The sequence below is a fragment of the Hydrogenophaga sp. PML113 genome (assembly GCF_001777155.1).
Lineage (GTDB): Bacteria > Pseudomonadota > Gammaproteobacteria > Burkholderiales > Burkholderiaceae_C > Hydrogenophaga > Hydrogenophaga borbori.
Genome location: NZ_MIYM01000014.1, coordinates 1 through 57671 on the forward strand (window position 1 = coordinate 1; position 57671 = coordinate 57671).

Sequence of the window (57671 nt, forward strand, 5' to 3'; positions counted from 1 at the left end):
ACGGTCGGGAGCCAATGGTCGGTCAGGTGGACGAACAGGCAGCGGGCCTCGGCCCGCTGCCTGTTCAAGCTTCAAACTGGGGAAAATTCAACCGGCCAATACGGGGAGTATTCATCCGGCGGTGACACATGTGGTTCGCCGAGTGTGAAGTGTCCTGGCGCCGCAGCTACCGTGTCACGCAACGGGGATCGCTGGACCAGTACCTGATCCCGTACTTCGGGGACAAAGAGGTCGGCCACATCACCAAGGCAGACGTTCTGGCTTTTCGGGCATCACTCGCCAAAGTACCCGCCCGAAAAAGCCTCTCCACGCTGTCCAACCGTCGCATCAACTCCGTGATGAAGCCGCTGCGCCAGATCCTCAACGAGGCGGCCGACCGGCTGGAGTTTACGTCCGCGTTTCGCAACATCAAGCCGCTGAAGATGAAGAGGACCGACGTCATGCCCTTCACGCTCGAGGAGGTCCAGCAGATCCTCACGACCGTGCGGGCCGACTTCCGCAACTACTTCACCGTGCGCTTCTTCACCGGCATGCGAACGGGGGAGGTGCACGGCCTGAAGTGGAAGTACATCGACTTCGAGCGTCGCCTGATCCTGGTTCGCGAGGCCATCGTGATGAAGGAGGAGGATGAGCTCAAGACCGATGGCAGCGTGCGCGACATCCAGATGACCGACCTGGTGTTCGACGCCCTGCAGGCGCAATTCAAGGTCACCGGAAAACTCTCCGAGTTCGTCTTCTGCAACCGCAAAGGTGAGCCGATCGACAACCAGAATTTTCTGAATCGGGTCTGGTCGCCGCTGCTGCGCCATCTCAATATCCCTCACCGCAGGGCTTACCAGATGCGGCACACGGCAGCCACCCTGTGGCTCGCCGCGGGCGAAGCGCCGGAGTGGATCGCGCGCCAGCTCGGCCACACCAGCACCGAGATGCTGTTTCGGGTGTACAGCCGCTACGTGCCGAATCTGACCCGCCGTGACGGCTCGGCGATGGAGCGGCTCTTGAAGCAGCACATCTCGGTCGCCCCGGTACAGGGTCTGGTGGTGCGCCTGCCGGAAGAGGCGGCCATGCTGCCCGCGGCACAGCAGGCTGGGGCGCACGCTGCATCGGCCGAGTCCGCGGCCAGCGATGCGCTCGATCCGTCGGCTCTCGTGTCGCAGCCTGGCGCGCCGCTTCAGGATGGGCAAGCCAGCCCGGCGCCGGCGGCCAACGAGGCGCAAGCCTTCGAAGTGCTGCCTGCGCCGCGCCGCCGCAAAGGGGCATCAAGTGCGGAAAGCCGGAATCGAACCGGCACCGATCCGGGCGATGCGGAGCTTGCCGCCTTGCTCAGGCCACCCCCGCTGCCGCCGTTCCTGAGGCACGGCTCATAGCGCAGCGCTGAGCGCCCAGGCGCTTTTCTCGACCAACGAACCCTTACCAGCTGACTGATTGACCGGCCGGACCGATGTGTCCGCTGCACCGGTGAGGCGAAGCCTTGCCCGAAACAGCCCCAAGACAACGAGAACACGTCGAAACAGCCGCTCAGAACAGCCCGATCTGCGAACCCGAAACCCGACTTATCCCTTCATCACCAAGGACCCAGACCATGAACTCGAATCTCAAGACCACCGCCCAGATCAACAACCCGGCCGTTGACCAGGCAGCCCATGGCCTAACCGGCCACATCCAGCCGCACGCCGACCCGGTAGCCCACGCCCTGGCCATGCCGACCATCCTGCATGAGCTCTCCAAGAACATGGGTGAGTTCGAGAAGGATGTGCGCAGCCAGCTTTCGGCGCGCTTGAACAAGCAGGCGGCCAACGACAAGGCCGATCCAGAAACCTCGCCTCGTTCCAGCGCCAGTACTGGCACGGGCACCGGTGGCTTTGTGCCTTACGCCGTCTCCCCCGGCGAAGAGATGCCCAACCTGCTGGGTGAACTCGCCGAGCCCGGCTCGGTGTTTCGCATGAACACGCTGCTGAGCGCCGCTTTCCCGTTCGGCCCAGTGGGCCCGTACATGAACCAGAACGGCCAGATCTGCCAGCGCCGCGAGGGCAGTGTCTCGATTGCCCTGCTCGGCAGCGGTGACCAGACGCTGGTGCTGCCCACGCCCTCGGACCAGACCGAGATCGCCCAGTCTGCTTCTCCGCGTGTGCGCTGGATCCGGGCCACCAAGACCCGCGTGCCCGGTGTGCCGGCTGATGCGCTGCTGGTCACGGGTATCGATCAGCCGCGCTCGGGCCGCGGCTCCGGCCCCTGGCTGCTCGACCACCTGCGCCTGTCGGAGGGCATCACGGCCGACCTGAGCCACGCCGTCCTGAGCCTGAAACCCGCTCACCAGGCGTTCTTCATGGCGGCGATTGCCCGGGCCGACATCGAGCAGGCCCTCGTGGCGCTGCTGCCGGAGGTGCGTGCGCGCAGCGTGGTTCACCCGTTGGCCCTGGGCGTGGTCGCGGCCGAGCAGGTCAACTCTCCTGAGCTGACCCGCGACGAGACCTCCCTTGTTCGCCTGGCCTGCCTGATCGCTGAACTGGGGGCTCTGCACGCAGCACCGGATCTGGTGTCGGGTGGTGGCTATTCCTCGAGCGAAGCCCTAGCGCGTGAACGTGAAGCCGAGCGCGCTGCCCACCCGCTGACCCAGCTCACGCTGCGGAGCCTGCTCACGCGCTTCATCAACATGGAGCCGATAAGTGCTGAAGGGGATGACCAGGGGGGAATGAAGGAAGCAGTCAATGAAGGCGTCTGGCTGCAGTTGCTGCTCAGTGATGCTGTGCACCAGCAATACCGCATCGGCAGCAAGTACGGCCCGCTGGGAAAGAAACCTGTAAACCCGAGGTTCGCGCTCATCGCGCAGACCTTCGGTGATGCCATGCGCCTCGCGCGCCGCGAAGCGTATGCCCGGCTGCGTGATGCGGACGACGAAGTCCAGCAGCCACTTCCGCTGGAGCCCGTGCCCACCCTGGTGACGGCGGCGCTGGCGCGGATTCCCGGTGAGCCGTTCGAATCCGGTACGCAGGCCGATAGCGAAAGCTCCGGTGACCAGACCGATGCAGACGCCGACGACGATCAACTGGCGCTCGACCTGGACGAAGGCCCTCTCACCGAGATGCCTGAGATCGACGACAGCGATGTCGATGACTCTGCCCGGCTGTCGTCCCTGGCCATGTTCTCCGGCTTGGCGCGGGGCTCGGCGCCGGTGCGTATCCCCGACCACGAGCGCCGTGCCTATGAAAACCGCTCTATCCCCTGGCCCCGCCCGAGCCTGGCCTGGGCGGCCGGGATGCTCGACGGCGACGGTTGCGTGGCCATCGTGAAACAGACGTATCCGAACCGCGCCAGCACCTACCGCCTGGTGGTGCAAGTGACGCAGAACTGCCTGCAGACCTTGAAGCACTTCCGGGTGTGCGTGGGCGTGCCCGCCCCGATTCATGAGGTGAAGCGCCGCATCGGCCACAACCGGCAGGTCTATGCCTTGATGTACTCCGGCCCCAAAGCCGTGCTGGTGCTGCAGCGCCTGGCAGCCCACCTGGTGCGCAAGCGTCCCGAGGCCGAGGTGGCCCTGTCCTTCATCGAGAAAGGGCAGGTGGGTCGGCGCTTCGGGGTGCGGGGTGTGCCGCCTGCGATCGAGCAGATCCGCATCAGTCACTTCAACAAGCTGCGCGCGTTGAAGTGAGGCCGGGGAGAGCAGACATGACCGACCTCAAGAAGACCGATCCCGAGTCCACCGCCCCGATCGGCCCAGGCGCGTCCATGGTCGACGCGGTGAGCCCGTACTTGCGCCCCAAGGCGGGTTGGGTGCTGGCACCGCAGGCCAGGCGCCGCCCTCCGAGCTTCACCTCAAAACCTGCTGAAGGCCGCTCGCGGCTGCTGCAGGACGGTAACTTCGTGGGCCTACCCCACTTCGCCGGCAACTACGAGCACGAGCTCCTACTGCCCCCTGGCGTGGCCGAGCAGTTCAAGAAGCTCAAGCAGCGCCTGGAGAAGGAGGCCGCTGACTTGCCCGAGACCGACGAACACGGCAAGCACGTGCGTCGGGAGGATGATCCGGTGCAGCGAGAGCGAGCGCGAGAACAAGAGCGTGAGCGAGAGCGACAGGAGCTTGTTGCCAGGGAAGCCGAGCGACAGTCGCAGCAAACCCGGGAGAAGATGGAGGCCGAACTGCGTCGCATGGGCTTCAACCCGGATCAGGGCAAGCTTCGGGCCCAGATCGAGAAACTGCCCCTGACTCAGCGCCTGCGGGTGTACAGGGAGGAGGACGTTCAGCGCATGGCGGCTTCGGCGCAGAGCGTGGATTCGGACGCGAAGAAAAGGAACGAGCCGCTGGGCTACCTGCTCAAGGTGCGGGGGCCCTGGCGGCGGATCGGAAGTCCGGCGTCGGTGGAGGCGATCCTGGCGCTGCAGGAGGATCACCCGCACTTCGGTGAAGTCATCCAGTTCATTGCGAACCACGTGGCGCTGCAGAAGATGTGCTTCGCGGCGGGCGTGGCCGAGACCGGCCAAGCGCCAGTGAAGAGAAAGAAGGCCAGGGCAGGGAAGGGCGCGGGCAAAGGTTCAAGCTCGAGCCTTGAGGCGGCAGACCAGGTGAAGGCGCCGGTGCCACCGGTGCGCTTACCTCCCGTGCTGCTCTACGGCCCACCGGGTGTCGGCAAGACCCACTTCTGCGAATCCCTGGCCAAGGTGCTCGGGGTGCCGGTGCGCCGCCACCCAATGGATCAGGCCGAAACCTCCGGGGCGCTGCTTGGCTCGGACGCTGTCTGGGGCAACTCGCGCTATGGGCTGGTCTTCGATCTGCTTGGCCTGGGTGAGTACGCCAACCCACTCGTGATCCTGGATGAGTTGGACAAGGCACAGACGATGGGCAAGACCTCAGGCGGGTTCTCATCGCCAACCGGGGTGCTGCACTCGCTGCTGGAGCCAGTCTCAGCCGCACAGGTGCGGGACATCAGTCTGGACCTGGAACTCGATGCGAGCCAGCTCACCTGGATCGCCACGGCTAACTACCCCTGGTGGGTCCCGGCCACGCTGCGTTCGCGCTTCAAGGAGTTCCTGATCACGCCGCCGGATGCGGAGCAGGCGATTCAGTTATCTCGGAGCGTGGTTAAGCACGCGCTGAAGGCGGCGGGGTTCGGGGCAGCGGAGCCTGACCGACGAATCGTGGTGGCGTTGGCGCACTTAAGTGCGCGGGAGATCTTTCAGGCAACTTTGAGTGCGGCAGCCGCTGCTACCCGCTGCGGAGCACATCGGGTGGCGGTATCGCACCTTTCTAGTGAGATCGTTCCGGTCGATGCGGGCGGCGATCGTGAAGCACCCTGGCTCCACTAATCTCCTGGATACACATTCGGTTGACTCGACTGGGAGTGGGCCCGTATCGAGACCCGACAGACTGTATTCATATCGGCCGCGGCGTTGACCTGCGTCAAATGGCTAGCGAAACCCGTACCTAGAATCTGTGTCATTCCTTCGTGAGCACCATGGTACCGATCCGCCGACCCAGAACCTTGCGCCGCATTGCCGCGGCGATGCTGGTGTTCTGGCTGTTTGCCATCAGCGTGTCTTGGGCAAACGCCTGCGTCCTGCAGGACAGGAAGACGCATGCTCACGCCGACGCAAGCGGCGGTGCCCTGGCGGCAGCCATCGTGATGGCGGGGCACGGGGGTGCCGTGCCCTTGCATGGCAATGACGCTGGGGCAGACGATCTGCTTTGTCTCGATCTCTGCGACGCCACGTCGCAGACCCGCGTGCAACCCGACGCCACGCCTGCTGCAGTCGACCTTGGCCACGCGCCGCTGCTCCTGCTTTCGGTAGCGTGGACTTCGAGCGTCGCACGTTTGGCGGGTGATTCCGTCGCCGCCCCGTTGCCGGTCCCCGACGCGATCCCGCCGCGCACTCGACTCTCACGTCTGGCGCTATAGCGCCTCGTCCTCGCGTCCGTCCCGGAGCATGGGGCGGCTTGAGCACGCACTTGTGCATCCCGTCGTCCCTCGCATGCCAGCAGGCGCCATCTGCCTGTTGTCCGCATGGCACCGTATTCAGGTGCGACCACGACACTGAGATCCGACCAGAACTTTCCGAATCACTTTCGTTCGACAGGAGCTTTCCATGACACCCGTTCACAAGATCACGATCATTGCTGGCGCGACGCTGTCCCTGCTGGCCGCCTCGGCTTTTGCAGCTGGCAATGACGATCATGACGCCCATCACCCTGCGGCATCGGCTGCGCAGCGCGTGGCCCAGGCACAGCAGGCTCCGCAAGGCATGGGCATGTCCGGTACGACTACAGGGCCGTCTGGCTACGCCGAGCAGATGAAGGCCATGCAGGCGATGCACGACAAGATGCTTGCGGCCAAGACGCCGGAGGAGCGAAATGCGCTGATGGCAGAGCAGATGAAGCTGATGCAGGACGGCATGGCCATGATGGGTGGCATGGGCATGGGCATGGGCATGGGCGGCGGCGCAATGGCGGGCGGCAATCGTCCTGGAGCCGACCCCGCTCAACCTGGCGACATGGCGTCGCGCCAGCAGATGATGGAGCAGCGAATGGACATGATGCAGTCCATGATGCAGATGATGATGGACCGTATGGCGCCGGCACCTGCCAACAAGTGAGGGGCGACAGATGAGCTACGGTTTCCACTGCGACCTACCCGACAGCGACTTTGATGCGGCCGTCCAGCGCGTTGTCGAGGCGCTCAAGGTCGAGGGCTTCGGGGTGCTGACTGAGATCGATGTGCAGGCCACGATGAAGGCCAAGCTCGGTGTCGACGGCCGTGCCTACCGCATCCTCGGCGCCTGCAACCCGCCCTTGGCGCACCGCGTGCTGAGCGCAGAGCCCGACATAGGTCTGCTCCTGCCGTGCAACGTGGTCGTGCGAGAGGAGGCCGACGGCCGCCTCGTCGCCGGCTTCATGGATCCGGTGGCCGTGCTGCAGCTCACCGACGACCCCGAGGTCGCCAAGGTGGCTATCGAAGTTCGCGCACGGTTGCAGCGCGTCCGCAGCGCCCTCATGGCGCCAAACCAAAGTTGAAGGAGATGCATATGTATTTCGACGGCGGATGGTTCATGGGCGGCATGCACTTCCTGTGGTGGATCTTCTGGGTCGGCATCGTTGCGGCATTTGTCTGGGCACTGTGGGGTCGGGCGGGAGAGCGGACGAACGATGCGCGTCGCATGACTGGGCGGCGTGAGACGCCGCTCGAACTGCTGCAGCGGCGATTGGCCAGCGGCGAATGCACGCCCGAGGAGTACGAGAAACGCAGGGCGCTTCTGCAACGCGATCGCGCGGCAGGCCCTTGACATTGACACGTTGTCAGGGTCTACGCTGAGTACGAGCACTCGAGCTCCGCGACGCATCACGAAAGGACGACACGATGAATACGCATGACCACTCGCACGGTTCCCTGCAAGGCCCGGATTCGCGGCCTGCCCCAGATATGAAGCGGTCCTCCTCGAGCCTGGGCAGGCCGCTGAAGACGGCCCTGCTGATGGTGGCGCTGGTGGGCGGCTTCTACCTGCTGCGCGAGCACTGGAATCATGTCGCTGGCAACTGGATCTACTTGCTGCTGCTGGCCTGTCCGCTGATGCACCTGTTCCTCGGTCATGGGGGCCATGGCGGGCACGGCGGGTATGGTGGCCAGAGCGCCGGTCCACGCAACGACAGCGACAAGGGTTGAGACCATGGATATGCCCCAACAACGCCCCCGTGACCACGACGAGCGATCGACCGGACAGGTCGCAATCGATGCCGTGACGACCTATACGTGCCCGATGCACACGGAGGTCCAGCAGGATTCCCCCGGCAAGTGCCCGAAGTGCGGCATGTTTCTGGTGCCAATGGATCAGGTCTCGGCCGACGCCCATGCTGTTCATGGCCATGCTGGCCATGCGCACCACGATCACGCAGGTCACGGTCAAGCCGCGCATGGCGCGTCGACACCTGCCAAGGCAACAGCGGCCAGCGCCTATGACAAGGTGCCAGCCGACTGGCGCGGTAGCGTCTACACCTGCCCGATGCACCCCGAGGTGCGCCAGACCAGGCCCGGCGCCTGCCCGCTATGCGGCATGGGCCTGCAGCTAGAGGGCGCCTCGGCCGCGGCCGACGACGGCCCGAACCCTGAGCTCGTGGACTTCACGCGTCGCCTATGGGTTGCCACTGTGCTGACGGTGCCTTTGCTCGTGCTGACGATGTCGCCATTCCTTGGTATCACCGCCGTGCGCGAATTTTTCGGCGAGCACAATGCAATGTGGATCGAGCTCGCGCTGTCCACACCGGTGATCCTGTGGTCCGGCTGGCCCTTCTTCGAGCGTGGCTGGACCTCGTTCCGCACCTGGAGTCTGAACATGTTCAGCCTCATCGGCATGGGCGTGGCGGCGGCGTTCATCTACTCGGTGGTAGCGCTGGCCGCGCCAGGAATCTTCCCGGCCGGATTTCGCGACCCAGCGACCGGTACGGTCGGCGTCTACTTCGAGGCCGCTGCGGTCATCGTCACTCTGGTGCTGCTTGGCCAGGTGATGGAGCTTCGAGCTCGCGAAGGCACCGGCAAAGCGATTCGCGCGCTGCTCGACCTCGCGGCAAAGACCGCGCGCGTGATCCGCCCCGACGGCACAGAAGCTGAGATCCCGCTCGAGCAGGTGCAGGTTGGCGACCGCCTGCGCGTGCGCCCGGGTGACAAGGTGCCGGTGGACGGCACCGTCGTTGACGGCCGCTCTTCAATCGACGAGAGCATGATCACCGGCGAGCCGGTGCCGGTCGAGAAGGTGGCCGGCGACAGGCTCACCGGCGCCACGATCAACGGTACCGGCAGCTTGGTGATGGAAGCCACGCGTGTCGGTGCCGACACCCTGCTGGCGCAGATCGTGGACATGGTGGCCAGCGCGCAGAAGAGCCGTGCGCCGATCCAGAAGTGGGCCGACATGGTGGCCGGCCGCTTCGTGCCGGCGGTGATCGGCATTGCGGTGGCCTCGTTCATCGCCTGGGCGATCTGGGGTCCGGCGCCGGCACTGGCCTACGCGCTGGTGTCGGCGGTGGCGGTGCTTATCATCGCCTGCCCCTGTGCGCTGGGGCTGGCCACGCCGATGTCGATCATGACCGCCACCGGCCGCGGCGCGCAGATGGGTGTGCTCATCAAGAACGCCGAGGCGCTGGAGCGCTTCGAGAAGGTCGATACGCTGATCGTCGACAAGACCGGCACTCTCACCGAGGGCAAGCCGAAGCTGGTGGCCGTGATGCCCGAGCCGGGGCACGACGAAGCCGAGGTGTTGCGTCTGGCTGCGACCCTGGAGAAGGGCTCGGAGCACCCACTGGCCGAGGCCATCGTGAAGGGTGCGGAGGAGCGTGGCGTCAAGTTGGTCGAGGCGCAGGACTTCGAGGCGGTCACCGGCAAGGGCGTCAAAGGCCGCGTCGACGGTAAATCGGTGGCATTGGGCAACCTCAAGTTGGTCAAGGATCTGGGTCTCGACGGCACGGAGCTGTCCGCCAAGGCCGACGCCGCACGCGACGAAGGCCAGACGGTCATGTTTGTTGTGCTGGACGGAGCCGTTGCCGGTCTGGTGTCGGTGGCCGACCCGGTCAAGGCCAGTACGCCGGAGGCGATCAAGGCACTTCACGCGCTGGGCCTGCGCCTCATTATGGCCACCGGCGACAACGAGCGCACGGCCAAGGCGGTCGCCGCGCGTCTGGGCATCGACGAAATCCGCGCCGACGTCCTTCCCCAAGACAAGGCCCGCATCGTCCAGGAGTTGCAGGCCCAGGGGCGCAAGGTGGCGATGGCCGGCGACGGCGTCAACGACGCGCCGGCGCTGGCGCAGGCCGATGTGGGCATCGCGATGGGCACCGGCGCCGATGTGGCTATCGAGAGCGCCGGCTTCACCCTCGTCAAGGGCGACCTGACCGGCATCGTGCGCGCACGGCGGCTGGCTACCGCGACGATGAGGAACATCCGCCAGAACCTGTTCTTCGCGCTGGTCTACAACGCCGCCGGCGTACCGGTAGCCGCGGGTATTCTCTACCCCTTCATCGGCCTGCTCATCGGGCCGATCTTCGCCGCCTTCGCCATGAGCGCCTCGTCGCTGTCGGTGGTGCTGAACGCACTGAGGCTTCGCTCGGCGCGCGTCTGAGACATATGGCTGGGCATCCACGCGCTCACTCCCTTGGTCGGCCTCGGAGCAGCTTGGCCCAGCTAGGTTGAGCGCTTCTACGCTCTGCCGAGCGCGCCTGCGCGAGGATGAGTGCTTGGTTCCAGACAAGGGTACGGAGGGCTGGGGAGACGGACCGGAAGATAAGCCCCGCCTGTGGGGCGCACTGATGCGCGCAACGCCCAGTGCAGCCAATGGCAGCGCTGGGCGAGGACACCATAAGAACTTGCCAGAGTTGGGACAGTACTGGCAGCTCGCGAATACGCACTCGCTGAGTGCGAATGCCGCAAACCGCGCAAGTGATCGCCAGACGCCGGAAGGTTTGAGCCAGGGTGCCTGCCACGCCGGTCACGGACGTGTGGGACGCTTGGTAGTGCGGCAAAGGTCACGACGAAGGCGGCTAGCGCCGGCCAGTCGCGGGCTGATACACGTGCGGCATCGACCTAGCACACCTGACCGGTGCGCGCCGGGCGGCAAAGTCGTTGCAGGAGTTGACGCTGCCGTCGACCATGCCGTTATCGCGGACGTCGGTCATCGCATCGAAAAACGATAGCTTCCAAGCTTAAGGCTCAGGGCATGGTTCACGAGCCCATGATGGCCGGGGACTGCCAAGGCAAGTCCATTAAGAGCAGGGGCGCGATCCAGCGACGCATCAGAGCTCCATGGGCATCCGGGGCGTCAACAAGAGGTCAAGGCTTGATGGCCTTGATCGACTCGACCAGCATTTGCCCCTTCTCGTTGACGGCGGTGAATTGCACCTTGTCGCCCACAGCGATGCCTTCGAGCATGGCCTTGTCGCGCGCGGTGAAGACCATGGTCATCGGCGGCATGTCCATGTTCTTGATGGCGCCGTGCTTGAGGGTGACCTTGCCGTTCTCTTTGTCGACTCGCCGCACCTCGGCGTCGACCATGGGCAGATCCTGGGTCATGCCCATCTTGCCGTGGTCCATGGTCTGAGCCATCGCAGGTTGGGTGAGTGCTGCCAGGGAAAGGCTGGCCACCGCGAGAATGGAAGTGAGTTTCATGTTCTTTGTCCCAGTTATTGAGATGAGCGGGGTGACTTACTTGGCCACGACCTTGATCTTGCCGACCATGCCGGCTTCGTAGTGGCCGGGCAGCAGGCAGGCGAAGTCGAATTCGCCAGCGCGGTTGAATTGCCAGACGATCTCGCCCCGCTTGCCGGGCGCCACATGCGACATGTAGGGCTCCTCGTGCTCCATGCCGGGGAATTTCTTCATCAGCGCCGCGTGCTCATCGAGTTCCTTCTTGGTGCCCAGCACAAACTCGTGCATCACCTTGCCCGAGTTGGTGTGGACGAAACGCACCGTTTCACCTTCCCGCACTTCCAGCTTGTCCGGCGTGAAACGCATGGCGTCGGTCATACCGATCTCAATGGTGCGACTCACCGCCTTGGCGTTGCCGGCAATGCCCCAGGGCTTTTGCTCCATCTTGACCGGTCCGGCCTTCTTGTGCTCCTCGTTGCCATGGGCGCTCGCGAGGGTGGTGATCGAGGCCAGTGACAGGAGCAGGGCCGCAGTGCGAAGTTTCATGAATGACTCCAAAATGGTGAGATGTCGTACGAACGGAACTGAATGCGAGGCGTCAGTGGTGCTTCGCGCTGTGCGAGGGCTTCACAGCCGTTGCTTCGGCCTTGCCGCTGCTACTGACGGCGGCTGAACGTGGCGCGGTCGGGGTGGCACCTGACCATTCATAGGCAACGGTGCCTTGCGGAAACTTGTAGGGACCGGGATCTTTGTAGTCTCCCGGCTTCTGGTCTTTGCGGACCTTGAACACGCTGAACATGCCACCCATTTCGATGGGACCGAACTGGCCGGTGCCGGTCATCATGGGTGCGGTGTTGTCGGGGATGGGCATCTGCATCTCGCCCATGTCGGCCATACCTCGCTCGCCCATCACCATGTAGTCCGGCGCCACGCGCTGGATCTTGTTTACCAGACCACGGTGGTCCACTCCAATCATCGTGGGTACATCGTGACCCATGGCGTTCATGGTGTGGTGGCTCTTGTGGCAATGGACGGCCCAGTCGCCTTCTTCGTCGGCAATCAGCTCGATCTGGCGCATCTGACCGACTGCTACATCTGTGGTCACCTCGTACCAGCGCGTGGAGGGCGGCGTGGGTCCACCATCTGTGCCGGTCACCAGGAATTCATGGCCGTGCAAGTGAATGGGGTGGTTGGTCATCGTCAGGTTGCCCACGCGGATGCGCACGCGATCGTTCAGGCGCACGTTGAGCGTGTCGATGCCTGGGAAGATACGACTGTTCCAAGCCCAGATGTTGAAGTCGGTCATGGTGTTGACCTTGGGCGTCTTGCTGCCGGGCTCGACGTCGAAGGCGTTGAGCAGGAAGCAGAAGTCGCGGTCGACGTCGCTGATGTGGGGATGCTTGCCTTTGGGGTGCGTGACCCAGAAGCCCATCATGCCCATGGCCATCTGCACCATCTCGTCGGCGTGCGGGTGATACATGAAGGTGCCGGGGCGACGTGCCTCAAACTCGTAGACGAAGGTCTTGCCCACTGGAATGGCGGGCTGGTTCAAGCCGCCGACGCCATCCATGCCGCTGGGCAGGCGCTGGCCGTGCCAATGGATGGTGGTGTGCTCGGGGAGCTTGTTGGTTACGAAGATGCGCACGCGGTCGCCCTCAACGACCTCAATGGTCGGTCCAGGGCTTTGTCCGTTGTAGCCCCACATATTGACTTTGAAGCCGGGCGCCATCTCGCGCACCACGGGCTCGGCCACCAGGTGGAACTCCTTCACGCCATTGTTCATGCGCCAGGGGAGGCTCCAGCCATTGAGCGTGACCACCGGGTTGTATGGGCGCCCGGTATTGGGAACAAGAGGTGCCGCTGTGTCAACAGAGGTCTGGATGACGGGCTCGGGGAGGGCGGCCAGCGCCGATCGTGCAACGGTGAGACCGGCCATGGTGGCGGCGGCGCCCGCGAAGAATTGACGTCGATTGCTCATTTTTTGGATGGTTTGTTGGGTTCAATGTCCGGCGGCAGCAGCGCCCTCACCGGCAGGTGCGCCCGGTGTGACGAAGGACGTGGGTTCTCCGCCTTGAAGTACCCACAGCAGGTCGGTTTCGGCAAACCAGTAGTCGCGTACCGCGTTCACGGTGTTGCGCTGCGCCTGGGCGCGGGCCTGAACTTCGCTGAGCAGTTCCCACACGCTCTTGAGCATGCCGTTGTACTGAAGCACGCTTTCGTCGACGATCAGGTTGCGTTGGGTCATCACCTCGTTGCGGTACGCGCGAGCGACGCCCAACGTGGCCTCCCACGCACCAACGGCGAGATCGAAGTTGGTTTTTGCTTTGGTTTGATTCACGACAGGCAGCTGAGCGGAGATCTCTCTCAGCTCGGCATTCAGACGCTCGCCGCTCGGCAGATCTTTGGGCAGATCGGGCAGCGTGTCGGGCAGATCCAACCGCTGATACACGCCGTTGAGGCGCAGCAGTTTCAACAACGCTTGTTCCGATTGCGCCGCTGCGACACGGGCCTGAAGAAGCGCCGTCTTCTCCGCGGAGAGCCCCAATTCGACGCGGCTTTGCTGGTACGCACTCCAGTTGCCCACTTTGACCATGCGACGCCCCAGTTCGGTGGCCGCCTGCGCGGCGTCGAGCGATTCCTGTTGCAGGCGCAGCGCCTGTTTCGCCGCCACGGCGCTCAGCCATGCCTTGCGGGCATCCACCGCGACGTCCAGCAATTCGTCGAACCCGCCCACACGGCGCTGGTGACGCGCATCGACGTCCAGCCATTGCCCAGTTGCAATGCGGTCAGCGTTCTCCTGACCCAATCGGGACATCACGCTGCGAAGTTCAAGGTGTGGCTTCCAGGCCGCGCGAACAACGCTCTCCATCGTCGGCAGCGGGAAGCCGGGTTCGAGCTTCGGCTCGGCAACTGGCGCAGGGGCGTTTTGCGCCTCCCACTTGAGGATGTCGGCGTGCCCTCGTTTGAACTGGCCGACCGCGTCGTTCGCAGAGCGCCAGTCCGACGCCTGTTCGGCTGCGGTGCTTTGCGCGGCAACCAAGCCCGCGGACGCCATCGCCGCGAGGAGGACCAACCCCCGCGTTTTCCATCGAACTCTCTTCACGTGGACTCCTTTGCTGATCGATGAGGGCATTGTTCTGACTGCCCGCACACAGGCGTCTGTCCGTTTCATTACAGATTTGTCATGTTGGGTCTGCACAAACGGCGTGGCAAACTGCCAATGATCGGAGTCGAGTAGCGTGAAGATCCTCATCATCGAAGACGAAGCCCACACGGGCGAATACCTCAAGCAAGGGCTGAGGGAGGCTGGATACTTCTGTGAGTTGGCCCGCAACGGTGTCGACGGATTGCACGAGGCCACCGAGGGCGACTACGGCCTCGTGATCCTGGATGTCATGTTGCCAGGCATCGACGGTTGGTCTGTGCTGAGCTCTTTGCGGCGCAAGAAGAGCCAGTTGCCGGTGCTGTACCTGACCGCCCGAGACAGCGTGGAGGATCGCGTCAAAGGCCTGGAGCTGGGCGCCGACGACTACCTGATCAAACCGTTTTCTTTCTCCGAGTTGCTTGCCCGCATCAAGACGCTGCTAAGGCGTGGCGGCCAAATTCAAGATACGACGTCCTTGCAGATCGCAGACTTGCAGCTGGACCTTGTCCGTCGCCGCGTCACGCGGTCAGGTCGGCGCGTAGACCTGACCGCCAAGGAGTTCGGGCTACTGGAGCTCTTCATGCGACGCCGCGGTGAGGTCCTTCCTCGGACGCTGATTGCGTCGCTGGTGTGGGACATCAATTTCGACAGCGACAGCAATGTGATCGACGTGGCGGTGCGGCGACTGCGCGCCAAGATCGACGATGGCTTCGACACCAAGCTCCTGCAGACGGTGCGAGGCATGGGCTACGTTCTCGACGAACCCGATCACTGATTGCAGGCAAGCATGTCACTCACCGCGCGTCTGACCATTCTGTTCGCGGGTGTTGTTGCGCTCGTTTTGGCCGGTTTCTCGACGCTCGTGTTTCGGGAAACAAGCGCGCATTTCATCGAACTGGATCGCTCGCTGTTGATGAGCAAGGTGCACCTTGTGGAAGAAGCGGTTCAGGCGAGCCAAACCGAGGACGATTTGCGCCGTCGACTGGCCACGAGCACACATGGTCATGACGGCCTGTACCTTCGGGTCAGCGGCCATTCAGGCGTGCTGCTGGAGCAGGGCGACCTCAGCATGCCCGATGCCGTGCGGGAAGGTTTGGAGACAAGTCTCCAAGGCCTGGCCTGGCGTGACACCAATGGCAGCCTGTACGCCCAGCGCTTCGTGCTGGATTTGGGCGCCAACGCGCCCGGGCAGATATCGGTGACCGCGGCCGTCGATACGAGCCATCACCGGCACTTTCTCGATGACTTGACGCTCAAGATCGCGGGCTACGCGTTGGTCGCCGTGTTGGCCGGCACCTTGCTAGGGTGGATGGCAAGCCGAGGCGGCCTCAAGCCATTGACAGCCATGAAGGCGCGAGCTGAGCGCCTGAGCGCCCAGCACCTGGCCGAGCGCATGCCCGCCGAGAGTGTCCCTCGGGAAATGCGCGAACTGGCCCTGTCGCTCAACAACATGCTGGATCGCCTGCAAGCCGACTTCGAGCGCCTCAGCGCGTTTTCATCGGACCTGGCTCATGAGATGCGCACGCCCGTGAGCAATTTGCTGACCGCTGCGCAGGTCACGCTCGCACAGCAGCGAACGCCGCAGGACTATCACAGCAGCCTGGCCACCATATCGGAAGAACTTCAGCGCCTGGCGCGCACGATTTCCGACATGTTGCTGTTGGCCAAGACCGAAAACTTGCATGAATTGCCTTTGCGCGAACCTGTGGACCTGGTGGCAGAGGCCCGGTCAATCGTGGAGTTCTACGAGGCTGTGGCCAGCGAAAAGTATCTGACCATCGGTGTCGATGGCGTCGGCGAAGTGGCGGGCGACCGATTGATGATTCGCCGTGCCATCAGTAATCTGCTCTCCAACGCCGTGCGGCACGCCGATGCTGGCTCTACCGTGTCGATTGTGGTGAGACCATCCGATACCGGTGTAGTGCTGGCGGTCAGCAACCTCGGTCCGCATATTCCGGGTGCATCCCACCAGCAGCTTTTTGATCGCTTCGTGCGCCTGAGCCCCGGCCGAAGCCGGGACGCTTCCGAGGGGGTGGGCTTGGGGCTTCCCATCACCAAGGCCATCATGCACGCTCACCACGGCGAGGTGACGGTGCGCTCCGCAGACGGGGTCAACACGTTCGCGCTCGAGTTCACGACCCGCTAGCGCGATCGCCAGGAATGGGGTCAGTGGTTGCTGTGCCCCTTGCTTAGCAGATACGACAGGCGTGCGACCTCGTTGCTCGTGACGGGGACCTGCTTGTCACTCGCCGTCAGAAGTGTCGCGCCCGCGCGCAGATACTCGGCTCGGCCGAAGCGATCTTCCTTGGCCATCTTGCCGTCCTTGAACAGGTAGAGGGCGCCGCCATCCTTGAGTGGCGTGACCTCGGCAGCGGCCTGGCGCGCGGCGTCGCCTGCAAAAACAGAGGCGCTGGCAAACAGCAGCGCGGCAATGACAAACTGGGATTTCATGGCGTTTCCTTGCTGATGCCCGGGGTGCTGCTGCACGCCCCGGGGTACGTGAGTACGCCGCCACGATAGGGCGCCGGCCATGACGCCATCCCTGCAAGCCCATTACATCTTCGTCAGGTGCTCCGCTGGACGCCATATCCGGCTCAGCAGCCGGAGCGCAGTCAAAAGGCGTTACCAATCAACGACGCCAAACTCAGGATCATCGTCTGGGCCGCGCTCAAGGAGAAAGCAACCCGCCCGTCAACGGGTACAGAACACCTGCCGCCACCGCAACGCCCTACGTTTTGTGCAGATGGTTCCTGTTGAATACGCCAGCTGACGGTTCGCTGAACGTACCGCGGGACAACCAGTGACGTGCGTTATCGAATACAGAAGTGCTTCCATCTCCAGATCCAACGTCGAGATGGCTGAGGATGGTGTCTGATCTCCCGAAATGGGAGTCAGCGACCCGCTGGCCTCCATCCACCTATCCTTTTCCGGATACACCCTGGCGGCGAACGACTTCGCGGCGCTTGCACCCCGCCTCGGGGCTTGATGAGACATGCCTGAGATTTCCGAAGAAAATCCTAGAATGCAGCCCATGCGTTGGCTTGTCACGCTGCTGATTTGCCTGTCCCTGCCTCTGCAGGGCGCATGGTCTTGGGCGGCGCCCGTCGAACCGTGCCCGATGGAGGGCATGGTGATGGCATCCGGCGCGATGGCCGACGACGCGGGCCCTGGCGCTGTGCCCGATTGCTGCAACGACGAGGCCACCTTCCTGAAAACCGGTCAGCCTTGCAAGACCGGCGTGGACTGTGGTGCGCCCATGGCCAGCGTGCCGTCAGGCGGTTTGTCGGCTGCACCCGCTCTGCAGACAACCCGCCATCTCGCCCTCAACGTCGCCGGACCACCCTCATCCGCGCGTTCCGCCATCTGGCGGCCCCCCTCCCTCGGCTGAACCCCTCAGCACCGTCTTGCCGCTGCGCAAGGGTCGGTGCGGTGATCGACCGGGCCCGATCCGGTCCAGCTGGTTCAGGAGGTGACCCATGTCTCGTTTCTTGTGCGGTCCGTGCGGGCCGTCCTGGCGTTCGCGCGGCCCCGGTGCGCTGGCACTCGTGTTCGTGTTTGTGCTTGGCTTGTCCGTGCCGATGGGTCTGCGCGCGCAGGCGCCATCGGGCATCGACCGCAGTGCGGCGATGTCCGCGGCGTTGCAGCGCTCGGGCCTGCTCAAGGCGTTACAGGCCGAGACCCGTGCTGCGCGCGAGATGGCGGTGGCGGCCGCGCAGCGGCCTGACCCGGTGTTGCGCCTGTCGCTGGACAACCTGCCGGTCAACGGCGCCGATCGCTGGCGCACAACGCGCGACTTCATGACCATGCGCTCCATCGGCATCGCCCAGGCGCTGCCGGGACGTGACAAGCGCGAGGCGCGCGCTCGCTGGTATGAGCGCGAGGCCCAAGCGGCTCACGCCCGACATCGCGAGCAGGCCACCGAGGTGCTGCGCCTGACGTCGGTGGCCTGGTTCGCATTGCGGGCCGCGCAGCAGCGCCTGGGCTTGCTGGCCGCGCAGCGCGAGTCCTTGCAGCGGCAAGTGCTGGCCGCCGAAGCCGCAGCGCGCTCGGGCCGCGGCACGCCGAGTGACTTGCTCGCTGCGCGCGATGCGCTCTGGCGGCTCGAGCAACTTCGCATCGAAGCCGATGCCCGCGAGCGCGTCGCGCGCCAGGCACTGGAGCGATGGACGGGGGTGCAGGGGCAGATCACGCTCGGCGAGCCGCCTCGGCTGGACGAAGCGGCGTGGGTCGAAGAGCCCTCGCGCCGCTGGCTCGATGAGCATCCCGCTGTGCAGGCCTTGCAGGCGCGTGCCGAGGTGGCGCGTGCGGCCGCCGACCTGGCCCACCTGGAGCGCGATCCCGACTGGAGTGTGGAACTGATGCTCAGCCAGCGTGGCAGCGCCTACAGCGACATGCTGTCGGTGGGTGTGTCGATTCCGCTTGCGAGTAACCGTGCGCGGCGTCAGGATCGTGAACTGTCGGCACGCCTGGCCGAGGCCGACGCGCGCGACGCCGAGGTCGATGAAGCGCGCCGTGTCAGTGAACTGGAGATCGCCGAGTGGCAGCAAGCCCTTGCCGCGGCGTTGGCGCAGCTCGAGCTGATTGATCGCGAACGCCTTCCGCTGGCGCGACAGCGCGTCGTGGCCTCAATGGCCGCTTACCGCGCCGGCACCTTGTCGCTGCGTGAGCTGCTGGCCGCCCAGGAGGCTGCCGTGGTCCTGTCGATCGAACGCATCGACGTGGAACTGGATGCGGCGCGCCCATGGTCGGCGCTGGACGCCCTGCGATCGACGACCCCGGCCGCGTCCAATACCCAAGCGAGGTGAACCCATGAAGCCGTTCTTTTCATCGACGCGTGCGCGCTGGATAGCCTGCGCTGCCACCTTTGCCTTGCTGGTCGGGGTGGGCATTGCCGCCTGGCAATCGGGCGTGCGCAGTGGTGTGCGCATGGGCGTCTCGGCTGAACCTCGGAGCACAGCCGACGACGCGCTGTCCAAACCGGGGGCTTCGACCGCCGTTGAGGCGATGTCGGACCCGTCCACGTGGACGATTTCGCAGGGCGAGGACGCCACGCGGCGCCACATGCGCGATGGCCTCAAGGCCGGCGACCTGGACCCAGCCACGGGGCGCCGGATCCTGAACTACCACGACCCCATGGTGCCGGGCAGGAACTTCGATGCGCCCGCCAAGTCGCCCTTCATGGACATGATGCTGGTGCCACGCTACGCCGGTGCCGAGGGATCGGACACCGGTACCGTGACGGTGAGCCCGCGCATCCAGCAGAACCTGGGCTTGCGCACCGCCGTGGTGGAGGCCGGGGCCTTGTCCGCCGAGGTGACAGCGGTGGGCAGCATCGCGTGGAACGAGCGCGACCAGACCACGGTGACGAGCCGCGCCAACGGCTTTGTGGAGAAGCTGCACGTGCGCGCCACCTTCGATCGCGTGGCCGCCGGCGCGCCCCTGTTGGATGTGTACGTGCCCGACTGGGTGGCCGCGCAGGAGGACCTGCTGGCCATCTCGCGCATGCAGGGCAGTGGGCTGGACACGCTGCGCGAGGCCGCGCTGCAGCGCATGCGCCAGGCCGGCATGTCACCTGCCCAGATCGACCTCGTGCAACGCACCGGTGTGCTGCAGGCGCGCTTCACGCTGCGCGCGCCGCAAGCCGGCGTGGTGACCGCGCTGATGGTGCGCGAGGGCGCGACGGTGATGCCCGGCACACCTCTGATGACCGTGCAGGGCACGGCCACGGTGTGGGCCGAGGCCGAGGTGCCCGAGAGCCAGAGCGCCGAGCTGATGCCCGGGATGGCGGTCAGCGCCACCAGCCCGGCCGTGCCGCGCCAGACCTTTGAGGGGCGATTGCAGGTCCTGCTGCCGCAGGTGGAGCCGACCACCCGCACGCTCAAGGCGCGGCTGGAGTTGCCCAACCCCGGCGCGCGGCTGGTGCCCGGCATGCTGGTGCAGATGCGCTTTGCGCGGCCGGCTGGCGACATGCGCCTGCTCGTGCCGGCCGATGCGGTCATCCGCACCGGGCAGCGCAGCGTGGTGATGCTGGCGGAGGCCGACGGGCGATTCCGTCCGGTGCAGGTGCAGACCGGGCGCGAGGCTGGCGATCAGGTCGAGGTCATCGCCGGCCTGCAGGCCGGACAGCGCGTGGTCCGCTCGGGGCAGTTCCTGATCGACTCGGAGGCCAGCTTGCGCGGTCTGGAGGCCAGACTGAACCAGGGCACGGAACCCGCCCCGCCGGCACCGCAAAGCCACCGCACCGACGCAGTCATCAATGCGCTGGAAGGCGACACGGTCACGCTGACTCACCCGCCCGTGCCGTCACTGAACTGGCCCGAGATGACGATGGACTTCAAGCTGCCGCCGCGCGAGCGCCAGCCACGCGATCTGGGCTTGGGCGAGCGCGTGCAGATCGAATTCCAGATGCAGGACGGCGACGTTCCGCAAATCACCGACCTGCAGCGCGTCGCGCCCGGGGCAACGCGATGATTGCCCGGCTCATCCGCTGGAGCATCGCCAATCGCGTGCTCGTGCTGGTCGCCACGGTGATCGTCACGGCATGGGGCGTGCTCGCCTTGCAGCGCACGCCGCTGGACGCATTGCCCGACCTGTCCGATACCCAGGTCATCGTGCGCACCACCTGGCCCGGGCAGGCGCCGCAGCTGGTGGAGAACCAGGTGACCTACCCGCTGACCACCACCATGCTGTCGGTGCCGGGCGCCAAGGCGGTGCGCGGCTACTCGATGTTCGGCGACAGCTTCGTGTACGTGCTGTTCGACGACGGTGTGGATCCTTACTGGGCACGCTCGCGCGTCCTGGAGTACCTGAACCAGGCCCAGGCGCGCCTGCCCGCCAACGCCCGCTCCAGCATCGGGCCCGACGCCACCGGCGTGGGCTGGATCTACCAGTACGCGCTGATCGACCGCACCGGCCAGCAGGACGTGGCACAGCTGCGTGCGCTACAGGACTGGTTCCTGCGCTTCGAGCTTAAGACCGTGGCTGACGTGGCCGAGGTCGCCAGCATCGGGGGCATGGTGCGCCAGTACCAGATCGTGCTCGACCCCGACCGACTGCAGGCCTACCGCATCACGCCGGCCATGGTGAGCGATGCCGTAGGCCGAGCCAACCAGGAAGCCGGCGGTTCGGTGCTCGAGCTGGGCGAGGCCGAGTACGCGGTACGCGCCAGCGGCTACCTGCGCACGCTCGACGACTTCCGCGCGATACCGCTGTTGACCACACCGGCTGGCGTGTCGGTGCGGCTGGGCGACGTGGCGCGCGTGCAGACCGGCCCCGAGATGCGGCGCGGCATCGGCGAGCTCGACGGCGAGGGCGAAGCAGTGGGCGGCATCGTGGTGATGCGTTCGGGCAAGAACGCGCTGAGCACCATCGCCGCCGTAAAGGCCCGGCTGGCAGAACTTCAGCGCGGTCTTCCGGCGGGCGTGGAGATTGTGCCGGTGTACGACCGCTCCGGTCTGATCGAGCGCGCGGTGGACAACCTCACCACCAAACTGATCGAGGAATTCATCGTGGTCGGGCTGGTCTGCCTGGCCTTCCTTTTCCACGTGCGCAGCGCGCTGGTGGCCATCGTGACGCTGCCGCTGGGCGTGCTGGTCGCTTTCATCGTGATGCAGCAGCAAGGCATCAATGCCAACGTGATGTCGCTGGGCGGCATCGCGATCGCCATCGGCGCCATGGTGGACGCGGCCATCGTGATGATCGAGAACGCGCACAAGCACCTGGAACGCTGGGGCCAGGCCCACCCGGGGCAGACGCTGCAGGGCGAGGCGCGCTGGCGGCTGATGGGCAAGGCCGCTGCCGAGGTCGGGCCCGCGCTGTTCTTCTCGCTGCTCATCATCACGCTGAGCTTTGTGCCGGTGTTCACGCTGCAGGCGCAGGAGGGTCGCCTGTTCTCGCCGCTGGCCTACACCAAGACCTACGCCATGGCGGCCTCGGCCGCTCTGGCGGTCACGCTCATCCCGGTGCTCATGGGCTACCTCATCCGAGGGCGCATACCGGCCGAACACCGCAACCCGATCAACCGCGCGCTCATCGCCGTGTATCGGCCCATGCTGGACGCGGTGCTGGCCTGGCCCCGGCTCACGCTGGGGGTGACGGCGCTGCTGCTGGTCGCGAGCCTGTGGCCGCTGCAGCGCATCGGCAGCGAGTTCATGCCGCCGCTGGACGAGGGCGACCTGCTGTACATGCCCACCGCGCTGCCCGGCCTCTCGGCGGCCAAGGCGGCCGAGCTTCTGCAGCAGACCGACCGGCTCATCAAGACCCTGCCCGAGGTGCAGAGCGTGTACGGCAAGGCCGGGCGCGCCGACACCGCCACCGACCCCGCGCCGCTGGAGATGTTCGAGACCACCATCCAGTTCAAGCCGCGCGCGCAGTGGCGCGCCGGCATGACCCCCGACCGGCTGGTGGAAGAGCTCGACCGCACGGTGCGCGTGCCGGGGCTCTCGAACATCTGGGTGCCGCCCATCCGCAACCGCATCGACATGCTGGCCACCGGCATCAAGAGCCCCGTGGGCGTGAAGGTGGCGGGCCCCGACCTGGCCACCATCGACCGGCTCACCGGGCAGATCGAGCGCGCGGTGAAACCCGTGCCCGGCGTGAGCAGCGCGCTGGCCGAACGGCTCACGGGCGGGCGCTACATCGACATCGACATCGACCGCGAGGCCGCCGCGCGTTACGGTCTCAACATCGCCGACGTTCAAGCCGTGGTGGAAAGCGCTGTGGGCGGCATGGTGATCGGCGAGGTGGTCGAAGGCCTGCAGCGCTACAGCATCAACCTGCGCTACCCCGCCGAACTGCGCGACTCGCTGCCCAGGCTGCGCGCCCTGCCCATGGTCACGCCCGTGGGGCAGCGCCTGGTGCTGGGCGACGTGGCCGACCTGCGCGTCAACGACGGCCCGCCCATGCTGCGCAGCGAGAACGCGCGCCTGGCCGGTTTCGTGTACGTGGATGTGCGCGGCCGCGACCTGCGCGGCGCGGTGCTCGACATGCAGCAGGCGGTGGCGGCGCAGGTGTCGCTGCCGCCCGGCTATTCGGTGTCGTGGTCGGGCCAGTTCGAGTTCCTGGAGCGCGCCAGCGCGCAGCTCAAGGTGGTGGTGCCGTTCACGCTGCTCATCATCTTCGTGCTGCTGTACCTCACCTTCGGCCGCATGGACGAGGCCCTGCTCATCATGGCCACGCTGCCGTTCGCACTCGTCGGCGGCGTCTGGCTGCTGTGGATGCTCGGCCACAACCTGTCGGTGGCCAGTGCGGTGGGCTTCATCGCGCTGGCCGGCGTGGCCGCCGAGTTCGGCGTGATCATGCTGGTGTATCTGAAGCAAGCCTGGAGCGATCGGCTGTCGCAGGGCCGCGGCGATGGCGAAGCCCTGCTGGAGGCCATCCGCGAGGGGGCCGTGCTGCGCGTGCGGCCCAAGGCCATGACCGTGGCGACCATCGTGGCCGGCCTGCTGCCGATCCTGTGGAGCAGCGGCACCGGCAGCGAGGTGATGCAGCGCATCGCCGCTCCGATGGTCGGCGGCATGATCAGCGCGCCGCTGTTGTCGCTGTTCGTGGTGCCGGTGGTCTACCGACTGCTACGTGGGAGGTAGAGTGGGCTGCTGCCGGTTTCATAGACACCTTGTTGAGGTTGAAGATGAAATCAGAGGCCGCCCAACTCTCGTTACTCTTGCGCCTGGGGACGCGGACGCCATGACAGGCGATGTCTCTGATTTGTCGTACGTCGCAGGATTGCACTCAGGAACCAGGCTGCGACAGCCCGACAACCTCTCGGGCCAGCGCGAAGCCGTATTCCCACGCATCCTCAAGCTTGGGCACCAGGTCTTTCGGCATGCGCTCATCGTGTCTGATGAAGGACAAGGTGGCTGCCATGGCATCCACGGCTTTCAGTATGAATTCGCGCGGTCGATCGACACCACATGCTCGCCGGCCGAAGTCGAGAAGCTCTTTGGGCAACGGATACGTTCTTGTCCTGTCGCCCTTTCGAAGCTTCAGCGCCATGGTCCGATCCTCGATCTCCTCGCCTGTGCCGAAGCGGGTGTACTTGTAGATCGAGGTGGTCAGCACGTCGAACATCGGGGCCAGACGGATGTCGGTCTCATTGGAGTACAGGACGCCAAAGTTCTTCAGGTGGGCGTCGCCATTTCTCACGAGGATGGAGAAGGCGACCTGTTGAAAGAATTTCTCGAGTTCAGGCTGAGGAAGACCCAGCTGATTCCGCAGTAGATCGGCGATCAGCTCGTAGCTACCGTGATACTTGCGCTCGTCCAGCTTGTTGCGTACCTGCATGCCCAGCAGGGACGGGATGTCCTCGAAGCCCAGGCGTGAGCCGTCGGCACCGATGTCAAAGCGATCGAGCACCAGCAGGCCACCATCGGCACTGAGGTCAAAGCCTGAGACCTCGATCCCCGCCCGCTTCGCAGCGCTCAGCGCGATGAACTCATTGGCCGAGAGTCCAGGGTAGTACTCCGGGCCACTCTTCACGATGAGGGTCGGCACCGGAATCGAAGCGCGATCGGGCAGCATGATCTTGGGCTGCACACCGGAGACGCCGGCGCCACTGGCGAGATAGGCATCCACCAGCTCAGGGAACAGCGCCTGGCTGTTGGTGCTGTTCAGCAGAGTTGCGCGATCGATCGTCGGTCCGCCCATCCGCGCAGGCGCCCCAGGCAATCGCGCGCTGTTGCGGCCAATGCTGTTGGTACCGACGGCCAGCAGCAGATGCATCTCGGTGATGTTCTGCTTCGGAAACCGCGCGCGGATCTGCTCGTACAGGTAGCCCTCAGGCAGGTTCATGTCCAGCACAGGGAACATGCCATTGCTCTGGTAGACCGCCGCCTGATCCGGATTCATGAGCAGGCTGAGCCAGGGGCCGCGGTAGGCGCCGCTCTGATCAGGTTTGTAAGTGAACACAAACTGTGAGGCGCGTGCCAGCAGCCCGGCCGGCTTGGCCCCGATGTCGATCTCGAGCGCCTTGATGCGCTCGGGCATCTCCAGCTCAGCGCTCACCGGATTCCCCTAGCTCGCGCGCGGCGTACTCCTGCATGTCCGTCAGGCTTGGCAAGCCCCTCTTCTCCAGCCGGATCGAGTAACCCATGGCCCGCAGGGCATCAAACAGGGAAGAGACGTAGACGTCATCTCCTTGCTCCAGGCGATTGAGCACGTCACGGCTGCGGCCGCTGTCTTTGGCCAGCTGCACGGACTTGATGCCCAAGCGCTTTCGCAGGGCGCGAAGTTCGCGACCCAGGTCGACAGGATTGTTGATTTTGTCCATGATACCAGGCATTCTGACTTGCATGACAAGAAATGTCCATGATTTAGGACGACTGACTAGATTGTGCGAAATTGCGGTAAGTCGGGCCGGGCTGGGTAGGGGGCGCAGCTCACGCTGGGGGTGGTCAGAAAAACAAATCCTGTCGAGAAAAAATCAATAGCTGTCGTAAAAATCCTTGTTAACCACGCATACAAGGCCATGTATAGTGCCGAAGCCCTACACGGGCACCAAGCATTTGTAGCAGGCTGCTGTGTTCAATGAGAATTGCGGCGGCTGATTAGCGTTCTTGCTCAACGACGGGGTAGACGGCGTCTCCCCAGATGGCATTTGGGTTGTCCATCATCACAGCGATGATCACCGGAACCAGTTTTCCTAACAGGCGTGTGCAATCTCGCAACTGATCACGGTTGACCTTGCCATCCCAAGTGGCACCTCCGTGGATGAGTTGGTTGCGCAGCGTGTACAGGCGATTGAATGTGATCGAGAGCAGCGCGGGCGTATTGCCACTAGCAAGTGCTAACTGGGCCGACTTTTTCGCGCCTGCAAAACGCTCCCTCCATTCTTCCTCTCCGATCCGTCCTCGCTGGAACTCCCAAAACAGGTGGAAAACATAGGGGTTATCAAGAAGCGCACGAATGCTGTTGGAGAACTCCTTCCAAATCATGTCTTCAATGCGCTTGCTTGTGTCGAGGTTGCATAGCTTTTCGAGAAAGGCTGTGAAAGTGACCTTGTCAGACGTTCGGTCACTGTCGTCAAGCTCCTGTGCGTACGCGGCATTGAAGGCAATCCACAGAAAGATGAATCTGCCATCCATGTCCTCGGATTGCTCGGCGCGATGCAGCCAGCTCAAGGCTCTGTGGATGCGCAGCGTCAGGTTGGTCGGATGTCCGTCGCGCACCAACCGGTGACGCTGCTTGAGAGCAGAATGCTCCAGGAAACTTCCAGTCATTGGTTTTAGCGTGGACATGGATCAGGTTTTCGGTTGAGAAGATTCCACTGGCTCCGCTTGCGCGATCTGGCCCCAGCCTCTGTCAAACGTGAATGTCCGCGCGTGGCCAACAGGGTTCTGAATCCTGAGAACTCGCGCCTTCTCTGCATCAGTCGCATACTCGACCACGTACAACCAGTAAGCATCGCCCTTCCCGAGGGCAAAGTCGAATTGTGTTCGGGAAAGACCCACGGGTCGATTTTCTAGGCTGCCGGCCATCGATTTAACCTCGACCCAGCGAACTGGCTGGCGGTTGCCGTTGGCTTCGAATAAATCGAAACCAGGATTGCCCTCCGGTGTGCGTTGCAGCTTGGGTTCGAGCGAAATGATCAGGGTAATGGCGCGGTCCTCGATCTTCATCCGTGTTGCTTGGTCTAAGCCGTCTGGATCGGCTTCCTCGTCATCAGGATGGGTGCCGATGTAAGAAATAAACGGTCTTACGCCATTCGTGCCTGGTTTTCGCTTCCCCTGTCCCCCGGTATTAGTTCCGCCGCTCTTGCCGCTACCAGTATGGTTACCAGAGCCATCGCGTGAGCCTATGCCGCCCTGACCCTCGCCACGTGGCCTCCCCATGCCAGTTTCACCTTGGCTGCCGCGCCCCGTGCCACTCGTTGAGCCCTCGCTGCCATCCGGGTCGTACCTGCCTGACGGAATGTCCGGCATGTCATCGCCATAGAGGTCCTTCGCTTCGTCGTACACATCCTCACCAGATGGCCTGGTGTCGTCGGTGTCCTCTTCGACGAGAACTTCGTCAGAAGACTCGTTTTCGGTCGTTGCCTCTGCCTTTGGATGTGCGCCAGTTATCCCAAGACGGGAAGTCAGATCCGCCACGCTGGTGATGCCTAGCTTTCGGAGCAAGTCCAGGGCAGCAGGATCGATGCCAGCTTCTTTGGCTAGTTGGTCAATCAGCGGCGGCTTGAAGACGATCTTGGTCAGCAGGAAGGGATTGGTCTTCCAACCCAGGGAATCAAACAACACAAGGTTTGGCGGAAAAAGCTCGCCGTTGGCGTCTGGTATCCACGCAGCTGAGTTGAGTCGGCGAATGAACGCGGCCGGGAATGGGGGTGTCCTGCGCTCTCCGTAATGCGACCAGGTGTAGGAACCATCGAAGATGCCGCGCCCACGACGCTCCTCGAGGTCGCCCAAGCTCTCCCAAATCAGGCGGGCCCGCTCAATGCGTTGTTCGGGTGTGAGCTTGGGCAGCAAGTCAATCAATCCATCGAGGCCATTAAGTACCCAGTCAACGACTGTCTCTCTAGCCCCAAGCTCCACATACCCGGTCTTTCGACGGAGGTCCCTCTTCTCTTCCAGTGTCAACGCAGTCGGCGCTTCTACGGGGCGTGGATATCCCCAGGTGGTTCGCACCGACAACGGGCCGGAGTTCACCAGCCGGGCGTTCATGGCCTGGGCGCAGGCACACGGCATCCGCCACATCCTCATCCAGCCTGGGCGACCCATGCAGAACGGCTACATCGAGAGCTTCAATGGCAAGTTCCGCGACGAGCATCTGAACGAGTGCTGGTTCCAGACCTTGCACCAGGCCAGGGTGGCCGCAGCCGCATGGCGCACGGACTACAACGAGGTCAGGCCACACAGCAGCCTGGGGCGCATGCCACCGGCTCGCTTCGCCGAGCTGCATCGCCAGCGCGCTGGCGATGCAGCTCAACTCCCATCAACCCCCAACACCATCGATTAACCTTCGCCCCGGACTTCCACTTCTGATTGGTACGTCTACAGGGGGCAGGTCACAGCAGCCGCGAAGACCGTGCGGCGCTCGCCGAGGCGCTGACGGAATCGGGCTACCCGCCCGCGGCCTGACCGCCGGTCGGCCCGGCACTTGACCTTCCCACGGGGTGAAGCTTCAAGCTTCACCCCGTTACGCTTTTTTTCCGGAGAACAACATGCCCACCCTCATGAACATCGGTCAGGCGGCCGCCGCCGCCGGCGTGTCGCCCAAGATGATTCGCCACTACGAACTCATTGGCCTGCTGCCCGAGGCCGACCGCAACGAGTCGGGTTACCGCCTCTACAGCGAGCGCGAGGTGTCGGTGCTGCGCTTCATCGGGCGCTCGCGCCACCTGGGCTTCTCGATTCCCCAGATCGCTGAACTCATCGGCCTATGGAGCGACTCAGGGCGCTCCAGCCGTGAAGTCAAGACCGTGGCTGAGCACCACCTCGCCAGCCTCGACGAGAAACGGCGCGAGATCGAGCAGATGATGGCCGGCCTGTCGGAGCTGGTACAAGCCTGCCAGGGCGACGATCATCCGCACTGCGCCATCCTGGACACGCTGTCGCAGCACAGCCTGGACAAGCACCAGCCGCGCCACAAGCCGCAGCTGAAGAAAGGCAACGCCAAGGACGGTGAACATGCCGCTGCGGGTACCGGCCACATCGATCTGATGGCCTGGATGCGGGGTGTGCAGGTACACCACGGCGCACACTGATTGCGGCTCGGATGGACACAGGTTTGTCCCGGGGGGCGGAGCAAGGCAGATAACGAGGAGGTACCCCCATGAGCGCACCCGCGGATCAACATCACCATCACGAGCACCATCATCATCACCATCGTCACGGTGGAGATGGTTCTCATCCGCCCGCCACAACGCCTCCGCGGACGGACCAGGGAGCGGCTGGTACCACGGTGTACACGTGCCCCATGCACCCGGAGATTCGCCGCAACGCCCCGGGCAGTTGCCCGATCTGCGGCATGTCGCTCGAGCCGCTGATCCCCGAACTGGAAGGGGACGACAACGCTGAACTGCGCGACTTTGAGCGTCGCTTCTGGTGGTCGCTCCCGATGACGGCGGCGGTCTTCGTGCTCGCTATGTTCGGTCATCGTCTGAACTGGTTCGACATGGCCACGCAAAGCTGGATCGAACTCGTGCTCAGCGTGCCCATCGTGCTCTGGGCGGGCTGGCCCTTCTTCGAACGCGGGTGGACGTCGGTGGTCAACCGCAGTCCGAACATGTGGACGCTCATCGGCCTGGGCACCGGCGCAGCCTTCGTCTACAGCGTGGTCGCCACCGTGGCGCCCGGCGTTTTTCCGGATTCGTTCGTGTCGATGGGGCGCGTGGCGGTCTACTTCGAGGCGGCTGCGGTCATCATCTCGCTCACCTTGCTGGGCCAGGTGCTGGAGCTCAGGGCGCGCTCGCAGACGTCAGCGGCCATCAAGTCACTGCTGGGCCTGGCGCCCAAGACGGCCAGACGCATCCGCGCAGACGGCGTCGAGGAAGACGTTGCGCTCTCGCACGTGCACGTGGGCGACCTGCTGCGGGTACGCCCCGGCGAGAAAGTGCCCGTGGACGGCGCTGTCGTCGAGGGAAGCAGTGCGGTCGACGAATCCATGCTCACCGGCGAACCGATTCCAGTATCCAAGCGGACCGGTGACCCGGTGATCGGCGCCACGCTCAACACCAGTGGCGCACTGGTGATCCGTTCGGAGCGCGTGGGAGCGGCGACCATGCTCTCGCAAATCGTGCAAATGGTGGCCCAGGCCCAGCGCTCCAAGGCCCCCATGCAGCGCATGGCCGACGTCGTGGCGGGCTATTTCGTGGTGACCGTCGTGCTGATTGCCCTGGCCACCTTGCTGATGTGGGGCTTCTTCGGCCCCGAACCCCGCTGGGTGTTCGGCTTGATCAATGCGGTGGCCGTCTTGATCATCGCCTGCCCTTGCGCACTCGGTCTTGCCACGCCGATGTCCATCATGGTCGCCTCGGGCAAGGCGGCAACACGCGGCGTGTTGTTCCGCGATGCCGCGGCCATCGAGAACCTGCGCAAGGTGGACACGCTGATCATCGACAAGACCGGCACCCTCACCGAAGGACGTCCGGCCTTCGATCAGGCCATCGGTGTCGAGGGCGTCGACGCCGATGAGGTGCTGCGCGTGGCCGCCAGCCTGGACCAGGGCAGCGAGCACCCCCTGGCCGAGGCCATCGTGCGGGCCGCGCGCGATCGTGGGCTCGCGCTGGACAAGCCCGAAACGTTCGAATCCGGCTCCGGGATCGGTGTGCGCGGGGTCGTCGCGGGTCGTCGACTGGCATTGGGCAACACCGCCTTGATGGAGCAGGTGGGCGTGTCGATCGGCGAGCTGACGCCTGTGGCAGAGGCATGGCGATCGCGCGGCGCCAGCGTGATGCACCTCGCGGTGGATGGGCAGCTGTTCGGGCTGCTGGCCGTGTCGGACCCGGTCAAGGCATCGACACCGGAGGCGCTGTCTCAGCTGCGGTCCGCCGGCCTGCGCATCGTCATGGCCACGGGCGACGGCCTCACCACCGCACGCGCGGTCGGCGAGCAACTGGGCATTGACGAGGTGCACGGCGAAGTCAAGCCCGCAGACAAGCTGCAGCTGGTCGAACGCCTGCAGGCCGAGGGCCGCGTGGTGGCGATGGCGGGCGACGGGATCAACGACGCGCCGGCACTGGCCAAGGCCGATGTCGGGATTGCCATGGGCACGGGCACCGACGTGGCGATGAACAGCGCACAGGTCACACTGGTCAAAGGCGATCTGCGAGGGATCGCGGTGGCACGCACGTTGTCGCAGGACACCGTGTCCAACATGAAACAGAACCTGCTGTTTGCGTTCCTCTACAACGCCCTCGGGGTTCCCGTGGCGGCCGGTGTGCTGTACCCCTTGACCGGGTGGCTGCTCTCGCCCCTGATTGCGGCACTGGCGATGAGCCTGAGCTCGGCATCGGTGATTGCAAACGCGTTGCGATTGCGATCGGGTCGCTGAAGAAAATAAGCGTCGCCGGGACTCCAGGTGGTCTCCGTTGGCGCGTACGATGGCTTCTGTTGACGTGGGTCAACTCCCTGAACTCGGTTGTGAGTAGCATGAAATAAGTGGATCACTTGCAACAGTTGTCCGCTCTGTCATGCACCATCTCATTGGACGTCACCGACCCAGCCGCATCGCGTCGGTGATGTTGTTCGTGTGGCTATCGGCCGTCTTGGTCAGCTGGGCCAACGCGTGTCTGGTGAGTTCCTCTGGTGAGTTGGCCCATGGAGCGGTGCATCACCTGGTGGCGGGAGCGGCGCAGGGGACCACCAGCGCAAGTCAGTCGCCCGCTGCGGACCATGCATTGGCCGCATGCGAAGACTTTTGCGAGATGGAGCGCAGCGTCGTTGCCCAAGCGCAGACCAAAAAGGGCCTTGTTGATACGACGTTTACCACGTTGATTCTGCAAGCCGCGGATGTCTCATGGCCAGCAATCGCAATCTGGCGGAATGAACCTCGCAGGCACTGGCTGGCACATCCACCGTCTTCCGGCCCATCTTTGACCATTGCGTTCCTGCGGCTGACGCGCTAGCCCCCGCACAAAGTCAACACCCGTGCCTGGAGGCACTGCGCGCGACCTCGACATCAGCTTTGGTCAACCGCCGCGTGGGTAGGGTGCCGAGGTGCCATACACAACCGCATTGACGGTTTGCCGTTCCGATTTTCAAAGGAGTTTCATCATGAGCCTGTTTCGTTCGATCGCAATCGCCAGTACGTTGGCCGTCACGCTGACCGCCTGCGCGCAGAACCCACCGGTTGCCGGCGGTGCCGACCACTCTGCGCACCACCCACCGGGCGCCACCACCACTGCGTCCCCTGCAGATCGCATGGCGAAGATGGATGCACACATGAAGTCCATGCGCGAAATGCACGAGCGGATGTCGCGTGTCACAACGCCGCAGGAGCGTCAGACGCTGATGGATGAGCACATGAAACTCATGCGGGAGGGCATGGCGTTGATGCAAGGCATGGGGCCCGGCGGGCATGGAGGAGGTATGCCCGGTATGGGTGGCATGTCCAACATGGGACCGATGACATCGATGGGGCAGATGGGTCCTGCCGGAACGCCCATGGACATGGCCACTCGCCAGCAGATGATGGAAAAGCGAATGGAGATGATGCAATCGATGATGCAGATGATGATGGACCGTATGGGGCCGACATCGATCAAGCCTTGAGCAACAGGGTCGGGTCATGTTGGCGCCTCTGACTCAGACACGAGCGTGAACCTCGTGATCGAAGCGTGATGCGAGATCACCCCGAGTGGGTGTCTCGCCGCATCACGCTCACCATTACCGCACGGCAGTTTGTTTTCGATCGTGGGTCTTCCACAGCGAGAATGTCCACCATCAGCCCGATAGCATTTCTCGCACGGGTGCGCCAAGCAGCGTTCGACCCTTCCACCTTGCAATGGAGATGCGCATCTCGATTGGCGATCGCGCATGTGCGTGCTGAACCAGGCGGGCTGCTTCATCGCGGGTCAGGTCCGTTAAGCGAAGAAGCAGCTTTCCTCCGCTAGGTTGCATGGGTGTTGACGTGACCAGTTGAAGCATGAACCCCATGCTGTTCAGGTTAGGTATTCCGCGGACAACGCAGGGCTGGCTCCAGACTGGAATGCTAGACGCCCCATGATCGGACAGCTCGAAGCGCTCTCCGTCAACATCTACCATTTCCATGGATGGAGGTAGTACCGCTTCCGTCGCGCGCGCGATTTCATCTGCCGTCGCAATCGGCACAAGCCCTCTCTTCGGATCGTTGGTCATGCGCCTCGCTGCGGTGGAAAGTACGGGACGATCAATGATTGCGATCTCGTGGTCCTGACATATCGCACGCAAACGATTCCGCCACTCCGCCACGTCTTTCTCGAAGACCTCGTCCCCCAATAGGCAAACATTGCCCTCGAGGAGCATGGGCATCAAGGATTGCTGTGCGACTTCTCGGCAGACCAGCTCCACGCTTAGGGCTCCTTCCTGAGTGGTGAAGCGGAAATCGAGACAGGTGAAGAACAGCGCACCTTGCTCCTGGAGCATGACGGACAACTGATCCACCCACAGTCTTGCGGCATGCGCCTGTTGCTCCGCAGTTGAGCCGGTCACGATCTCGGAGTCGTAGAGGGGCCGATGCACCGCAATCGTCTCATTGCGAAGCGCGCGCTTCATTTCACGCGACATTGCGCTGCTCCCGCAACAGTTCCGACTTGAGATATGCACCAAGGAACAGCCCAGCAAATCCCTGCATCGAATGGGCGCTGCCATCGTGATCGGCATCCACAGAGCCTTGGGTACCCCCTGAACGAACCGACAAGTACATGGGTGGTCGGCCACCGCGCGATGTCACTGCGCGAAGCTGCACATCAATCCCAAGCTCATGACGAATCTTTGCGAGCGCGTGCCTGGCGTTGCGCTGGGTGTCGGCTGTGTCGCTCACGTAGTGAAGATGCAGCGATGACAGGTTCATGCCGCTCGCGCGGATGACGCGCACCAAGGCGATGAAGGCTGGATCTGCGACGTCCACAGGCAGGTAGGTGTCGCAACCCATGGATTCAAGAACGTAGTCGCCTGCGTTCACAACGTCATCATCGCTCGCATGACGATCGAGGTAGGCCATCAAGCGCTGCCACTTTTCGGAAAGCGCCGCCCGCATCACCGGCTCCCAGTGATTTCTCACGAGCCATGCCGCCTTGTTCTTCTCTAGCCTGCGGGGTGACACCACCGCATGAGCAGAACGACTCACCAGCCAAAGCTCCTGAAGTACACGAGCCCAGTCTGCGGCGCCGATACCGGCAAGCCTCGCGATGTCCAATGCACGCTGATCCGCGTTCTGGTTTGAGCTCGCCAACATCACCAAGCACTGCAGGAGAACCCGCGTTGTCAGCTCACGCGGGCGATAGCCGCCCAGGGGCGATATCGGCTCCTGAAGCGAAATGCCGAACACCTCGTCGGCACCGCGCAGTGGCAACTGCGTGGCGTATGCCTGAATCTCTTTCAAGAGCAGACGTTGGCCATCTGCATCACGAGCTTTCGCGCCGGCACGCGAGAGCTTCTTTCGCAGATTGGTATCCAGCTTCGAGAGGAGTGACTTCACCGATGCATGGCTGCGAGCGGTCCATGCGGCGGCCGACTGCGTGCGAATCAGGCCATCTTCGCGTAGCTGCTGGTCAACCCGCACCCGAATGCCTTGGCCGAACTGGTGCGTGTAGGTTGTGAACATCAAGTCGTTGGCCGCGTGGCCGAGCTCGTTGGCTCGCTTGTCGAACGGGTTTTCCTGCAGTGAGCCAAGGGTGCAGAAGTCTGTGTCGTTGCCGAAGGTGACCCAGGAATGGCGCAAATCGTGTGACACCGATCGCGAATCACCGGTGGCGCACTTCAGCAGAATCGATGTCCACATGCGGATTTCGCTCTCGCACCAGATCGCTCCCGGCTGGTGCGGGTCGGCGAACAGCAGATCGTTACGCTCGGCGAGCTGAGAATTGAGCTGATGTCGCGCGTCTTGAGGCAACTCCAGCGGTCGCGCTGGGTCTTCGACTCGCAAGATCATGGTCAGGCCATGGCGGCTGGCAAGGTACTCCATCAAGTAGCGGATCACACGCGGGTCTTTCGTGTACGTGAGTCGACGACCCTCCTTGGTTTTGACCCTGGGGTCTGAGCGCGTCGGATTCACGGCCACCTGCAGCCGGTCCCCAGTGAAATGGAAGTTTTCAAGGCGCAAGCGCAACGCTTCGCCCATGCGAAAGCCACACTCTTTGACCAGACCAAGAAGCAGGCGTGTCATCGTGAGCGCCGGGCCCTGCTCGCCCCGGCTGATGTGCTCGTCCACCCAGTCCATTGCGCGACTGCATTCGTGCGGGAAGATGACTTGTGCACGCACCGCGATGGAGCCAGATCGCTTCTGAATTCGCTGCAGCTGCGCGGGCTCAATTACCTCTTGGAGAACGAGCAGGTCAAGGATCGCTTGACCCACCGCGCGCACAGATGGTTTGTTCGAATCCTCGACGCTGGCGTGTACGTCCTCGATGCGCCGAACCAGTTCCTTGACGTCGAGGTTCACAAGATCCATGTCCTGCACAGCGACGAACAGCCGCTTGGCTGCACCCGAAAAATATCGGCTGATGCTGGACATGGCGAGGTGGTGCTCATGTACCCAGTTCAAGGCCACCAAGTGCAGTGTCCTTGGCCAGTGGTGCGAATCTCCCATCCGTAGGTGCAGGGCCCTGAGATCACGTGAGACAGCGGCGCGAGCTTCGGTTGTGCCGCTCCCCGCGTGGGTGGCCCGTACGATGTCATCCACCAGATCGGCAGCGCGATCGCGTTCTGTGGTCGATCCACTTGCCGAGCCTTTGGCATGCAGCGGGTGTCGAAGGCGAGCCTGCGCAAGCTTCACCTCGTTGTTTGCCAGGGCCTCCTCGGTCTCCAGGTCGAAATCCCGTGTTACGAGTGCGAGCTGCGTTGCTTCTCGCGCAGCCGCGCTCGGATCGAGCGCCGACATCCTGATCTGACCGACAACATGTCCGCGCAGCGCACCTGGCAAGTAGGTGACGGCGTGGACCTGCGCACTTGCGAGCAGTCCCTCCCAGTGTCTGGGCAGGTTTCGCTTCTCGGGGTGCTGATCCATTGCCGATTGCAGTTCGTCTATGGACTCCTCCAGGGCCTGCCATGTGAGCACTTCGCTGGAAGCGATGTGGGTGAAGTCACTGATCGTGCGCTCGTCGTAAACGAGCCGCATTGCGTCGCTAGGAGCTTTCGCATCGCTCGCGGATTCGTCGGTCGGTTGTGGAACAACCCAACGGATTGATGGTCGATCCTGATATCGATGGATTCTCTGCAAAGCGGCGTACGCATGCAGAACGTCCTCCGGTCGAACCACCATGTCGAAGCCCACAAGGCAGCCCAGCGCGAGCGCGCTCGGGGATAGCAGGGGAGAGGCATCCAGCAGAAATGCTTGGAAGTGCTTCAGGGGCCGTGGTGAACCCAAGACCGTTGAGGCATTCAAATGGCTGCGCTGGTGTCGCTTGTTGTTTGTGCTCATGGCGTACACCTGATCAGGCCTTGCGCAGCCCGGTGGCCATGCCCAACCCCAGCTTCGCGATTTGCTGCATCTGCAGCGTCCCCACCTCATTCGTCAGCTGTGCAATGCTGACGCCGGCATAAACCGACATTGGGCTGTTGCCGGCGACGATGTGGCGCATGAACAGATCGATCGCCTTGTCCGAGCAGCCCGCGCGGTGCAGTTGGCTACACCAGTAGTGGCGGCCGACGTTGTCCTCGCAGCGCAACAAGGGCGGCAGAACGTCCCAGGTGGTTTTGCTGTTGGCAGGCCTCGCACCATTCTTGTAGATGCGAAACAGCGCCGGTACCGGGTCGTGCTGCACCACCTGGGCGAGATGTGCCATCACTTCGGCACCAACGGTGGTCTTACCTGCCTGCGGATCGCGCTGGTAGCGGCCGAGCAGTGCGGCGCAGTGGGCGTACCAGTTCGCGAGCAGTTCGCGCACCAACGGTGTCAGGACGGCGAAGCGGCTGCCGGTCTTGTTCGGATCTGATTTGTCCGTCAGCGTGAGCATCTCGGCATCAGGCAGCGCCGAGTCGGCGTTCAGTTCGTACTGGGTTGACAAGCGCAAACCTAGCAGGAATGACAGGGCCATGGCGGTGAAGTCGGCGTAGGCGTTGTGAACGTCGATGACGGTTGACAACGACATGCGCCTTCCTTTCGGGCAACCGTCCACGCGCTGAACGTAGTAGCCCCAGATGGCCTGCAGCGAACGATCCCGAGGAAGGTAAGGAGAGCCGAAGGCCTGTCCAGGCTCTTGCTGTTGAGGCTCGGTGGACCAACCTTCGCCTACCAGAAACTTGCACCAGTCAGCGACGAAATCGTCGTTGTCAACGCGCACGTACCAAGGCCGAGCGTGTCCCACCTGATCCAGTCGAAACATTGCATAGGCCCGGTGCGTAGCCTTCATGCCTGATTCCCTGGCTTGCGTCGGAAAGGTGTTGCGGGCGCGAGCGGCGGTCGACGTGAACCCACGGGTATCCGGCTCATCGACAGCAAGAGCCGAGGCACCTGCCGTGATTTGGTGATCGCGATCGCCCTGGGGAAGGATGTCGACGACGCGGATCACAGGCTGCCAGGCATCGGGCGCCAGGCGAGCGGTCGCGGCGAGGTCACGCAGGGGTGCAAGGAGCTCGATGGGCCAAGGCACGAAGTAGCGGACCCGAACCGGCAGATAGATCTGGCCCGGGTCTACGTCCCAACGCTGGCGGTCCGAGAGGTGGTTGATCGCGACGTGCAGGCCGCCGCGCTTCAGATCCAGCGTGAGCAACTCGCCGGGCAGCGCCTCTCCACCAAGCGCCAGGGTCATAGCGCCACGCGCGCTCAATCCTGTGAACAGGGAGATGGCCTCGACCACGGCGCCAGGCGACTGCATTGCCAAGCGAGAGCGCAAGTCGGCCTGGTAGGTGTCCATTTGAGCCGCTGTCAATTGGCGGTGGTTGCGAGCACCCGAGCGAACCTTGACGTTGGCATTTAGCGCGGTGGCTCGTACGTGGGCCTTGTGCTCCAACGCGACTTCGGACAGGTTGACGTCGGTGAGCACTCGCCTACCGGTACGTTGTGCCACGATGGCTTCTAGCCGCTTGACCTTTCCTGCGAACGCCTGGCGCCAGTACTTCCCGACGCCCAGGGCGCGAAGATCGGCTGCCGTCTCCGGTCCTTCGTGACCGGGTGCGGGAATCTTCTTGAGGTCGCGGCGCAGCAGCTTCAGGTAGTCCACTTGCAGGCGTCGGCCTTGCGCCAGTGCCAAGGCGAGCTCCACGCCGAGCGCGACAGGGATCTCAAGGCAGCGAGGATCCATCTCTGTGCACAGCGCCCAACTGCCATGAGTGCCCAGGCGCCCGGTCATGTGCGCGAGTGGTGTGCCATCCAATGGGATCTGGAGCTTGGCGTATGCGGCCAATTGGCAGGCCAGTTCGAATTGGCGAACCTCCGCGTCTCTATAGAATTCGTGCTCTCGAGCGAAGGCTACCAACGCACCGCTCAGGGTGTGGATTGCCTGGCTGAAATTGGGCTGGTCGGACGGCACATCAATGCAGCCAAGCAGCTGCTGGGAAAACCCCTTGAGTTCGGGCGGTAGGCCGGTAAAGAATTCGTCTTGTGGACTTGGGACAGATTTCAGGAATCCAGGGTGTGACACTTAGGGAGCTCGCGACTGTTGTTTGTCGCTTACCTAATCCCTGCCTATCAGAAGATTCGAACCGCGACGACTCATTAGCTGTCGCGTGAAATCCATCACGGTCAAATCTGGATGCCTTACAAGGGATCTGCGCGCGTCAGCTTTTTTCAGAGTACCGGGAAAAGTGCGGGTTGTCGCAAATCGAAAAATGCGATGTACTCGCTTTGTGCGTTAACGATATCTCTTTTGCAATCAACAGCTTACGAGCATCGCCGCCTGACTGGATGACCTCTCCATACTTGATTCGTTGTTATTACAATTTCCGGCAAAATCCGCACATTCATGCGGATTGTGAGAATTTGTTAATGGCCGTTGTGGTTTTGCGACGGTGGCAGCGATCGCGGGGGCAATAACCTGCACTGGTGTGGGGCTATTGCGGTATCGACCTTCGTCCGCCGCTTAGGTGGGCTATGGTCAGAGCAATCAAGCGTATCGCTGGGTTAGCGGCCAAGGTTTTTGCGGCGAGTTTGTGACAGTCGAAGTGTTGTGGTCACCGACAGGCACTATTTGATGTCACAAGTGAGATGACGCAAGTCGTTGATCTGATTGAACAACGCCCACGAATCCTGATTAGCGCATCTCGAAATCGCTGTATCTACGCATCGATTTCCTGGGCTCCGAAGCCGAGGGTCGTGGGTTCGATCCCCGCCAGCCGCGCCACTTCTCGCCTTCGCGGTGAGTGACCGATCACGAGGGCAGTCGATCGGTATCAGATCGCCCTTGGTCCCCTGTCGCTCGCCTTGGCGTGCCCGCGGCCATCCACGACGGCTTCGACGGAAGGCCGGCGTTGCTACGACATCCGGGGGCGACCCACAACCCGTGTGCCCGCCTGGCGCGCCAGGATGGCGGCCGCATCGTCCAGCGCGCCGATGCCGGCCAGGGCGCCGGTGCGGTTCACGAAGTCGCAGGCGGCGCGCACCTTCGGGCCCATGGACCCCGCGGCGAAGTCCACGCCGCTCAGTTCCTGCGGCGTCACGTCGCCGAGCGCGCGCTGGCCGGGCGTGCCCCAGCCGGTGAACACGGCGGGCACATCGGTGAGCATGAGAAACGCATCCGCCCGCAACTCGGCGGCGAGCAGGCCGCTGGCGTGGTCCTTGTCGATCACGGCCTCCACGCCGATGTGGGTGCCGTCTTGGCGGCGCACCACCGGGATGCCGCCACCGCCCGCGCAGATCACCGTCACGCCCTGGTCGACCAGCAGGCGGATGACCTCGATCTCGAGGATGCGCAGGGGCCTGGGTGATGGCACCACGCGCCGCCAGGCCTGGCCATCGGGGGCGATGGCCCATCCGCGCTGCTGCTGCAGTGAGCGCGCCTGCGCTTCGCTGTAGACCGGGCCCACGGGCTTGTCCGGTGCGCCGAACGCGGCGTCGCGCGGGTCCACCTCCACCTGCGTCAGCAGCGTGGCGAAGCGCGCCGGCCCGGGGCAGGCGTTGTCCAATTCCTGCTGCAACACGTAGCCGATCATTCCCTCGGTCTCGGCGCCCAGCACGTCGAGCGGAAAACGGCCCTGGCCCGTGGCCTCGCCCTGCAGCGCGAGCAGGCCCACCTGCGGCCCGTTGCCGTGGGTGACGACCAGGTGGTGCCCGCCCTCCATGAGCCGCGCAAGCGCCTGCGCGGCGCGGCGGATGTTGTCGCGCTGCGTGGCGGCGCTCACCGGCTCGCCGCGCCGCAGCAGCGCGTTGCCACCCAGGGCCACCACCACGCGGGCCATGTCAGCCGCCCAGGGTGGCCACCAGAACGGCCTTGATCGTGTGCATGCGGTTCTCGGCCTGGTCGAACACGATGGAGGCCGGGCTTTCGAAGACCTCGTCGTCGACCTCCATGGCACCGATGCCGTACAGCTTCTCTATCTGAGCGCCCACCTCCGTTTCGTTGTTGTGGAAGGCGGGCAGGCAATGCATGAAGCGCACGCGCGGATTGCCGGTCAAGGCCATCGCGCGGGCGTTGACCTGGTAGGGCAGCAGCAGGCGGATGCGTTCCGCCCACACGGATTCGGGCTCGCCCATCGACACCCAGACATCGGTGTAGAGAAAGTCGCAGCCCTTCACGCCCTCGGCCAGGTCCTCGGTCAGACGCACGCGGGCGCCACTGTCCCGCGCCAGGGCCTTCGCTTCGTCGACCACGGCCGCGTCGGGCCACAGGCTGCGCGGCCCGCACAGGCGCACGTCCATGCCGAGCTTGGCAGCGCCCGTCAGCAGCGAGTTGCCCATGTTGTTGCCGGTGTCGCCGAGGAAGCAGAAGGCCACGTCGCGCAGGGGCTTGTCGCAGTGCTCGCGCATGGTCATGAAGTCGGCCAGGATCTGCGTCGGATGGAACTGGTCGGTGAGCCCGTTGTACACGGGCACCCCCGACCATCTCGCCAGCGTCTCGACGACCGACTGCCCGTGGCCGCGGTACTCGATCGCGTCGTAGACGCGGCCCAGCACCCGCGCGGTGTCCTTGATCGATTCCTTGTGGCCGATGTGGCTGCCCGAGGGGCCGAGGTAGGTCACCGTGGCGCCCTGGTCGTGCGCCGCCACTTCGAAGCCGACGCGCGTGCGCGTCGAGTCCTTCTCGAAGATCAGGGCGATCTCCTTGCCACGCAGCAGGGGCCGCTCGGTGCCGGCGTACTTGGCCGTCTTCAGGTCGGCGGCGAGCTTGAGCAGAAAGCCGATCTCGGCCGCCGAGTAGTCGCTCAGCGTGAGGAAGCTGCGGTTGCGCAGGTTGATGGCCATGGCGCGCCTTTCGGTGGTGTCGGTCCCTCGCGGCGGGGCCTCAGGCCTCGCGCCACAGCGGGCAGGTCATGCAGTGCGCCCCGCCGCGGCCGCGGCCGAGTTCGCCGCCGCGGATGGTGATGACCTCGATGCCCGCCTTGCGCAGCAGGGTGTTGGTGTGGGTGTTGCGGTCGTAGCCGATGACCACGCCGGGTTCGAGGGCGACCACGTTGTTGCCGTCGTCCCATTGCTCGCGCGCCTGCTCGTAGCCGTCTCCCCCGGTGGGAATGACGCGCAGCGCCTTCAGACCGAGGCATTGCGCCACCACGTCGAACAGCGGCCGCTTCTCGGTGCGGCATTGAATGCCGCCGCGGTCGTCCGGGTAAAGGCTGTGGCAGACGATCTGCGCCGCCACCTCGACGAAGCTGGTCACGGTGTCGCGGTCGCAGAACGAGAACACGGTGTCCAGGTGCATGGCCGCGCGCGAGCGGGGCATCTGGCAGGCCACCACGCGCTGCACGGCGCCGGCGGCGAACAGGGCCTGGGCCAGTTGCCCCACGGCCTGCGGGGTGCTGCGCTCGCCCATGCCCACCAGCACCACTCCGTGGCCGATGGGCATGATGTCGCCGCCTTCCAACGTGGCCGGGCCGTGGTCGGTATCGGGGTCGCCCCACCACACGGGGAAGCCGGCCTGCGCGAACAGCGGATGGAAACGGTACACGGCGGCCGTCAGCAGCGTTTCCTGGCGGCGGGCCGGCCAGTGCATGGGGTTGAGGCTCACGCCACCGTGGATCCAGGCGCTGGTGTCGCGGGTGAACATCAGGTTGGGCAGTGGCGGCAGCACGAAGCCGTCGGGGCCGAGGTAGGGACCGAACATGCCTTCGGGCTTGAATGGCAGCTCGTGCACCGCCAGGCCACCCACCAGGTGGCGCGCCAGCTGCGCGGGGGGCAGTTCCCACAGCCAGCCCCTGAGTTCGTCGAGCATGCCCACGCCCACGTGGTTCGGGGTGACCCGGCGCTGCAGCACCCAGTCGCGCGCGGTGGGGATGGCCAGGGTCTCGCTCAGGAGCTGGCCCATCTCCAGCACCTCGACGCCGCGGTCCTGCATCTTCGTGACGAAGTCGAAGTGGTCGGTGCGCGCCTGCTGCACCCAGAAGACGTCGTCGAACAGCATCGCCTCGCGGTTGGCGGGGGTGAGGCGTTCGTGGGCCAGCCCGGGCGAGCCGACCAGTACGCGGCGCAGCTTGCCGACCTCGGAATGCACCCCGAAGCGGGCCGGGCTCGACACGGGCGGATGGGGCGTGTTCACAGCAGGACCGCCGCGCTCAGCGAGGCCATGCTGAGCAAGGCCAGCATCAGCATCAACGGCCAGATGAAGCGCAGCCAGCGCTGGTAGGGCACGCGCCCGATGGCCAGCGCGCCAACCACCACCGCGTAGGTGGGCGTGACCAGGTTGGTGATGCCGATCGCGGTCTGGAACGCGGTGACCGCGAGGTCGCGCGGCACGCCGGCGAAATCCGACAGGGGCGCCAGGATCGGCATGCTCAGCACCGCCAGCCCCGAGGTGGACGGCACCAGCAGGCTCAGCAGGCCCTCGGTGGCAAAGAGCGCGTTCACGAAGGCCACGTTGGACATGCCGCCGATCCAGCCCTCCAGCGCGTGCAGGATGGTGTCGGTGATCTTCCCCTGGTCCATGATCACCACGATGCCGCGCGCCAGGCCGATCACCAGGGCCACACCGAGCAAGTCACGCGCGCCGTCGACGAAGGCGTTGGTGAACGGCTTCTCCCCCATCCAGGCCACCAGGCCCACGGCAATGGCCGACGCCAGGAACAGCGCCGACATCTCGGCCATCCACCAGCCGCGCAGTGCCACGCCCCAGACCATGGCGACGAAGGTCGCGCCGAACAGGACCAGGACGGTCTGTTGCCGCCCGGTGAGCACCTGATCGCGGTGGCTCTCGCGGTGGCGCAGGAAGTGGGCCTCGTTGGACGCCTTGAGATCGGCCACCAGCGAGCGCGACGGGTCCTGACGAACGCGCTCCGCGTAGCGCATCACGTAGGCCACGCAGATCATCCAACCCAGCGCCAGGATCACCAGCCGCAAGGCCATGCCCTGGGTGAACGGGATGCCGGCGGCGTTGGAGGCGATGGCGGTCGAGAAGGGGTTGATGGTGGAGCCGAGCACGCCGATCCCGGCGCCCACCATGATCACGGCCACGCCCGTGAGCGCGTCGTAGCCCACCGCGATCATCAGCGGCAGCAGCAGCACATAGAAGGCGAGGGTTTCTTCCGCCATGCCGTAGGTGGTGCCGCCCGCGGCGAACAGCAGCATCAGCACCGGAATCATCCATTTCTCGCGGCCCTGCAGGCGCAGCATGACGCGCTCGATGCCGGTGTTGATGGCGCCGGTGGCGTTGACCACGCCCAGGAAGCCGCCGACCACGAGCACGAACAGCGAGACGTCGATGGCGTTGGCCACGCCCGTGGCCTGGTTGTAGAAGCCCGTGATGGGGGCCATCAGCACGTCGAGCGCGCCTTGCGGGGCAGCGTCGACGACCTGATAGGTGCCGGGCACCGGGGTGTCTTTGCCCAGGGCCTCATTGGCCACGCGTTCGTACTGGCCCGCCGGCAGCAGCCAGGTGAGCGCGGCCATCAGCACGATCAACGCGAACAGGATGGTGTAGGCGGTGGGGAACCGGTCCTGCGCGGAGGGCGGGGGGGCGGGGACCGCGCCCGCGATGGGCTCTGCCTGGTTGGCCATGGTGTTGCCTCCTTGTGCGCCCATGTGTGCCCTGCCGGATGGCAAGGGAGCCGCCTGGCGCTCAAGGTATCTTTGGCCAGCGGCGACCGGCGCGCTTTGACGCTGGTCAAGAACGGTGGCGGTCGCGCCGCGGTCGCCACCGCCCGGCGGGTGGCGGCCGGGTCAGGGCCCAGGCGAGCCCACCCGGGAGGCCGCCCGCTTGGGCCGCCTCGCAGCGCCGCTCGACACCCTCCGCTTCAACGGGCCTTCCGGGCCTTGGCCGCGGCAGCGGGCTTGGGCCGGGCGCTTGCCTCGTCGAGCCACAACAGCGTGTCGGTGTGCACCATGAAGCGGTGCAGGTAGTCGGGCGAGAGTTCGCTCAGCAGGCTCAGGGTGCGCAGCACGAGCATGTGCGAATTGAGCGGGCCGGCGGCCTCGGGGCCGCGTTGCACGGCCTGCGCCACCTCGTCTTCGGCGCAGAGGCGCGCCCAGCTGTCGTGAAAGGCCTGCGCGCTGCGCAGCTCAGGCCGCGCCGTGCCGGCCGGCCGGGTGCGCTGCCCGATGTGCTGGTTGAGTTGGGCCAGGGGCGTGAGCGGCGGCTTCGAGCGCGGGCGAAGCGCGCGCTCGACCGGCGCCGGCTCGTCCGCCGCGGCCTCGGCCGGTGGCAGCGAGGCCAGCGTCACCATCAGCCGGCGCTGCACGGCCTCGGGGGCGGTTGGCATGCGGCGCGCCAGCGCCGCCCGGTAGTGGGCGCGCACGGCCTCGGCGTCAGTCACGCTTCGCTCCCTGGCCGCCGTGGCCGGCCTTGGGCACCGGCGCCATTTCCACGCGGCGGTTGAGCGCGCGACCTTTCTCGTCGGCGTTGGAGGCCACGGGCTGTTCGGCGCCGAAGGCGGCGCTGAACACGCGCTGCGGCGGCATGCCTTCCTGGATGAGGGCGCGCGTGACCGTGAGCGCGCGCTGCGCCGAGAGCTCCAGGTTGTCGGCGAAGCGCTGGTTGCTCGCCTGCACCGGGCGGTCGTCGGTGAAGCCGCTGACCATCAGCATCTCGTCGCGCTCGCCCAGGTAGACCTGCAGCGGCGGCACCAGGCTTTTCAGGATCTGCCGCCCCTCGGGTCGCAGCTCGTCGGAGTTGAGCGCGAACAGCACGCTGCCGCTGATGCCGATGCGGCCGTTGTCCAGCGTCACGCGGCCGTTCTGCAGCGGAATGGCCAGGGCCTTCTCCAGGGCCATGCGGCGCTGTTCTTCCTGTTCGCGCTTGCGCACCTCGGCCTGCAGGCTGTTCACCAGGTCCATCTGCACCACGAGCACGCCGACGAGGATGAGCACGAAGGCGCCCACCAGGCCGGACATGAGGTCGCCGAACACGGCCCACACCGGCGCGCCGTGCCCGCCGCCCTCGGTGTCGTCGGGGCGTTCGTCCAGGCCGGCCATCATGCGGCCGTCCCCCCGGGTGGCGCGCGCAGGCGGCGCAGGTCTTCCACGATGCCCTGCTGCGCGCTGATGCTGAGGTCGATCACCTCGCGGGCCTGGGCCACGTAGTAGGCGAGCTGCTCGTCGCTGCGCGCGACCGATTGCGTGACGGCGCCCTCGACGCGCTGCAGGCTGTCGATGAGCGCCTCCTGCGAGCGGCTGAACAGCGCCACCCCGTGGTTGAAGGCCTCGCCCAGGCTGGCCAGTTCGATGGCGCTGGCGCCGACCTGCGCGGCCACCTCGTCGGCGCGCACGGCCTGCGCCCCCACGGTGTCGGCGAACTGGCGGCCCACCCGGTCGAGCACGGCGCCGGCCGAGCCGACCAGCGATTCGATGGCCGCGCGCTGCTCGGTGGTGGCCTGCTGCACGGACTGCAGAAGGGCGTCGATGTGCTGCATCAGCGTGGCGCGCTCCTGCAGGGCGCTGTTGTCGCGCTCGGTGAGCTGGCTCATGTCTTGGCGCAGCCGCGCGATCACCTCGGCGGCGGCCCGGGGCGCTTCGGCGGCCGTCTCGATCAGGCGCGCCAGGGGCGCCTCGAGCGCGCGGGCCAGGCTGGCGAGCTGCGTGGACAGCTGCTGAGTCAGCGAGGCCTGCAGCTCGCCCAGCCGCTGCACGGCGGCCTCGCCGCGCGCCGCCTCTTCGCCGCGCAGGCCGGCGAGTTCCTCGCGCCAGCGGGTCGCCGTGTCCTGCAGGGTCTGCGCCACGGCCTGCTGCTGCGCCAGGGTTTGCGCCCCGAGCCGGCGCCATTCGTCCTGCATGGCGGTGGCCGTGTCCTGCAGGGCGGCGGCCCAAGTGGACTGGCGCTCGCGCTCGGCCGCGCTGTGCTCGGCCTGCGAGCGGCCCAGCGTGTCCTGCACCTGGGCGAGCAGGGCGCCGCTGCGCTGCTCGAAGGTGGTGGTGAAGGCGACCAGCGCCTGGTCCAGGCCCTGCAGCTGCGTGCGCACCAGGGCGTCGACGCGCTCGTGCTGCCGCGTGGCTTGCTGGGTGAGGGCATTCATGGCCTTGTCCACCGCGGCCTGCACGCCTTCGCCAGCGGCCCGCGCGCTGGCGTCCAGGCTGTGGCGCAGCGACTGCTCCACCGAGCGGGCCAGCCCGCCGTAGGCCTCGCCCGACGCCGCCAGGAACTGGGCCTGCCGCGCCAGCAATTGCTCGTCGAGCTGCTGGCTGCGCTGTTCTATCCGCTCCATGAGCGACTGCAGCCGGTCCGCTACCGCGGGCAGGGCGCTGGCCTGCTGCTGCAGGGCGTCGACGGTGGCCTGGCGCTGGTGCGCGAGCGAGAACGGGCGCAGCACCGTGGCCGCGCGCGCGTCGAGCTGGCGCGCCGCCTCGGCGCGCTCGCGCCGGGCGATGGCCGACATCAGGCCCAGCATGGCCGAGGTGGCCACGCCCACCACCGAGGTGCCGAAGGCCAGGCCCAGGCCCTTGATGGGCGCGGCCAGCGCCGAGCGGATGGCCTGCAGGTCGGCCGAGCCTTCGAGCGTGAACACCACGCCCTTGAAGGTGAGCACCATGCCGAGGAAGGTGCCGAGCATGCCCAGCATCACCAGCAGGCCGATGAGGTAGGGCGTGAGCGCCAGGCCGGGCAGGGCGCCGCGCTCGCTTTCGATGCGCTGGCGCACCGCGTCGCGCAGGGGGAGCGGCACGCGGGCCAGCCAGTCCTCGAGCGCGGCCAGGGGCTGGGGCACCTGGGCCAGCGCCTGGGACAGCGCCGCGGTGGCCTGCCGGTAGCGCCGGATCTCCTGCGCGCCCATGAGGTACACGCCGCCGATGAGCGCGGTCATGGCCAGGGCCAGGCCGCTGGACCCCACGAAGCCCGCGCCGATCCAGACGACGGACAGCAGGCCAAGGACGAAGGCGGAGACGAAGAACAGTCGGTTCACGGAAAGGCGGTTCACGGGGTGTCGATGGAGGGGGAAGCGCGGGACTGTCCCAGCGCTTCGATCATGCCGGTCACCGGCTGCAGGCGCAGATCGAGTTCGGCGAGCAGGGCCTGCCGCAGCTCCTGCTCGAACACCGCGGGCCAGGCGTCTGACGGGGTCTGGCGCAGCTGCTCGAAGCGCGCCTTGAGAAAGGCGGGCACGCCGGACAGCAGCCGCTGCTCGCGCCCGCCGATCAGCTGGTCCAGGGTGGCGTCCAGCGCGGCCAGCCGCGCCAGCCGGGGCGAGGCGGCGGCCAGCGCCTGCCGAACATGGGCGCGAAAGGCGCCGATGCCGGTTTCCATGCGGCGCTGCTGGTCGAGGTAGCGCTGGTGGATGGTGCCGAAGTGGCTGTCGTCGGCGCCGATCGGTTGCCGGGGCGGCGCGGCGATGCCTTGCTGCAGCGTGGTGCGCAGGCCCTGCAGCCCGGCCCGCAGCTGGGCGGCGTGGGTGCGGCCGGGCGGGCGCGGTGGCGCCGCCGCCGAAGGCAAGGCCTGGTGGGCCGCGTGCAGGGCGATGGCGTCGCGCACGTCCAGCCATTCGGCCAGGCGCTCGGCCAGGTCGCGCCGGGGGGCCTCGGCCGGCGCGGGCAGGTACCCGGCGAGCTGGCGCACCAGGGCGGAGCGGTGGGATCGGCTGCGCAAAACGGTCGGTGGCGCCCTCAGGGGCGCGGGGGTCTAACAGGCGGGTGAATGGGGGGCGCGAGCGCCCCGCATTGTCCTCTACCCGGGCGCGGGGCCGGATGGCGAGGCCGCGCCGGTGCGCGGGCCGCTGGCGCTAGGCGCCGCGCAGGCTGCGCCCGTTCAGGGCGTCGCGGATCGGGGTGGGCCGGTCGAGGCCGCCCAGGGGCAGGTCGAGCAGGGCGTCGAGGTCCGCGCCGGCGAACTGTTGCCACAGTTCGTCCACGCTGCGGGCGGCGGGTTGGCCGTGCCGGTTCGCGCTGGTGGACACCAGCGCGCCGCCGACGGCCCGGCACAGGTCGGCCGCCGGGCCATGGGCGGTGACGCGCACCGCGATGCCCTGGTGCGCGCCCGCCACCACCGCGGGCGCGCTCGCCGCGCGCGGCAGCACCCAGGTGTGGGGTCCGGGCCAGGTGGCGCGCACCTCGGCCAGCGCCCCGGGGGCCAGCCGCGCCCAGTCCACGAAGGGGCCGAGCTGCGCCTCGCTCGCGGCGATGAGCAGGAAGCCCTGCGTGGTGGGGCGCCGCTTGAGCCGGTAGAGGCGTTGCACCGCCGCCGTGTTGAAGGGGTCGCAGCCAAGGCCGAACACCGCCTCGGTGGGGTAGGCGACCACGCCACCGCGGCGGACCGCGTCGGCCACCGCCTCCAGGGGCGCGGGCGAACGCCGCCGGCTCAGAGGTCGTGCCCCAGGAAGTCCCGCAGCTCCTCGGTCTGGGGGTGGTCGAGCACGTCCGCCGGGCCCACCTCCCAGACCTTGCCCTGGTGCATGAAGACCAACTGGTCCGCGATCTTGCGGGCGAAGTTCATCTCGTGCGTGACCATCACCATGGTCATGCCCTTGTCGGCCAGGCCTTCGATGACGCGCAGCACCTCGCCGGTGAGCTGTGGGTCGAGCGCGGAGGTCACTTCGTCGAACAGCATCACCTTGGGTTGCATCGCGAGCGAGCGGGCGATGGCCGCGCGCTGCTGCTGGCCGCCCGACAGCTGCTCGGGGTAGGCGTCGAACTTCTCCGACAGGCCGACCTGGCCCAGGCACTCCTGGGCGAGTGCGATGGCCTGTGCCTTGCCCAGCTTCTTCACGCTGCGCGGCGCGAGCATGATGTTTTCGCCGATCGTCAGGTGCGGGAACAGGTTGTAGCTCTGGAACACGATGCCCACGTCCAGGCGCAGCTGGCGCAGGTCCAGCGTGGGGTCGGTGAGCACGTGGCCACACACCTGGATGTGGCCGCGGTTCACCTTTTCGAGCCGGTCGATGCAGCGCAGCGCGGTGCTCTTGCCGGAGCCGGACTTGCCGATGAGCACCGTGACCTCGCCGCGCTTGACCTGAAAGCTCACGCCCTTGAGGACTTCGATCTGGCCGAAGCTCTTGTGCACATCGCGCAGCACCACGATGTCGTTCGCGGAATCGGCGGCGCCGGCGGCGGTCGGGACAAGGTCAGTCATAAGGTCTTCTTTCATGGGGAAAGCTCACGCGCTGAGCATGCCGCGCGCCATGCGTTGCTCCAGCCGCCGGCTCAGGGCCGACAGCGGATAGCAGAGCAGAAAGGAGATCAGCGCCACGACCACGAAGGTGATGAAGGGCTGGAAGGTGGAGTTGTTGATGAGCTGGCCGGCCCGCGTCAGGTCGACGAAGCTCACCGCCGACGCCAGCGAGGTGTTCTTGACGATCTGCACCATGAAGCCCACCGTGCCCGGCGTGGCGTTGCGGATGGCCTGCGGGATGATCACCTTGAACATGCGCTGCGTTCGGCTCAGCGCCAGGCACTCGGCCGCCTCCCACTGCGCCTTGGGCACCGACTGGATGCTGCCGCGCCAGAACTCGCCGAGGTAAGCGCCGACCCAGATCGTCATGGACAGCGTGGCCGCCATCAGCGGCGACACCGCCAGGCCCAGCGCCGGCAGGCCGAAGTAGCCCGCGAACATGATCACCAGCAGCGGCACGCCCTGGACGATCTGGATGTAGGCCGCCGCGATGGCGCGCAGCCAGGCGAAGCGCGAGACGCGGCACAGCGCGATCAGCAGCCCCATCAGGCCGCCGCCGATGAAGGCGCAGGCCGACAGCGCGACCGTCCACAGCGCGCCCTGGAGCAGGAATTGAACGTGGACAAGACCAAAGGTGGGCATCGTTCTGTCTCCCTTCAGAGCGGCGTGCCGAGGCGGCGGCGGCGCGGAAAGATCACCAGGCCGAGCAGCCAGAACCCGAGCCGCATGACCAGCGCCAGGCCGAAGTACATGAAGCCGATCGTGATGTAGGTCTCCATCGGCCGGAACGAGACGCCCTGGATGTAGTTGGCGTTGCCGGTGAGCTCGGCCACCGAGATCTGCGAGGTGATGGAGGAGGCCAGCATCAGCAGGATGAACTGGCTGGTGAGCGAGGGGTACACGCGCTCCACGGCCGGGCGCAGCACCACGTGCCAGTACACCTGGGCGCGCGACAGGCCCAGGCACTCGGCCGCTTCCCATTGGCCCGCGTGCACCGAGTTGAAGCCGGCGCGCATGATCTCGCCCGTGTACGCGCCCACGTTGATGGTGAGCGCGATGATGGCCACCGAGAAGGCGCTCATCGTGATGCCGACCGAGGACAGGCCGAAGAAGACGAGGAAGATCTGCACCAGGAACGGGGTGTTGCGGATGCCCTCCACGTAGCCCGCGCACAGCGCCGACAGCCAGCGCACGCTCGAATTGCGGCCGATGGCGCAGAGCGTGCCGATCACGAACCCCAGCAGGGTGGCGGCGGCGGCCAGCTGCAGCGTCACCAGCGCACCGTCCAGCAGCATCGGCCATCGTTCGAGGATGGGAGTGAAGTCCAGGGTCACCGTCGTGCCTCCGATGGGGTTGCCCGCGCGCGCGGGATCAGGCCGGAACGGCGGGCGCCTTGCGGTCGCCGAACATCAGGCCGGCCGCCCGGAAGCCGCCGTCGACGTTGAGCGTGTGGCCCTGCACGTAGCGCGCTTCGTCCGAGCACAGGAACACGGCCGCGTCGCCGATTTCCTCGGGTGTGCCGTAGCGCACCATGGGCACCAGGTAGTTGTAGGCGCTGCGCGTGGCGGCGTCGTGCGCGGTCGCGGCCATCTCGGTCTCGATGGCGCCGGGCGCGATGTTGTTCACGTTGATGCCGTGTGGCGACAGCTCGACCGCCATCACCTTGGTGAGCAGCTCCAGGCCGGCCTTGGCCGCGCCGTAGGCGCCGCGGCCGTTGCCGCCGCGCTGGCCCGAGAGCGAGGCGATGTTGATGATCTTGCCGCCGTGGCCCTGCGCCACCATGCGCCGGGCGCAGGCCTGCGCCACGATGAAGGCGCCGGTGAGGTTGATGGCGATGGTGCGGTTCCAGTTCTCCAGCGTGATGTCCAGGAACGGGGTGTTGCCGCCGATGCCGGCGTTGTTGATGAGGATGTCGAGCCGGCCGAGCTGGGTGGTGACGTCCTTGAGCAGCGTCTCCACCGAGCGCGGATCGGCCACGTCGACCACGAAGCCATGGGCCTGTGCGCCGGCCTCGCGCAGCTTGGCGGCCGCGGCGTTGGCGCCCTGGGGGTTGATGTCGGCGATGGCGATGACGGCGCCCTGGCGCGCCAGGGCCGTGGCGATGGCGAAGCCGATGCCGCGGGCACCGCCGGTGATGAGGGCGATCTTTGCTTGCAGTCTCATGGAGGGTCCTGTGGTGGTGAGGGTGGGCGGCGGCTCAGTGCTTGTCTCTGACCGCCGTGAAAAAGTCGGGGGCGCCGGTCTGGCCGCCCTTGAGGGCGATCTCCAGGCCGTCGATGGCGGGGTCGGGCGAATGGGCGCGGCACAGCGGCACGCCCGGCGACAGCGGCGCGATGGCGGTCAGCGCGTCGATGCCCAGGCGCGAGGCCGCGTGGCTGGAGGTGTCGCCGCCGGAGATGACAACGCGCCGCAGGCCGCACTGGCGCACCAGGGCGTTGAGGATGTCGCCGAGCGCGGCGCCGAGCCGGTCGTTGACGGCGGCGATCGGCGTGCCACTGGCCCGCACGGCCTCGCGGAACGCGGCCACGCGCGGATCGTCGGGGCCGGTGGCGGTGAAGACCAGCGGGTCGCGGCCCCGCGCGATGGCCTCGCGGCCCAGCGCGGTCACGCGCTGCACCTCGGCGGCCAGCCAGTGCTCGTGGACCGCCAGCCGCGCGTCCAGCACGATGGGCTCGAAGCCCCGCGCGCAGGCGTGCTCGATCTGCGCCGCCGTGATCGGCGACACCGAACCCGACACGGCCGCGAGGCGCTCCACGCGGGCGCAGCCGACGCTGGCCGGGGGGAGCGGCATCAGCCCGGCCGCGCGCCAGTGCGCCACCAGCGCCTGCTCGACGCCTTGCGAGCCCAGCACGAACTGCTGCGCCGCGCCCCGTTCCCAGATCAGGCGGCCGGCCTCGCGCAGGGTTTCGGGGTCCAGCACGTCCACCGAGACGATGGCCGCGCCGCGTTCGATCTCCTGCGCCAACAGTGCATCGGCCCGGCCGCGTTTCATGCTGGCGAAATCCACCAGGCCCACGCGCAGATCGGTCTGCGTGGCCAGGTGGCGGCCCAGGTCGGCCTCGTGCATGGGCGTGGTGGGGTGGGCCGCCATGGTGGGGTGGCGGTCGAGCCGGTAGCCCACGCCGTTGGCGTGCGCGAACAGGTTGCCGAAGGCCTGGAAGCGGCCCATGCCGGGGTCCGACACCACGAGCGGGATCCATCCCGGGAAGCGCCGCCGGGCGATCTCGGCCGCGCGGCCGATGTTGCCGATGTGGGGCGCCGAGTCGAAGGTCGAACACACCTTGTAGTGGACGACGGGCGCGCCGATGCCGGCGAGTTGCTCGAAGACGGGGGGCAGGTGCTCGTCCATCCACTCGGGCGGTCGCGAGCGCGCCACGCCCGCGACGCCGATGGCGCGGTAGTGCGCGAAACGGGCCAGGCGTTCCTGCGTGGGCGACGCGAGAAACAGGATGGTCTCGAGCCCCGCGAAGGCCAGCACCTCCATGGCCGCCGACGAGCCCGTGAAGTCGTCGCCATAGAAGGCGATCAGCGGCCCCGGGGGGAGCGCACGGGCGTCGCTCACGCCGCGGCCTCCATCGCCGATTGCAGCGCGGGGTGGGTGCGCGCGTAGTCGGCCTGTGGCACGCCCTGCAGCGCCGCGTCCCAGGCTTCGCGCAGGGCGCTCACGCCGGCGCCCGGGCCTTGCGGATGGGCCAGGATGCCGCCGCCGGCGGTGACGATCAGGTCGGTGGTGTTGACGGCCGCGTAGGTGCCCGGCACCTGCGTGACGCCCTGGCCCGAGGAGAACACGGGCATCACGGTGCAGGGCTTGTCCGCGAACAGCGGCTCGAGGCAGGCGCGCGCCGACGCGATCACGCTGTCGTCGGGCTCGGAGAACTTGTTGGCCAGGCCGTTGACGTGCATGTGGTCCGCGCCGGCCAGGCGCCAGATCTTGCTCCACGCGGTGAACGACCAGCCCAGCAGCGGGTGGCGCGACAGGTAGCCCCAGCCGTTGCGGTGCGCGTGGATGGGCAACTGCGAGAACTTCGCCAGTTCGATCATGCCCGCCAGGCCCACGGAGTTGATGCTGGCCATCAGGCAGGTCGCGCCGTGCGCGAGCAGCACGTCGTGGCGGCGCTTCATCTCCTCGACGTCGCCGGTGAGGTTGAAGGCGTACATGGGCTTCTTGCCGGTGCGGTCCGCGCTGGCGTTCACCTCGCGCATCACCGCGGCCACGCGCTCGTTGAACGGGCAGTTGGGTCCGTCGGCCTGCAGTTCGTCGTCCTTGATGAAATCGATGCCGGCGGCGCAGAGCTGGGCCACCAGGGCCGCCGTGTCCTCGGCGGAGAAGCCGACACTGGGCTTGATGATGGTACCGATGAGGGGGCGTCCCTTCACCCCGGTCAGCCGGCGCGTGCCCTCGGCGCCGAACTTGGGCCCCGGGTAGGCGGCGGCGAAGGGCTGGGGCAGGCGGATGTCGAGCAGGCGCAGGCCGCTCACCTGGCGCAGCTCGAACAGGTTGCCCGCCACCGTGGCCATCAGGTTGGGCAGGGAAGGCCCCAGCGTGGCCAGCGGCCAGGAGAGCGTGAGCCGGGCGCGGACCAGGCGCTCGCCAGCGGGTGTCGGTGTCGAGGTGGGCAGCGCGCGCGCGCCGGTGAAACGCTCGATCACCTCCAGCCTCTCCACCCGCGCCGCCGCGCGCTCGAGCAGCTCGGGCGTTTCGCCCGGCACGCGGACGAAGGTGCCGCTGGATTGCTCCCCGGCGATGGTGGCCGCCACGCGCTCCGGGTCGTCCGGGGTCTCGAGGAGGTAGTCCGCTTCAATACGGTGCTGCTGCATGGCGTTTCCAGGGGTGGGTCGGATGGCTTGCCGGGCGAAGGCCCATGGCGCGCCCGCGCGTCCGTGCGCGGGCGCCAGGAAAAAGAAGAATCGGCGGGGCGTGTGCGGGGTCCGGCCCCGCACAGGGGTCCGTGGCTTAGGGCTGCAGGAGCTCGGCGGGCACGTCGACGCCGTGGTGTTTGCGGTAGAGCGCGTTGAGCTTGCCGCTCTTGGCGTTGACCGCGATCCACTCGTTCAGTTTGGCCAGCAGCGCGGGCTCGCCCTTCTTCACGCCCATGGCGATCGGGAACTGCTTGATCACCAGCTTGGCCTCGAAGGGCTTGGCGCCCGCGCGCTGGTTGATGGCCTTCATCTGCGGGTCGCCCAGGCCCACGTAGGTGGCCTGGCCCGACAGGGCCGCCGTGATGACGGTGGCGTCGTCGTCGAAGCGCACCACGTTGATGCCCAGGGCCGAGGCGCGGGCGGTCAGCTCCACGTCCTGCATGGTGCTGCGCACCACGGCGATGGACTTGCCCTTCAGGTCGCCCCAGTCCCTCACGCTCTTGTCGGCCACCGGCGCGATCACCGTGGTGCGGATGAAGGAATACGGCTTGGTGAAGTCCACCACCTTGGCGCGCTCTTCGGTGACGGAGAGCGAGGAGATCACCACGTCGGCCTTGTCGGTGTTGACGTTGGGGATGCGCGTGGGGCCGGTGGTGTTGATGAACTCCACCTCCACGCCCCAGTCGGCGGCCAGCGCGCGCGCCACCTCGACGTCGGAACCGGTGGGCTGCAGCGAGCCGTCGAGCATGCCGAAGGGCGGGATGCCCATGTCGGTGGCGACGCGCAGCTTCTTGCGGCTGTTGATGTTGGCCAGAACGTCCGCGCTGGCGGGCAGGGCGAGCGCGAGGCCGAGGGCCGCGACGAGGGCGCTGGCGTGACGGCGGTTGATGTTCATGTTTTGTCTCCTGGTCGTTGAGGCCGGATGGCCTGCGGAATGGGATGCACACGCGCGGCCCGGACACTGGGCTTTTGCGGTCAAAATCTGACAGCTGCGCGCTCGTTGTTCAGGGTTAACCCTGAAATTTCCCATTGCGTTGACGGCAAATGCTGGGAAATTGACGGCAGTCTAGTCAGACTCGCCCCGACTGACATTCCATTTGTTCGTCCCTACCTGTGAGTTTTTATGACAGCTCAACCGCTTGCGGCCGGGGGCGATGCCCGCCAGCGCCTGCCCTTGACCTCCCTGCGCGCCTTCGAGGCGGCGGCCCGCCTGGGGTCCATGACGGCCGCGGCGGACGAGCTGTTCGTCACGCACGGTGCGATCAGCCGGCACGTGCACCTGCTCGAAGACCAGTTCGGCGTGCCCCTGCTGGTGCGCCTGCCGCGCTCCGTGGCGCCCACGCCGGAGGGCGCGGCCCTGGCGGGGCAACTGACGGAGGCGTTTCGCCTGATGCGCGAGGCGGTGGCGCGGCTGGCGCCCGGGCCACTCACGCTGTCGTGCTCCGCCACCATCATGATGAAGTGGCTGATCCCGCGTCTGAGTGAGTTCAAGCGCGCCAACCCCAGCGTGGAGATCCGGCTCAACATGAGCCACGGCGAGGTGGACTTCATCCAGGACCAGATCAGCCTGGCCATCCGCACCAGCATGAACCGCCCGCCGCAGGACGTGGTGATCGAGCCGCTGCAGCACGAGCAGATCGGCCCGGTGTGCCACCCCGAGTACCTAGCGCGCATCGGCATCTCCTCCATCGCCTCGCTGACGCGCGCCCGCATCCTGGAAACCGCGACGCGCACCTACGCCTGGAAGGAGTGGGTGGCGCTGATGAACTGCGAGGACATCGGCCTCACGCCGCACGAGCGCTACGAACACTTCTATCTGGTGATCGAGGCGGCGGTGTCCCAGCTGGGCGTGGCGCTCGTGCCGCGCTACCTGGTGGAGAAGGAGCTGGAGTCGGGCCAGCTCGTGGCGCCCTTCGGTTTCATCCAGAGCCCGTACACGCTCAACCTGTGGATCGCGCCGCACGAGCGCCTGCGCGACGACGTGCGCAAGCTGGCGCGGTGGATCCGCGAGCGCATGGAGTGAGGGGCTGCGTTGGTCAAGACACCGCGAGCCGCCCAGGCGCCGCGCGCTCACCCGCCAGCGCGCGCTGCCCCAGCGCGATGGTCAGGGCCGCGGCGAGGCTGGCGACCACCGACACCCAGAAACCGTTCTGCGGGCCGAAGTGGTCGACCACCCAGCCCGACACGAACGCGCCCAGGGACATGCCGATGCCGATGCCCGTCATCACCCAGGTCACGCCCTCGGTCAGCATGGACGCCGGCACGCGGCGCTCGATCAGGCCGAAGGCGGTGATGAAGGTGGGCGAGATCGCCACGCCACTGAGGAACACGGCGGTCGCGAGCAGGGCGACCGACGAGCCCGCCACCAGCAGCGGCAGCGAGGTCAGGGCCAGCACGCCCACGGCGATGAGCAGCTGGCGGTGCAGTGCCAGGCGCGGGTTGAGCGCGCCCAGCACCAGCCCCAGCACGAAAGAGCCGACCGCGTAGACGCCGATCACCAGGCTGGCGGCGCCGGGCTGGCCCAGCGCCTTGGTGATGGCGATGGCGCTGACCTCGGCCGTGGCGAAGGTGGCGCCGACGAAGACCAGGGCGAGGGTGATGATCTGCACCGGGCGCTGCCGGATCGCCGAGCCCGCGGGGCCGCCGGCCTGCGGCGCGCGCACCGCGGGTTCGGTCTTGCGTTGCAGCAGGAAGGCCGCCGTGCCCCCGACCATGAACACGGTGGAGGCCAGCATGCCGGCTTCGGGGAACCAGGCCGCGGCCAGGCCAACCGAGAGCGAGGCCCCCGAGATGTAGATCAGCTCGTCGGCCGCGGATTCGAAGGCAAACGCGGTGTTGAGCTCGGGCCGGTCGCGAAACAGCTCGCTCCAGCGCGCGCGCACCATGGCCGACATGCTGGGCAGCGTGGCCGCGCCGAGGGCGGTGGCGAACAGCGTCCAGGCCGGCCAGTTCCAGTGGCTGGCCAGGATCAGCAGCACGAAGGCGGCGGCCGACACGGCGGCGGCCGGCGCCGCCACCGCGGTCTGGCCGTAGCGGTCGATCAGGCGCGAAATCTGCGGGGCCAGGAAGGCGTTGCCCAGGCCGTACGTGGCCGCGACGGCGCCCGCCAGCCAGTACTCGCCCAGGGTCTGGGACAGCATGGCGACGATGCCGATGGGCGCCATGGCCAGCGGCAGCCGGCCGAAGAAAGCGGCGATGGAAAAGCCCTTGGCGCCGGGCTCGCTGAATATCCTTGCATAGGGGTTGGGCACGGGAAAGCTCCTGGATCGGGGGTGAACGGCAATAAGATACGTGGCGTATGCATGTTATTGAC

At 66.1% G+C, this 57671-nt stretch carries 48 protein-coding genes and 1 pseudogene; 20 read left to right on the top strand and 29 right to left on the bottom strand.

Going from position 1 to position 57671, the window contains the following annotated elements; genetic code table 11:
• The first annotated feature begins 128 nt into the window (after positions 1 to 128).
• From BHU06_RS19630 to BHU06_RS19665, 9 genes are all read left to right on the top strand, one after another.
• On the top strand, positions 129 to 1367 hold the full coding sequence (locus BHU06_RS19630) for a site-specific integrase (RefSeq protein WP_083293329.1): 1239 nt from the start codon (positions 129 to 131) through the stop codon (positions 1365 to 1367).
• A gap of 215 nt (positions 1368 to 1582) precedes the next feature.
• Positions 1583 to 3649: a hypothetical protein gene (locus tag BHU06_RS19635; RefSeq protein WP_070400917.1), complete on the top strand. Its 2067-nt coding sequence runs from the start codon at positions 1583 to 1585 to the stop codon at positions 3647 to 3649.
• A gap of 17 nt (positions 3650 to 3666) precedes the next feature.
• Entirely contained in the window at positions 3667 to 5298 is a 1632-nt protein-coding gene (locus BHU06_RS19640; RefSeq protein WP_070400918.1) for an AAA family ATPase, read from the top strand.
• Between the two features lie 149 nt (positions 5299 to 5447).
• Positions 5448 to 5888 carry a hypothetical protein gene (locus BHU06_RS22640; protein WP_166228581.1) on the top strand — a complete coding sequence of 147 codons (441 nt, stop codon included), beginning with the start codon at positions 5448 to 5450 and terminating at the stop codon, positions 5886 to 5888.
• Between the two features lie 187 nt (positions 5889 to 6075).
• Positions 6076 to 6582: a hypothetical protein gene (locus BHU06_RS19645; RefSeq protein ID WP_070400919.1), complete on the top strand. Its 507-nt coding sequence runs from the start codon at positions 6076 to 6078 to the stop codon at positions 6580 to 6582.
• Positions 6583 to 6592: 10 nt separating this feature from the next.
• Positions 6593 to 7000, top strand: coding sequence for a DUF302 domain-containing protein (locus BHU06_RS19650; protein WP_070400920.1), 408 nt, complete (start codon positions 6593 to 6595; stop codon positions 6998 to 7000).
• A gap of 11 nt (positions 7001 to 7011) precedes the next feature.
• Positions 7012 to 7269, top strand: coding sequence for an SHOCT domain-containing protein (locus BHU06_RS19655; RefSeq protein ID WP_070400921.1), 258 nt, complete (start codon positions 7012 to 7014; stop codon positions 7267 to 7269).
• A gap of 137 nt (positions 7270 to 7406) precedes the next feature.
• On the top strand, positions 7407 to 7646 hold the full coding sequence (locus BHU06_RS19660) for a DUF2933 domain-containing protein (RefSeq protein ID WP_070400922.1): 240 nt from the start codon (positions 7407 to 7409) through the stop codon (positions 7644 to 7646).
• 4 nt (positions 7647 to 7650) lie between these two features.
• Positions 7651 to 10089: a copper-translocating P-type ATPase gene (locus BHU06_RS19665; protein ID WP_240936410.1), complete on the top strand. Its 2439-nt coding sequence runs from the start codon at positions 7651 to 7653 to the stop codon at positions 10087 to 10089.
• Positions 10090 to 10796: 707 nt separating this feature from the next.
• Here BHU06_RS19665 and BHU06_RS19670 read toward each other — a convergent pair.
• The 4 genes from BHU06_RS19670 to BHU06_RS19685 are packed head-to-tail and all read right to left on the bottom strand — an operon-like array spanning position 10797 to position 14184.
• The gene (locus BHU06_RS19670; protein WP_070400924.1) at positions 10797 to 11132 is read right to left on the bottom strand and encodes a copper-binding protein; all 336 of its coding nucleotides are present in this window, start codon (positions 11130 to 11132) and stop codon (positions 10797 to 10799) included.
• 36 nt (positions 11133 to 11168) lie between these two features.
• Entirely contained in the window at positions 11169 to 11657 is a 489-nt protein-coding gene (locus BHU06_RS19675; RefSeq protein ID WP_070400925.1) for a plastocyanin/azurin family copper-binding protein, read from the bottom strand.
• 52 nt (positions 11658 to 11709) lie between these two features.
• The gene (locus BHU06_RS19680) at positions 11710 to 13089 is read right to left on the bottom strand and encodes a multicopper oxidase family protein (RefSeq protein WP_070400926.1); all 1380 of its coding nucleotides are present in this window, start codon (positions 13087 to 13089) and stop codon (positions 11710 to 11712) included.
• Positions 13090 to 13110: 21 nt separating this feature from the next.
• A complete protein-coding gene (locus tag BHU06_RS19685) occupies positions 13111 to 14184 on the bottom strand; it encodes a TolC family protein (protein WP_070400927.1) in 1074 nt (357 codons plus the stop codon).
• 166 nt (positions 14185 to 14350) lie between these two features.
• Here BHU06_RS19685 and BHU06_RS19690 point away from each other — a divergent pair, with 166 nt between their 5' ends.
• On the top strand, positions 14351 to 15031 hold the full coding sequence (locus BHU06_RS19690; RefSeq protein WP_070400928.1) for a heavy metal response regulator transcription factor: 681 nt from the start codon (positions 14351 to 14353) through the stop codon (positions 15029 to 15031).
• A gap of 12 nt (positions 15032 to 15043) precedes the next feature.
• Entirely contained in the window at positions 15044 to 16402 is a 1359-nt protein-coding gene (locus BHU06_RS19695) for a heavy metal sensor histidine kinase (protein WP_070400966.1), read from the top strand.
• 20 nt (positions 16403 to 16422) lie between these two features.
• Here BHU06_RS19695 and BHU06_RS19700 read toward each other — a convergent pair whose 3' ends face one another.
• Positions 16423 to 16707, bottom strand: coding sequence for a CopK family periplasmic copper-binding protein (locus BHU06_RS19700; protein WP_070400929.1), 285 nt, complete (start codon positions 16705 to 16707; stop codon positions 16423 to 16425).
• Positions 16708 to 17248: 541 nt separating this feature from the next.
• On the opposite strand from BHU06_RS19700, the gene BHU06_RS22645 reads away from it, so the two are divergent.
• The 4 genes from BHU06_RS22645 to BHU06_RS19715 all read left to right on the top strand — a co-directional run bounded on the left by BHU06_RS22645 (position 17249) and on the right by BHU06_RS19715 (position 23840).
• Entirely contained in the window at positions 17249 to 17644 is a 396-nt protein-coding gene (locus tag BHU06_RS22645; protein ID WP_139147129.1) for a hypothetical protein, read from the top strand.
• A gap of 88 nt (positions 17645 to 17732) precedes the next feature.
• On the top strand, positions 17733 to 19061 hold the full coding sequence (locus BHU06_RS19705) for a TolC family protein (protein ID WP_083293332.1): 1329 nt from the start codon (positions 17733 to 17735) through the stop codon (positions 19059 to 19061).
• A 4-nt stretch (positions 19062 to 19065) separates the two neighbouring features.
• A complete protein-coding gene (locus BHU06_RS19710; protein ID WP_070400930.1) occupies positions 19066 to 20727 on the top strand; it encodes an efflux RND transporter periplasmic adaptor subunit in 1662 nt (553 codons plus the stop codon).
• Entirely contained in the window at positions 20724 to 23840 is a 3117-nt protein-coding gene (locus tag BHU06_RS19715) for an efflux RND transporter permease subunit (protein WP_070400931.1), read from the top strand. The genes BHU06_RS19710 and BHU06_RS19715 overlap by 4 nt, the downstream gene beginning before the upstream one ends.
• A gap of 145 nt (positions 23841 to 23985) precedes the next feature.
• On the opposite strand, the gene BHU06_RS19720 is transcribed toward BHU06_RS19715, so the two are convergent.
• The 4 genes from BHU06_RS19720 to BHU06_RS22190 all read right to left on the bottom strand — a co-directional run bounded on the left by BHU06_RS19720 (position 23986) and on the right by BHU06_RS22190 (position 27716).
• Positions 23986 to 25257: a type II toxin-antitoxin system HipA family toxin gene (locus tag BHU06_RS19720; protein ID WP_254668202.1), complete on the bottom strand. Its 1272-nt coding sequence runs from the start codon at positions 25255 to 25257 to the stop codon at positions 23986 to 23988.
• Entirely contained in the window at positions 25247 to 25522 is a 276-nt protein-coding gene (locus BHU06_RS19725; protein WP_175442893.1) for a helix-turn-helix domain-containing protein, read from the bottom strand. Before BHU06_RS19725 ends, BHU06_RS19720 begins: the two co-directional genes overlap by 11 nt.
• A 277-nt stretch (positions 25523 to 25799) precedes the next feature.
• Positions 25800 to 26489, bottom strand: coding sequence for a HEPN domain-containing protein (locus tag BHU06_RS19730; RefSeq protein WP_217494360.1), 690 nt, complete (start codon positions 26487 to 26489; stop codon positions 25800 to 25802).
• Between the two features lie 3 nt (positions 26490 to 26492).
• Positions 26493 to 27716, bottom strand: a complete 1224-nt coding sequence (locus tag BHU06_RS22190; protein ID WP_254668203.1) for a DUF3883 domain-containing protein — start codon at positions 27714 to 27716, stop codon at positions 26493 to 26495.
• Between the two features lie 133 nt (positions 27717 to 27849).
• Here BHU06_RS22190 and BHU06_RS19735 point away from each other — a divergent pair.
• The 4 genes and pseudogenes from BHU06_RS19735 to BHU06_RS19750 all read left to right on the top strand — a co-directional run.
• Positions 27850 to 28206: pseudogene (locus BHU06_RS19735) on the top strand (integrase core domain-containing protein); the annotation flags it as partial.
• Between the two features lie 205 nt (positions 28207 to 28411).
• Positions 28412 to 28954, top strand: coding sequence for a MerR family DNA-binding protein (locus BHU06_RS19740; protein WP_070400933.1), 543 nt, complete (start codon positions 28412 to 28414; stop codon positions 28952 to 28954).
• A gap of 68 nt (positions 28955 to 29022) precedes the next feature.
• Positions 29023 to 31242, top strand: coding sequence for a copper-translocating P-type ATPase (locus tag BHU06_RS19745; protein ID WP_083293334.1), 2220 nt, complete (start codon positions 29023 to 29025; stop codon positions 31240 to 31242).
• 722 nt (positions 31243 to 31964) lie between these two features.
• Positions 31965 to 32462, top strand: a complete 498-nt coding sequence (locus BHU06_RS19750; RefSeq protein WP_070400935.1) for a hypothetical protein — start codon at positions 31965 to 31967, stop codon at positions 32460 to 32462.
• Positions 32463 to 32633: 171 nt separating this feature from the next.
• On the opposite strand, the gene BHU06_RS19755 is transcribed toward BHU06_RS19750, so the two are convergent.
• The 19 genes from BHU06_RS19755 to BHU06_RS19850 all read right to left on the bottom strand — a co-directional run bounded on the left by BHU06_RS19755 (position 32634) and on the right by BHU06_RS19850 (position 55253).
• Positions 32634 to 33443 (bottom strand): hypothetical protein, encoded by an 810-nt coding sequence (locus tag BHU06_RS19755; protein ID WP_070400936.1) that lies wholly within the window; start codon positions 33441 to 33443, stop codon positions 32634 to 32636.
• 1 nt (position 33444) lies between these two features.
• Entirely contained in the window at positions 33445 to 36309 is a 2865-nt protein-coding gene (locus BHU06_RS19760) for a site-specific integrase (protein WP_175442894.1), read from the bottom strand.
• 13 nt (positions 36310 to 36322) lie between these two features.
• Positions 36323 to 38359 carry a hypothetical protein gene (locus BHU06_RS19765; protein WP_175442895.1) on the bottom strand — a complete coding sequence of 679 codons (2037 nt, stop codon included), beginning with the start codon at positions 38357 to 38359 and terminating at the stop codon, positions 36323 to 36325.
• Between the two features lie 940 nt (positions 38360 to 39299).
• Positions 39300 to 40223: a carbamate kinase gene (arcC, locus tag BHU06_RS19775; protein WP_070400940.1), complete on the bottom strand. Its 924-nt coding sequence runs from the start codon at positions 40221 to 40223 to the stop codon at positions 39300 to 39302.
• 1 nt (position 40224) lies between these two features.
• Positions 40225 to 41226 carry an ornithine carbamoyltransferase gene (gene argF / locus BHU06_RS19780; protein ID WP_070400941.1) on the bottom strand — a complete coding sequence of 334 codons (1002 nt, stop codon included), beginning with the start codon at positions 41224 to 41226 and terminating at the stop codon, positions 40225 to 40227.
• 40 nt (positions 41227 to 41266) lie between these two features.
• Positions 41267 to 42493 (bottom strand): arginine deiminase, encoded by a 1227-nt coding sequence (locus BHU06_RS19785; RefSeq protein ID WP_070400970.1) that lies wholly within the window; start codon positions 42491 to 42493, stop codon positions 41267 to 41269.
• A 17-nt stretch (positions 42494 to 42510) separates the two neighbouring features.
• Positions 42511 to 43968: a YfcC family protein gene (locus BHU06_RS19790; RefSeq protein WP_070400942.1), complete on the bottom strand. Its 1458-nt coding sequence runs from the start codon at positions 43966 to 43968 to the stop codon at positions 42511 to 42513.
• 236 nt (positions 43969 to 44204) lie between these two features.
• Positions 44205 to 44723 carry a DUF2894 domain-containing protein gene (locus BHU06_RS19795; protein ID WP_070400943.1) on the bottom strand — a complete coding sequence of 173 codons (519 nt, stop codon included), beginning with the start codon at positions 44721 to 44723 and terminating at the stop codon, positions 44205 to 44207.
• Positions 44716 to 45381, bottom strand: a complete 666-nt coding sequence (locus tag BHU06_RS19800) for an OmpA family protein (protein WP_070400971.1) — start codon at positions 45379 to 45381, stop codon at positions 44716 to 44718. The genes BHU06_RS19795 and BHU06_RS19800 overlap by 8 nt, the downstream gene beginning before the upstream one ends.
• The gene (locus BHU06_RS19805; RefSeq protein ID WP_254668204.1) at positions 45381 to 47315 is read right to left on the bottom strand and encodes a hypothetical protein; all 1935 of its coding nucleotides are present in this window, start codon (positions 47313 to 47315) and stop codon (positions 45381 to 45383) included. Before BHU06_RS19805 ends, BHU06_RS19800 begins: the two co-directional genes overlap by 1 nt.
• Positions 47312 to 47980, bottom strand: coding sequence for a DUF3348 family protein (locus tag BHU06_RS19810; protein WP_070400944.1), 669 nt, complete (start codon positions 47978 to 47980; stop codon positions 47312 to 47314). The genes BHU06_RS19805 and BHU06_RS19810 overlap by 4 nt, the downstream gene beginning before the upstream one ends.
• A 133-nt stretch (positions 47981 to 48113) precedes the next feature.
• Positions 48114 to 48656, bottom strand: a complete 543-nt coding sequence (locus BHU06_RS19815; protein WP_217494362.1) for an L-threonylcarbamoyladenylate synthase — start codon at positions 48654 to 48656, stop codon at positions 48114 to 48116.
• A 32-nt stretch (positions 48657 to 48688) separates the two neighbouring features.
• Positions 48689 to 49459, bottom strand: a complete 771-nt coding sequence (locus BHU06_RS22650; protein ID WP_070400945.1) for an amino acid ABC transporter ATP-binding protein — start codon at positions 49457 to 49459, stop codon at positions 48689 to 48691.
• Positions 49460 to 49483: 24 nt separating this feature from the next.
• Entirely contained in the window at positions 49484 to 50140 is a 657-nt protein-coding gene (locus BHU06_RS22655) for an amino acid ABC transporter permease (protein ID WP_070400946.1), read from the bottom strand.
• A gap of 14 nt (positions 50141 to 50154) precedes the next feature.
• The gene (locus BHU06_RS19830) at positions 50155 to 50793 is read right to left on the bottom strand and encodes an amino acid ABC transporter permease (RefSeq protein ID WP_070400947.1); all 639 of its coding nucleotides are present in this window, start codon (positions 50791 to 50793) and stop codon (positions 50155 to 50157) included.
• Positions 50794 to 50869: 76 nt separating this feature from the next.
• Positions 50870 to 51661 (bottom strand): SDR family NAD(P)-dependent oxidoreductase, encoded by a 792-nt coding sequence (locus tag BHU06_RS19835; RefSeq protein WP_070400948.1) that lies wholly within the window; start codon positions 51659 to 51661, stop codon positions 50870 to 50872.
• 34 nt (positions 51662 to 51695) lie between these two features.
• Positions 51696 to 53060, bottom strand: a complete 1365-nt coding sequence (locus BHU06_RS19840) for a four-carbon acid sugar kinase family protein (protein ID WP_070400949.1) — start codon at positions 53058 to 53060, stop codon at positions 51696 to 51698.
• The gene (locus BHU06_RS19845) at positions 53057 to 54316 is read right to left on the bottom strand and encodes a ribulose-bisphosphate carboxylase large subunit family protein (RefSeq protein ID WP_070400950.1); all 1260 of its coding nucleotides are present in this window, start codon (positions 54314 to 54316) and stop codon (positions 53057 to 53059) included. Before BHU06_RS19845 ends, BHU06_RS19840 begins: the two co-directional genes overlap by 4 nt.
• A 136-nt stretch (positions 54317 to 54452) precedes the next feature.
• Positions 54453 to 55253 (bottom strand): transporter substrate-binding domain-containing protein, encoded by an 801-nt coding sequence (locus BHU06_RS19850; RefSeq protein ID WP_070400951.1) that lies wholly within the window; start codon positions 55251 to 55253, stop codon positions 54453 to 54455.
• Positions 55254 to 55532: 279 nt separating this feature from the next.
• Between BHU06_RS19850 and BHU06_RS19855 the strand changes: the two genes are divergently transcribed.
• Complete coding sequence (locus tag BHU06_RS19855) at positions 55533 to 56381, top strand: LysR substrate-binding domain-containing protein (protein ID WP_254668205.1); 849 nt, start codon at positions 55533 to 55535, stop codon at positions 56379 to 56381.
• A 13-nt stretch (positions 56382 to 56394) separates the two neighbouring features.
• On the opposite strand, the gene BHU06_RS19860 is transcribed toward BHU06_RS19855, so the two are convergent.
• Positions 56395 to 57609, bottom strand: a complete 1215-nt coding sequence (locus tag BHU06_RS19860) for an MFS transporter (RefSeq protein WP_070400953.1) — start codon at positions 57607 to 57609, stop codon at positions 56395 to 56397.
• Between the last annotated feature and the right edge of the window lie 62 nt (positions 57610 to 57671).

Coding starts and splice junctions, on each gene's coding strand:
- BHU06_RS19630 (WP_083293329.1), top strand. CDS start 129: ATGTGGTTCGCCGAGTGTGAAGTGTCCTGGCGCCGCAGCTACCGTGTC.
- BHU06_RS19635 (WP_070400917.1), top strand. CDS start 1,583: ATGAACTCGAATCTCAAGACCACCGCCCAGATCAACAACCCGGCCGTT.
- BHU06_RS19640 (WP_070400918.1), top strand. CDS start 3,667: ATGACCGACCTCAAGAAGACCGATCCCGAGTCCACCGCCCCGATCGGC.
- BHU06_RS22640 (WP_166228581.1), top strand. CDS start 5,448: ATGGTACCGATCCGCCGACCCAGAACCTTGCGCCGCATTGCCGCGGCG.
- BHU06_RS19645 (WP_070400919.1), top strand. CDS start 6,076: ATGACACCCGTTCACAAGATCACGATCATTGCTGGCGCGACGCTGTCC.
- BHU06_RS19650 (WP_070400920.1), top strand. CDS start 6,593: ATGAGCTACGGTTTCCACTGCGACCTACCCGACAGCGACTTTGATGCG.
- BHU06_RS19655 (WP_070400921.1), top strand. CDS start 7,012: ATGTATTTCGACGGCGGATGGTTCATGGGCGGCATGCACTTCCTGTGG.
- BHU06_RS19660 (WP_070400922.1), top strand. CDS start 7,407: ATGAAGCGGTCCTCCTCGAGCCTGGGCAGGCCGCTGAAGACGGCCCTG.
- BHU06_RS19665 (WP_240936410.1), top strand. CDS start 7,651: ATGGATATGCCCCAACAACGCCCCCGTGACCACGACGAGCGATCGACC.
- BHU06_RS19670 (WP_070400924.1), bottom strand. CDS start 11,132: ATGAAACTCACTTCCATTCTCGCGGTGGCCAGCCTTTCCCTGGCAGCA.
- BHU06_RS19675 (WP_070400925.1), bottom strand. CDS start 11,657: ATGAAACTTCGCACTGCGGCCCTGCTCCTGTCACTGGCCTCGATCACC.
- BHU06_RS19680 (WP_070400926.1), bottom strand. CDS start 13,089: ATGAGCAATCGACGTCAATTCTTCGCGGGCGCCGCCGCCACCATGGCC.
- BHU06_RS19695 (WP_070400966.1), top strand. CDS start 15,044: ATGTCACTCACCGCGCGTCTGACCATTCTGTTCGCGGGTGTTGTTGCG.
- BHU06_RS19700 (WP_070400929.1), bottom strand. CDS start 16,707: ATGAAATCCCAGTTTGTCATTGCCGCGCTGCTGTTTGCCAGCGCCTCT.
- BHU06_RS22645 (WP_139147129.1), top strand. CDS start 17,249: ATGCCTGAGATTTCCGAAGAAAATCCTAGAATGCAGCCCATGCGTTGG.
- BHU06_RS19705 (WP_083293332.1), top strand. CDS start 17,733: ATGTCTCGTTTCTTGTGCGGTCCGTGCGGGCCGTCCTGGCGTTCGCGC.
- BHU06_RS19710 (WP_070400930.1), top strand. CDS start 19,066: ATGAAGCCGTTCTTTTCATCGACGCGTGCGCGCTGGATAGCCTGCGCT.
- BHU06_RS19715 (WP_070400931.1), top strand. CDS start 20,724: ATGATTGCCCGGCTCATCCGCTGGAGCATCGCCAATCGCGTGCTCGTG.
- BHU06_RS19725 (WP_175442893.1), bottom strand. CDS start 25,522: ATGGACAAAATCAACAATCCTGTCGACCTGGGTCGCGAACTTCGCGCC.
- BHU06_RS19730 (WP_217494360.1), bottom strand. CDS start 26,489: ATGTCCACGCTAAAACCAATGACTGGAAGTTTCCTGGAGCATTCTGCT.
- BHU06_RS19740 (WP_070400933.1), top strand. CDS start 28,412: ATGCCCACCCTCATGAACATCGGTCAGGCGGCCGCCGCCGCCGGCGTG.
- BHU06_RS19745 (WP_083293334.1), top strand. CDS start 29,023: ATGAGCGCACCCGCGGATCAACATCACCATCACGAGCACCATCATCAT.
- BHU06_RS19750 (WP_070400935.1), top strand. CDS start 31,965: ATGAGCCTGTTTCGTTCGATCGCAATCGCCAGTACGTTGGCCGTCACG.
- BHU06_RS19755 (WP_070400936.1), bottom strand. CDS start 33,443: ATGAAGCGCGCGCTTCGCAATGAGACGATTGCGGTGCATCGGCCCCTC.
- BHU06_RS19760 (WP_175442894.1), bottom strand. CDS start 36,309: ATGAGCACAAACAACAAGCGACACCAGCGCAGCCATTTGAATGCCTCA.
- arcC (WP_070400940.1), bottom strand. CDS start 40,223: ATGGCCCGCGTGGTGGTGGCCCTGGGTGGCAACGCGCTGCTGCGGCGC.
- argF (WP_070400941.1), bottom strand. CDS start 41,226: ATGGCCATCAACCTGCGCAACCGCAGCTTCCTCACGCTGAGCGACTAC.
- BHU06_RS19790 (WP_070400942.1), bottom strand. CDS start 43,968: ATGGCCAACCAGGCAGAGCCCATCGCGGGCGCGGTCCCCGCCCCCCCG.
- BHU06_RS19800 (WP_070400971.1), bottom strand. CDS start 45,381: ATGGCCGGCCTGGACGAACGCCCCGACGACACCGAGGGCGGCGGGCAC.
- BHU06_RS22650 (WP_070400945.1), bottom strand. CDS start 49,459: ATGACTGACCTTGTCCCGACCGCCGCCGGCGCCGCCGATTCCGCGAAC.
- BHU06_RS22655 (WP_070400946.1), bottom strand. CDS start 50,140: ATGCCCACCTTTGGTCTTGTCCACGTTCAATTCCTGCTCCAGGGCGCG.
- BHU06_RS19830 (WP_070400947.1), bottom strand. CDS start 50,793: ATGCTGCTGGACGGTGCGCTGGTGACGCTGCAGCTGGCCGCCGCCGCC.
- BHU06_RS19835 (WP_070400948.1), bottom strand. CDS start 51,661: ATGAGACTGCAAGCAAAGATCGCCCTCATCACCGGCGGTGCCCGCGGC.
- BHU06_RS19845 (WP_070400950.1), bottom strand. CDS start 54,316: ATGCAGCAGCACCGTATTGAAGCGGACTACCTCCTCGAGACCCCGGAC.
- BHU06_RS19850 (WP_070400951.1), bottom strand. CDS start 55,253: ATGAACATCAACCGCCGTCACGCCAGCGCCCTCGTCGCGGCCCTCGGC.